The sequence below is a fragment of the Herminiimonas glaciei genome, assembly GCF_042664955.1.
Taxonomy (GTDB): Bacteria; Pseudomonadota; Gammaproteobacteria; order Burkholderiales; family Burkholderiaceae_D; genus Oxalicibacterium; species Oxalicibacterium glaciei.
Map to the genome: position 1 here is coordinate 2318926 of NZ_JBHTBU010000001.1, position 57343 is coordinate 2376268.

The following is a 57343-nucleotide window of genomic DNA, read 5'->3' on the forward strand; positions in this document are numbered from 1 at the left end:
ATGATAGATCTCGGGATACAACTTCCGACGATTTTCATTACCGGCCACGGTGATATCGCCATGGGTGTGCAGGCGATGAAGAATGGTGCCATTGAATTTTTGACGAAACCATTCCGCGACCAGGATTTGCTGGATGCCATCCAAAACGGCATAGAAAAAAATCGCTTGAAACGCCAGGAAGATGCTGTCACGGCCGAACTGCTCAATCGTTGGACGTCGCTATCAGGTGGCGAACAACAGGTCATGCAATTGGTGGTGCAAGGCCTTTTAAACAAGCAAATCGCAGCGGCCTTGAACATCAGCGAAGTAACCGTCAAAGTAAGGCGCGGTGCGACCATGCGAAAAATGGAAGTATCGTCCCTGGCTGACCTGGTGAAAATTTCAGAGAAACTCAAAATTCAATCAAATTGACGTCATAGGTTTACGTCATATGCTGAAGAGATGAACTACAAGTTTTGATACCCCACCGCAGAATAAAAAATCGCTCCGGCTTTTGCAGGAGCGATTTTTTTTATTTAAAACATATTCTGGAATTAAAACCCGCATCTGGCCTCACTGAAACAAGCCTGTCTCCAGACAAAAAGCGATCAACTCCTGATCCGTCTTCACATTCAGTTTATGCATCGCCGCTATCTTTTGCCCGCTGACGGTTTTAATACTACGATTCAAATGCAATGCAACCTGCATGATAGGCTTGCCCTGGATGAAGTAACGCAAGACTTCAAACTCCTTCGGTGACAGGCTGTTAATCCGCTCGCCTATGAATTTTGTCCGCTCATTCGTCTTGCTTTCCTTTTGAAAATTGGGCGGATAGTACTTACGCCCCAGCCGCAGGATGTGCAAGGCCGCAATGAATTCCGCCGGATCATCACTCTTCCTGATCACTGCATACACACCGGCATCGTAAAGCGCCGAAATAATCATCGGATTCGACATCATGGTCATGGTCAGTATCTTGGTCTTAGGGAAATGTCGTATCAGATACTTGACCATGCGTATCCCGTCGCCATAAGTGTCATCGCCCGGCATCGAATAATCGGTGATGACCATGTCAGGCTCGGCATCGCGCATCAGGCTGACTAAAGCAGTGGAACTGGACACCGTGCCCAGCAACTCAAAGCTTGCGTCCTTTTCCACCATGTCACGCAATCCCATCAAGATCAAAGGATGATCGTCGGCAAGAATAACTGTCTGTCTTTTCATCACAATAAACACCTGAAGTTGTTAAATAATTTATTGCCACCGGAGCATGCGCGTCAAATCACTTGCCAACGCATTTATCTCTCCGGCAATTTCTTCATTCAATCCGCCTAACCGTCCGTCCCGTTCCAGGGCTGCACAGCGTTCGGCAAAATCATTGATGCCAAGTGCAGCCAGCGCGCCATGCATACGGTGCAACATGGCCAGTACCGCGCGTAGACGCCCTTCTGCCAGTGCGTGGCTCAACACGCTCAGGTCTTCTTCCATGGTTTGAATAAATATTGCGCGATACTTTTCCGGTATCCGTACTTGCTTGTGCAGGGGCGTACTTGCGTCGACTTGTTTTTCCGGATTCACAGGCGGCGTGCTTCCATCTTGCACGGCCTTTTCAAGCGGATAAAAGGCCATACCAACCATCCCCAAGGCAATAAGCAACACAAGGAAAGCGAGAACCAGCAGGGAAAATTTATCCTGGAAAAAATTTTCGTAAGAGGTCAGATGCACACCGGCCCAGCGGACACTTTCATCCAATGCCTTAAGCATAAAATTCTGATCCGGATTGATGGCGGCCATATGCATTACGAATGAATGGATTGCAGGTTGGTTTGTAGTACCGAGAGGGACAAGGGCTTGGTCATGAGCAAATCCATCCCCGCCGCGAGGCAGCGCTTCTCATCCTCCGGAATGACATTCGCACTGATACCGAAGACGGCCTTCGTATACCCCCGCTTCCGCAATCTTTCAGTCAGCTCATAGCCATCAACCAGCGGCATATTGAGATCGGTCAAGATGGCGTCGAATTCCATCACGTCCGGCCGGTCCAACGCTTCCTGGCCGTTACCGGAAAATACAACGGCGCACCCCAGGTAAGCCAGTTGCTCCTTCAGGATCATCTGATTAATCGGGTTGTCTTCAACTGCGAGGATATTCAGGTTCAGCGAACAGGCGAGCGGTTTGACGTGTATGGATTCCACCATATCCCGATATGGCTGCAACCTGCTGACCGCCTCCGCAATGGTGCGTATACAGTATCCACGTACAACCGGCAGGCTGTCCTTGCGCCCATGTCCCGTTTGCAAAGCAGATAGCTCCGCCACTAGGCGCGGTCCGCTCCATGCAACGTCGGCAGCAAACCCCGAATGCCGTATCCCCAGCAATATCGCTTCGCCGTCTTCATCTGCCGTACCGGCCTGATATGCATGTGCACGCGCCCCCCACTTGTTCAGCCACGCACACATATTCATCGACAGTTCCGGCAAATCTGAATAGACATAGACCTTGGTGCCACCAAATGCACGCACCTCATAAAGCGCCGCGTCTTGTGTAGCCGGCAGCGCAACGGTAAAAGAGAAGCGAGTGCCCCGATCTGGTTCGCTCATCGCCCAAATGGTCCCGCCCATCATTTGCGCAAAACGCCGACAGATCGACAGGCCCAGCCCTGTGCCGCTCTTCAACAATGCATTGCGTTCCACCTGGTAAAAGGGTTCAAATATGCGCCCCAAGTGTTCCTGGTCTATCCCCCTGCCGCTATCCTCCACCTGGAACACAATCGTCGCCGTGCCATTTTCCAGACTCAATAGCCGGGAACGCAATACGATCTGGCCGTGATCAGTAAACTTGATGGCATTACTCATCAAATTATTCAGTATCTGTTTGATACGGGTCACATCACCAAGCAACACCTCGGGCATGGCGGGGTCGGGTAAACCGTATATATGCAATGCCTTTCGTTCGGCAGGTGCAGCATAGGCAGCAATTACTTCCTCTATCAGCAACAGCGGCGAAAATGCAGTCGCTTCAAGTTCATAGGCACCCGCTTCTATCCGTGCAATATCGAGCGTTTCACTGACTGTCCTTAACAGAATCGACGACGACTGCTGCATTGCATTCAAATACATTCTTTGCTGGTCCGTGACGGTGGTCAGCGAAAACAGCTCAAGCGCACCGAGCATCCCGTGCAAGGGCGTGCGCAACTCGTGGCTCATCGTGGTAAGGAACAGGGTCTTGGCCATGTTGGCGTCATCTGCGTGCAGTTTGTCCTTGAGCAAGGATTCCTGTATCTGCTTGTGCGCCGAGATATCCATGAATACACAAAGCAAGACCTCTTCCCCGCGATACCGGGTAGGTGCCAGTGTCAGGTGGACGTGGCGGCCATCGTGTAAGGTTAATTCGCGATCCTTATGGCCGTACTGATTGGCCAATACCGCAGCCTGCCAATCCTTTTCGTTTTCAAACCAGCTACGTGTCAACTCATTTGCCAGCGCCACGCTGCCGTTCGCACGGCGCAGTACACACAGCGCCACCGGTGCGGTTTCAATCACTGTCTGGCTAAAGGCAACCATATCCAGCAAGGCATCGTATTGCTCCAAAGCCGGCACGATCAGCTTTTTCTGGATACGGCGCATGCCGAGAAATACGCCGGCAAAGAGCAAGGCACACAATGCGAGTGCCAGCTGGATTGCGCCCCTGTCGTCATATAGCAAATGCCGGATGGGTATGTAATAAACCAGACGCCAGCCGGCCTCGCCTACACTTTTATTGAGGGCAAGGTATTCCGGCCAAAAGCCTTTTCCGGACAGGCCAAAGGTATCTTCCTTCACCCCCTGCCTGATGCGCAAAGGCAGTCCGGGTTCCTGCACGCCATGCAGCACAATGTTTTCATTCTGGTCCAGCAAGACATAGCTGCTGCCATGGATACTGGACAGGTCGACACCGCTGCCTATATTGCGTAGCTCCAGGCCCAACCAGCCGGAAGCGGGACGGAAGGGATCGAGCAAACTGAATATATATAAGCTATCGTGCATTTTCCCCGGAACGTATAACCAAATCATTTTTTGCGACAGGAATTGTTCACCACGATTCCCGACATTCTCCAGGGCTTGCAGTATCAGCCGTGATTGCAGTTCATCCAGTCCGACCACCCGCTTATCTTCGGGCCATATCGACATCATCTTTGTGACCGGTTGCGCCATCGCATAAATCAATCGTGTATTGGCATCTGTTATCGCACTCGTATCCCGTTCAGTCAGGAGCAGGGCCCATTTACTGGCGCCTTCCGGCGCAGGAAATGACAGCGTGGTCACTCCGTCGAGATTAGCGGCCACATCCTGTTTTGATTTTTCAGTGTCTTTGCGCAAGACCGCAGAGTTTTTAATCGAATGCAACAGCGCTTCCCGTTGATCGAAGTAAAGTTGTGCGCTATAGGCGGCCGCATTCATCTGCCGCCTGTGACTAGACACGACGTTACTTAATCTCCAGTACAGGTATAGCGCGGTCCCTGCAGCTATGCAGAGCAATAACGCCATCGCGAGGAATTTCAAGAGTATCGTCGGCACCGTTGGTGCCAGCGAGACGTTGGAGTTGTTCCGTTTTTCACCCTTCATGATCATCGGGACCAGTCTAGGGAGAATCCCCAGTATGCGTACCAAGAATAATCTTGAATGAAAATATTCGAAAAGATTTATTGGATGATCGTTCCACAAATTGAAACGTTGGATGTTTTTACATCAGTGCCTGCCGGATGCCAGCACCAAATCAGGTACACATCTCTCAGCGAAAATCTATTTCTCAGCGCGGGAAGATATGCGCATACATCAATGTGTTCATGCTTACATCTGCATACACGTCTCATTTTTTAAGACCCGTCTCGCCGGTTTCTTTGTTTTAATTTTGCACACCACCCAGGCAGATAGATGCAGCACAACTCATCTGGATCATTCCAGTCGGCGTCATCAACAGATGCAAGCAACAACTGCCGACGATGAAATCTTAAAATTCAAAGGAGATTGTATGAACAACAAAACAGAGCTACCCGACCTGACTGACTTGCTGCAAGCACTCATCGCAATGCGTGATTCGCTCGTCCAGACTTCACTGGCTTTGCAAGACTTGCACTATGAAATGGATGCGGAACATCGCAAGCTGACGCAACAGGTAAACGATCGCATGCGAGAGCTGGATCGACCATCATCCCTGCAATTAAGCCAGGAAATACAAACGCCAAAGCAACACAGCCAGCGGGGCTAGCGCTGGCTGTGTTTATCTTGCTCGACATCCGGATAACTTCAGGCAACGCCTGTCGAACCGGATGAAAGCCAGATACCGGTTATCAAATCAAATGATCCAGCATATCCGGACCAAAAACTTCGCGATGCAGGTTTTGCGGTGGCACACCGTGCGCCACCAAATCCGCCCATTGTGCCTGCATGAAAGGTAAGGGACCGCACATATATACTTTGGTGTTACTGAGATCCCATTGCGGCAATTTTTTCAACTGCATGCGGCCTGCCAGGGCAGCACCGCTCTCCTGCGCCGCATCGTCTTCTTCATAGAAAATCACACTTTGCAGGTTAGGCATCAGTGCAGCCGCTTTTGCGATATCTGCGCGATGCGGATGATGTTTGGCATTGCGTGCAGCATGCGCAAAAATCACGCGTCTTTGCGGCGCCACATAAGCAATCCGGTTCAGGGCCGAAATCATCGGCGTAATGCCAACACCTGCTGACAGCAAGACGATAGGTTCTTCACCATCGGTGTCCGGCGTAAAGTCCCCAAAAGGCTTGCTGACCGACAGCACACTGCCTGCCTGCACATGGTCGTGCAACCAGTTGGAAACCATTCCAGCCGGTGTTTCCTTGCCTGCGACTTCACGTTTGACCGAAATGCGCAAGTGACGATAGTCCGGCGCATCGGACAGGCTGTACTGACGCAACTGGCGCAAGCCATTCGGCAAATGAACCGCCACGCTGACATACTGGCCTGGGCGGAACGACGGCGAAGTACTGCCATCCTGCGGCACCAGCGTAAACGACCTTACCTGTTCACTTTCCTGTTCAACTGCCGTGACTTTCATCTCGAACAAATCGCCGGGCTGGATACCTGCCACCGTATACAAACGCTGCTCTTCATCGATCAGGGCTTGCGCCAGGATGCCGTAGGCTTCGGCCCATGCCGCAATCAGTTCCGGCGTTGCCGCATCGCCCAGCACCTGCTTGATCGCACCCAGCAAATGTTCGCCGACGATAGGATAGTGTGCGGCGGTGACGCCCAGCGAAACGTGCTTGTGCACGATGCGTGAAATGACTGGTGCCAGCGCCGATGGATTATCGATATTCGCGGCATAGGCAAAGACCGCGGAAGCCAGTGATTGTTGCTGTGCACCGTTGGCCTGGTTACCGGCATTGAAAATATTGTGCAATTGCGGATGCGAAACAAACAGATTTGTGTAAAAGGCCCGGGTGATAGCCAAACCATGCTCACGCAAGACCGGGACACTGGCGTCTATATACGGACGGGATGCTGCAGACAACATATCTTCTCCTATTGATGCATTTAAAATGCAACTTTAAACCCAATAAAAAAGGCCCGACTCAGGCCCTGCCATTCAAGCTGTTTCAATTCACGCGATAGCGGCGCGATCCATCAGGAAATTGCGATGCATCATCACGATATGTTCGCCTGTATTGCCGCTGACGATATCTGCCAGCGTGTATTCATCCATCGCATTGTAAAAAGCATCAACACCTATCTTCAAGGCATTGCGCAAACGACAATCGCCGGACAGGCGGCAACCTATACCCTCACAATCAATCGCCTCGGCATCCCCTTCCAGCACACGCAGGATACTGCCTATGTGTAAAGTGTCCGGACTGGCCGCGAGGCTGATACCGCCATTACGACCGCGTACTGCATCTATCCAACCCATTTTTGCCAACATGCCAACAACCTTGACCAGGTGGTTATGCGGCACATCGAACTGTAATGCGACTTCAGCTACGGTAACGGACGGGCTGCGCGACTCCCGTGCCAAATACATCAGCACACGCAATCCAATATCCGAAAACCGGGTTAATTTCATCAGCGATCGCTCTCCAGTGAGTCACATTCTATTTAATATGCATATTTAACGCAACATATTTGATTTTTGACCGTTTTCCTTGCCGCAGCGCAGCAGTAAAAACTGCTCATTTGAAAATTTCTGAATGCTAGAATGCAGACACATCTGTAATTAGGGAAACATCATGTTGCTAGGCTTTATCGGACTCTTCATTGTGTACGCTTTATCGCACTACTGGATCACCATTGAAAAGCGCGACTTCTTCGCGACCGTACTGGTTATCGTCCTGCCTTTCGTCGGCGTTTACTATCTGGGCTGGATGGCCTTGCTGTACTGTGTGCTCGCAGCTTACCTCGGCACCAAAGCCGGCCTGAAAAAACTGCACCGCAGCCGTGCCCTGCGCGTCTCGTTTTACGAAGACGGCGAAGACAAGCCACAACAGTAAATCCCCAACAGAGAACGACGCACGTCGTTCTCTCCCCGGCTTTATCTCACTGGGCCAACCAGCGCCAGCACAGATAAGCCAGGCCACACCAGATCAGGACCACCAGGGCGCCGCCTATATAACTCTTGGGCTTGCGTGCATATTTCGTAATCCACTCTTCCGTTTGCACCCTGCATTCCAGTACCACCTGCGGTGGCAACAAACGTAGTGCCAGCCAGATCAATGCCGGCACCAGCAATACATCATCCAGATAACCGAGTATCGGGATGAAATCAGGGATCAGGTCGATCGGACTCAGCGCATAGACCACCGCCACCACGCACACTACTTTTGCGAGTAATGGAGTGTCCGGATGCTTGCGCGCAAACCACAGGACGATGATATCGCTCTTGATGCGCCGGGCCCATTTCCTGATCGTTGCAAACATTGCGCTCTCTATATGAAGTATCGGCTGATGCACAGTGGCGGGAATGCTTATAATGATCCCTGCCCTCTTTTTACCTGCAAAGTAATGATGCAATTATGCACTTTGCGCACTATTCCTGATTTTCAGGAGAAAACAGATACATGCCCGTCTCACTTGATCGCCTGCTGGTAGTTGGAATTTCATCGCGCGCACTCTTCGACCTCGAAGTCGAAGAAGCCATCTTCCGCACCCAGGGACTGGAAGCCTATCGCCAGCACCAGCTCGACAATGAAGGCGAAATCCTCAAGTTGGGCGCCGGCTTTGCGCTGGTGCGCGCACTCCTCAAACTGAATGCCTTGACACCGAACCAGCGTTTCGTCGAAGTCGTCATCATGTCACGCAATTCGACCGAAACCTCGATGCGCATCTTCAATTCGATCAAGCATTACGACCTCGACATCACGCGTGCCGTCCTGTCCGGCGGTGCCTCACTGGCACCTTACCTGCATGCCTTCAATGTCAGCCTGTTCCTGTCGCTGCATGAAGACGACGTACAGGCAGCCATCGATTCGGGCACCGCTGCCGCCCTGCTCTATCAAAAACCGGCCAATGCCTTTGAAGAACTGGACCAGATCCGCATCGCTTTCGATGGCGATGCGGTGATTTTCTCCGATGAATCGGAACGTATCTACCAAACCCAGGGCATAGAAGCGTTTGAAAACCATGAACGCGAGAATGCATTGAAACCTTTGCCGGAAGGTCCGTTTGCACGCCTGCTGAAAGCCCTGTCTTTCATCCAGAACAGTTTCAAGAATTCGACGGCCCACAAAGCGCCGATACGCACCGCGCTGGTTACCGCGCGCTCGTCACCGGCACATGAACGTGTGATCCGTACCTTGCGCGCATGGGATGTCACGATCGATGAAACCTTCTTCATGGGCGGCGTTTCCAAGTCCGATGTATTGGCGGCATTCAAACCGCATATGTTTTTCGACGACCAGCCCGGGCATTGCGACCGCGCTTCACCACTGGTGCAAACCGGCCGCGTACCCTTGCGTGCGGAAGTCAAAGACAACTAAATACCGGCACATAAAAAAAGCCGCTCTGGACAAGAGCGGCTTTTTTATTCGCGTTGCAGCTTAGCGTTCAGCGACTGAGTCCGCTACGCACAAGGCAGTCATATTCACGATACGACGGACGGTAGCCGACGGCGTAAGGATATGCACCGGCTTCTCGCAACCCAACAGGATAGGGCCAATAGCAACACCATTACCGACCGTGGTCTTCAACAAGTTGTAAGTAATATTGGCCGCATCGATATTTGGCAGGATCAACAGGTTTGCATCACCCTTCAAAGTCGAATTCGGCATTGCCGCTTTCAACTGTGAAGCATTCAGCGCCAGGTCACCGTGCATCTCGCCGTCGATTTCCAGGTCAGGCGCACGCTCACGTACCAATTGCAAAGTCTTGCGCATTTTTTGCGCCGACTCGCTATTGCTGGAACCGAAGTTCGAATGCGACAGCAATGCCGCACGTGGTGCCAGGCCAAAGCGACGCATTTCTTCTGCCGCCAGGATCGTGATCTCGGCCAACTCTTCCGCCGTCGGATTTTCATTGACGTGCGTATCGACGATGAACAACTGGCGATCCGACAGGATCAGGCAATTCATCGCAGCATAGACATTCACACCGGCACGTTTACCCAATACCTGGTCCACATAGTGCAAATGCAGGTTATTGGTACCGAAGGTGCCGCAAATCATGCCGTCTGCATACTTCTTGTGGATCGCCATGGCACCGATCAGCGTATGACGGCGACGCATTTCCAGCTTCGCGTATTGCTCGGTCACACCCTTGCGCATCGTCATTTCCAGATAGGTTTGCCAGAAATCGCGATAGCGATCATCGTGCTCCGGATTGATGATGGTGAAATCAACATCCGGCTTGATACGCAAACCAAAACGTTCTATGCGCTGCGCCAACACGGCCGGGCGTCCGATCAGGATAGGACGCGCCAGTTTTTCATCGACCACAACCTGCACCGCACGCAATACGCGCTCTTCTTCCGCTTCCGCATACACGATGCGTTTCAGCTCCGGCGGTGTCGCCTTCGCAATCTGGAAGATCGGTTTCATGAAGGTGCCGCTGCGATACACGAATTGCTGCAGGCGATCCGCGTAAGCATCCATGTCCTTGATAGGACGCGCTGCCACACCACACTCTTCCGCTGCCTTGGCAACCGCCATCGCGATCTTGATCATCAGGCGCGGATCGAAAGGCATAGGAATAATGTAATCCGGGCCGAAGCTCAGGTTATGGATGCCATAAGTGGTGGCCACGATATCCGATTGCTCGGCTTGCGCCAGTTGCGCAATCGCGTGTACTGCGGCGATTTCCATTTCACGCGTAATCGTGGTGGCGCCACAATCCAGTGCACCACGGAAAATATACGGGAAACACAGGACGTTATTTACTTGATTCGGGAAGTCGGAACGACCGGTTGCAATCACCGCATCGTCACGCACCGCACGGATTTCATCCGGCAGGATTTCCGGAGTCGGATTTGCCAACGCAAGGATGACCGGACGTTTGGCCATCGCGGCAACCATTGCCGGTTTCAATACACCGCCGGCCGACAGGCCGAGGAAGATATCCGCATCGACAATCACCTCACCCAGGGTACGGGCATCGGTTTTTTGCGCGAATTTCTCTTTGTCCGGATCCATCAGTTCGACGCGGCCTTGATAGACAACACCAGCCAGGTCGGTGACGAAAATATGTTCACGCGGGAAACCGAGGTCTACCATCAGGTCCAGGCAAGCCAACGCGGCAGCACCGGCACCGGATACCACCAGCTTGGCTTTCTTGATGTCTTTACCGACGACCTTCAGGCCGTTCAGGATGGCGGCGGCAACAATGATCGCGGTACCGTGCTGATCATCATGGAAGACCGGGATCTTCATGCGCTCGCGCAGGGTACGTTCGATATAGAAGCACTCAGGCGCCTTGATATCTTCCAGGTTGATACCACCGAAGGTCGGTTCCAGCGAGGCGATGATGTCGCACAGCTTGTCCGGATCGGTTTCATTGATTTCGATATCGAAGACATCGATACCGGCGAATTTCTTGAACAGTACGCCCTTGCCTTCCATCACCGGCTTGGCTGCAGCAGGACCGATATTACCCAGTCCCAGCACGGCGGTACCGTTGGTAATCACGGCAACCAGGTTGCCACGTGCGGTGTAGCGATAGGAGTCGGCAGGATTAGCTGCGATTTCTTCACATGCCACTGCTACGCCCGGCGTATACGCCAGGGCCAGATCGCGCTGATTCGTTACTTGTTTGGTCGGAGTGACGCTGATTTTTCCTGGAGTCGGGAACTCGTGATACTCGAGTGCGGCTTGACGTAACTGAAGGCGGAGTTCTTCTTTTTTATCGGTGTTCGAATCCATACTAAGCAGCCATCCTTTTTATATGCGGAAGCAATTCATTCTAGCAGAGCCGGAAGACGGTAATTTGTTTTTCTACGGGTTTCTACTGAGTCTCAAAAAAATTAAAAATGCCGGCCAATGAGTGAACATTGCCAGCACATCCGGAATTTTAGATGATATTTAAAATTAATAACAATAAGTGATAGATACATGATTCAAGGCAAATAATAAGGTGTCGCTAATTGCTGCAAATTAAATGCAGCTTAAAAACCTGCTTTTGAGTAAACTGGCGTCAATTGGATATCAGCGCGATATCAGTTACTGTCACGCATTACTTTTTTTGGGCATAAGGATTAAATATGAAACCGATCATCATTATCGGAGCAGGGCTGGCCGCTTACACCGTTGCACGCGAATTCCGCAAATTGGATAAAACCACTCCTTTAATCATGATTACAGCTGATAGCGGCGGCTTCTACTCCAAACCCATGCTGTCGAATGCCTTTGCGCATGGCAAGCAGGCGGAACAAATGGTCACCCACAGTGCGACGCAAATGGCAGAGCAATTGAATGCAACCATCCATGCCAACACCCATGTCACCGGTATAGATCCGCTTGCAAAAACCGTCACCACCGATGCCGGCGTGTTTGAATATGAAAAACTGGTATTGGCCAATGGCGCACAAGCAATACACCTGGGCCTGAAAGGCGATGCAGCCGACCAGGTACTATCGGTGAATCATGTCGACGATTATGCAAAATTCCGTGCCCATATCAGCTCGCAAAAAAATGCCGATCCGGTACGCGTCGCCATCCTCGGTGCCGGCCTGATCGGTTGCGAATTCGCCGACGACCTGGCAGGCGCCGGTCACAGCGTGACACTGGTCGATCCAAGTTCACGCCCGTTGGCAGCACTGGCAGCGCCGGCCTTGTCAGCCAAACTGCAGGCAGCACTGAGCGCGCGCGGCGTCACATTCCATTTGAATACGGTGGCGGAGAGCGTCAGCCAAGGCGACAACGAATTGCGCGTCACACTCGCTGATGGCACTACGGTAGAAGCCGATGTCGTGTTGTCCGCAGTCGGCCTGCGCCCTGACCTGCGCCTGGCGCACGCAGCGCAACTCAAGACCAATCGCGGTATCATCATCGACACCTACGGCCAGACCAGCGCGGCAGATATCTATGCGCTCGGCGATTGTGCCGAATACACCTTCGTCGCCGATGGCAGCACGCATACCCTGCCTTACATCACACCTATCATGACCGCCGGTCGTGCCATCGCCAAAACGTTGACAGGTGAAAAGACCGTGATCGACCTGAAGCCATCACCGGTACTCATCAAAACGCCTAGCTATCCATTGGCACTGATCCCACCGGCACCGCACATGATTGCAAGTGGCAGCTGGCAGGATGAAGTGACGGAAACCGGTCGCTGCATCTGCCGCTTCTACGATGCGGAAGGCAAGCTCGCGGGCTTTGGCGTGTCACCGCATGACAATGCCATACGGCAAGAACTGCTGGGTGGCCTCGGCCAGCCTGCCAGTACTGCGGCTGCGGCCGGCTGATTAAACCGCCTATGCGAACCGCCTGAGCCGGTTCCAATCCGAAGCGCAGCCTTCCCTTGGCGGAAGCTGCGCTTTTTCTTTGCCGCAAATCAAATCCATATGCATGCGAAGAGTGCTACTGCATTTCTGTACAATTAGCGCATGTTGTCTGAATTCGATCTTATTGCGCGCTACTTCGTGCGCCCTGGCCACCCCAAAAACCGAGCGACGCTGGGTATAGGGGATGATTGCGCTCTGCTGGCACAGCAGGACGGCATGCAAATGGCTATTTCTTCCGACATGCTGGTCGAAGGACGCCACTTCTTTGCCGGTGCCGATCCACGCAAGCTGGGCCATAAATCACTGGCAGTGAATCTGTCGGACCTGGCCGCGATGGGCGCAGAGCCGACTGCCTTCACACTGGCTTTCTCCCTGCCCAGCGCCGAAGAAGCATGGCTGGCGGAATTTTCACATGGACTATTCGAGCTGGCAGATGCCCACGGCTGTGAACTGATAGGTGGCGACACCACCAAGGGGCCGTTGAATATCTGCATCACGGTGTTCGGCAAAACCCCGACCGGAGAAGCTTTGCGCCGCGACACCGCACAAGCCGGTGATGATATATGGGTCTCCGGCACGCTCGGCGACGCACGCCTGGCGTTGGGCGCGCTGTACCAGGAATATGAGCTGGATGCGAAAGTCCTGAACAAAGCCGCGGTGCGCCTGCATACACCGCAACCACGCGTCGCACTCGGCCTCGCCTTGCGCGGGATCGCACACTCGGCGCTGGATGTGTCGGATGGCCTGATCGGTGACCTCGGTCATATCCTGAAAAAATCCGAAGTCGGTGCAACCCTGAACCTGGATGATTTACCGGCCGGTGCCATGCTGCAAAAACAAGCACAGGAAATGCGCCGTCGCTTCACGCTGGCGGGCGGGGATGATTACGAATTATGCTTCACCGCACCGGTCTCGAAACGCGAAGCGGTGCTCGGTGCGGCCATGGCGGCGGATACCCCTGTCACCCGCATCGGCAGCATAGACGCCGCCCCCGGCCTGCGCCTGCTGGATAAAGCAGGACGACCACTGGATCTCAACATCCCATCCTTTGACCACTTCGCTTCCCCATGAACGCTTCTGAATCCGGCGCGCCAACAACTGTCAAATCCAATTCCAGCTTCATGCTGGCACATCCGGCCCACATCATTGCGCAAGGCTTCGGCAGCGGTTTATCGAAGATCATGCCAGGTACTTTTGGCACACTATTCGGCTGGCTCTCCTTCAATGTACTGACTGCACGCTGGCCGCTATTTTTTACACCGTCCAACTGGTGGCTGGTCATCATAGGCGGCTTTGTAGTCGGCATCTGGGCCTGCGCCAAAACCGGGCGTGACCTCGGTGTCTCCGACCACGGCAGCATGGTCTGGGATGAAGTCATTGCCTTCTGGCTGGTGCTGTTATTCATCACCCCGGCCAGTTTATGGATGCAGTTCTACGCCTTCCTCGTGTTCCGTTTCTTTGACATGGTCAAACCACCGCCCATCGCTTATTTCGACAAGCGCTTCAAGGGTGGTTTCGGCGTCATGTTCGACGACATCGTCGCAGCATTTTTCACGCTGCTGGTGTTTGCGATCTGGCGTAGTTTCTAAGGGAAAATATATGGCGAACCTGATTGAACTCGCAGCCCTGGTCGGCCAGGTTTTGCAGCAACGCGGCCTGATGCTGGCCACGGCCGAATCCTGTACCGGCGGCGGGGTCGCCCAGGCAATTACCGAAATTGCCGGTTCGTCGGAGTGGTTTGAATGCGGCTTCGTCACCTATTCGAACGAAGCCAAGATGGCGATGCTGAAAGTGCCGGAAGAAATCCTGGCACGACACGGCGCAGTCAGCTATGAAACTGCGCAAGCGATGGCAGAGGGGGCGATTGCAAATAGCCGCGCCAAGGTTGCGCTATCGACTACCGGCATTGCCGGACCCGGTGGCGGCGTACCAGGCAAACCGGTCGGCATGGTCTGCTTCGGTTGGGCATACGGTGAACAAGTGCATGTCGATCATGTAATCTTCGACGGCGACCGCCACGCGGTGCGTGAGCAAAGCATTGAGCATGCCTTGCAGGGCCTACTCAACTTCCTCGCTGCCAATGCCGGCACGCAAACAACTTAAACGATATAACGATTGATCGCATCGCGCGTTTCCAGCGCGACCTGGCGCGCTGCCTGCGCAAAGGTTTCATCCGCTTTCGCATAGAGTATGGCGCGCGATGAATTGATCATCATGCCGGTGCCATTCGCGGTACGTCCGGCCTCTACCGTGGCCTTGATATCGCCACCTTGCGCACCTATGCCGGGAATCAGCAAAGGCATATCGCCCACCAAAGCGCGCACTTGCGCCAATTCGTTCGGGAAGGTTGCGCCGACTACCAATGCACATTGACCATTGGTATTCCATTTATCTGCAACCAGATGGGCGACATGCTGGTACAAAGGCTTGCCGTCTACATTCAGGAACTGTAAATCGGAGCCACCGGCATTCGAGGTACGGCACAGCACGATCACGCCGCGATCCGGACGTTCCAGGTAAGGTTGTACCGAATCAAAGCCCATGTACGGATTAACCGTCACCGCATCCGCGCCGTAACGCTCGAAAGCCTCACGCGCGTATTGCTCGGCGGTAGCGCCGATATCACCGCGCTTGGCATCCAGCACGATAGGGATATGCGGATAACGCTCGCGCAGGTAACTGCAGATGGCCTCCAGCTGGTCTTCGGCGCGCAAGGCGGCAAAGTAGGCGATTTGCGGTTTGAAGGCACAGGCGGTATCAGCCGTGGCATCAATGATTTCTTTGCAAAATGTCAGTATGGCATCAGGTTTGCCCTGCAAATGGGCCGGGAATTTGGCCAAATCCGGGTCCAAACCGATGCAAAGTTGGGTTTTCTGGCTTTGCCAGACGGCGGATAATTTTTCGATGAAGGTCACGGCGGTATCTTTCTGTTTCAAACAATCCGTATTGTAACGCGCCATGTTATCGTGCCGGCATGACATCGCTTTCCCGTAAAGACTGGCTATTGCTGGTTCTCCTGACCGTATGCTGGGGCATAAACTGGCCCATCATGAAAATCGGCGTACAGTTTTTCCCGCCTATCGCCTTCCGCTCACTGTGCATGCTGGGTTCCATCCCGATCTTATGGCTGGCGGTACGCTCACAAGGCATTTCCCTCAAAATACCGCGCGGCGACCTGGGAACCATTTGCAAGCTGACCATCCCTAACGTGGTCATGTGGAATGTCTGCATCATCGTTGGCGTCAAAATGCTGTCGTCCGGTCGTGCCGCCATCCTCGGTTATACGATGCCGATCTGGGCGGTGCTGTGCGGCCTGATATTTTTCCGCGACAACATCACCCGTGCCGGCTGGTGCGGCATCGCGCTGGCGCTGAGCGGCGCGCTATTATTGCTATCGAGTGAATTTGTGAATATCGCCGGACAACCGATGGGCAGCATACTGGCCCTAATCGCCGCTGCTTCCTGGGGTTTTGGCACTGTATTGATGAAACGCACGCGCCTGGGTATTGCGTCGATTGCGCTGACGTTCTGGATGATTTTGCTGGGGGCTTTGTGCCTGGCCGTGATTTCCGCCCTGCTCGAATACGATGCATGGCGTATGCCCGACCTGCGTGAATTCCTGGCGATTGCGTATAACGCAGTGCTGGTATTCGGCTTTGGCCAGGTGGTCTGGTTTTCGCTGGCACGCAGCTTGCCGCCGATTGCTTCCAGCCTGTCGGTTATGCTGATCCCGGTGCTGGGCGTATTCTCCGGCATGTGGGTATTAAATGAAACACCGCACTGGCAGGATTATGCGGCCATGTTGCTGATACTGGCCGCCATGAGCACGGTACTATTGAAACCACGCAGCAAGGTCATCACATAAGCAAGCACCAGATACTACCCAACGGAATTTTGCACGCTATTCAAGGAGGAATGAAATGACCAAATTATTCAAATGGATCTCTATCGCTTTGCTGGCCTCTACCCTGAGCGCCTGCGGCTACAACGACTTCCAGAGCAAGGACGAATCCGTCAAAGCCGCCTGGGGTGAAGTCGTCAACCAGTACCAGCGCCGTGCCGACCTGATTCCGAACCTGGTCAATACGGTCAAGGGCTACGCCACGCACGAACGCGAAACGTTCGAAGCCGTGACCAAGGCCCGCGCTGCCGCCACCAGCTTCCAGATCACACCGGAAGTCTTGAACAATCCGGAAGCCTTCAATAAATTCCAGCAAGTACAGGGCGAATTGTCGTCAGCACTGTCACGCCTGATGGCGGTGTCGGAAAACTATCCGCAGCTGAAAGCCGATACCGCTTTCCGTGATTTGCAATCGCAACTGGAAGGTACCGAAAATCGCATCACGGTGGCACGCCAGCGCTACATCGTAGCGGTACAGGACTACAACATCCTGGCACGCAGCTTCCCGACCAATATCACGGCAAAAGTATTCGGCTATCCGGTCAAACCTTCATTCACGGTAGAGAATGAAAAGGCAATCTCCGCGCCGCCGGCCGTCAATTTCGACAAGAAATAAATAGCCGACGCCAATGAAAATCCTGCGCTATTTGCTGGCCTGTACGTTCGCACTCTTTTGCGTACTGGCCGGCGCCCAGAACCTGGTGCCGGTGCCACCGCTCAAGGAGCGCGTGACCGACCTGGCCGGCATGCTGAATGCCGAGCAACGGTCGACGCTGGAAAACGTATTGGCGGAATATGAAACGCGCACCGGTAACCAGATCGCGATCCTGTTGCTGAAAAGCACTGAGCCGGAAGGCATAGAGCAATACAGCATACGCGTCGCCGATGCCTGGAAACTGGGGCGCAAAGGCGTGGATGACGGCGTGCTCTTACTGGTGGCCAAGGATAACTCGGCCGCTTCCGGTCGCCTGCGTATAGAAACCGGGCGTGGTGTGCAGGGTGTACTCACTGATGCGCAATCGAAACGCGTATTGCAAGATGTGATTGCACCGCACTTCCGCCAGGGTGATTTTTACGGTGGCCTGGCTTCCGGCGTCTCCGTGATCACCAGCCTGCTGGACAAGGAAGCCTTCCCGGAACCGGCAAAGCGCGGCCAGGCAGCGGCACAGGATGAAGCCTTCACCTGGGGCCCGTTCATCTTTTTTGCCATCCTGATCTTCATCATGCTGGCGCGCAGCCGTGGCGGCCGTGGTGCACGTGCCCATAGCAGCAATGGTGACTGGGGCAATTCCGCCGGTGTCATCCTCGGCACGGCGATCGGCAATGAACTCGGTCGACGCTCCGGTGGTGGCTTCGGCGGCTTTGGTGGAGGTGGCGGTGGTTTCGGCGGCGGCGGTGGATTCTCCGGCGGTGGTGGCGGTTTTGATGGCGGTGGCGCCTCGGGGAATTGGTAATGAATAAATTTTCACGCGCACTACGCCACCTGACCACTACTCGCTACAGTGGCAAGAAAGCCTTCCCCTGTGCCACGCTGACAGCGGTGCAGAAAGCAATTGCCGCAGGCGAATCGGTACATCGTGCCGAGATACGCCTGATCGTCGAACCGTCATTGGAATTTTCTGCCATCGTCGCCGGCCTCAGCTCACGCGCTCGCGCGCATGAATTGTTTTCGCAATACCGCATCTGGGATACCGAAGAAAACTGCGGCATCCTGATCTATATTGATTTGGCCGATCATCAGGTCGAGATTGTGGCCGACCGTGGTATCTCGCGCGTGATCCCGCAACATCACTGGCACGCAGTCTGCAAAACCATGACCAGCGGTTTTGCCAAGGGCGAATACCATGACAGCGTGATTGCCGGGATACAGCAACTGAATGCAGCGCTGCAGGAACACTTCCCGGAAAATGGCGCACAAGCAAATCAGCTATCGAACAAACCCATACTGCTGTGATTTTTTCGCAGGCATAAAAAAACCGACCGCTTTTAAACGGTCGGTTTTTTATTGCATCACTACCCTGTCAATAACCTGCAGCTACACCATCGCCGCGTGGATCAGTAGCACCATAACGCACCTTGGTGGCCGGATCGATCCAGATCGCACCGGCATGTCCCATGGTGTCGGTATAGTCTTCCACCACATTGATAGGATGACCGCGTTTCTTCAATTCATCCGTCACTGCCAATGGTGCGCGACCTTCTATCTTCAGGTCATTCGAAACCGCACCCCAGGTCCGTCCATGCAACCAGCGCGGGCCGTTGATCGCGTCTTGCGGCGTCATGCCGAAATCGACGATACGTGTGACGATCGCTGCCTGTGTTTGCGGCTGTCCTTCACCGCCCATCGTGCCGTACACTAGCAAAGGCTTGCCATCCTTCAGCAGCATCGCCGGATTCAGGGTATGGAAAGTACGTTTGCCCGGTTCCAGATGGTTCACATGCGTTTTATCCAGCGAGAAGAAGCTGCCACGGTTTTGCAGCAGGACGCCGGTACCTTCAGGCACGATGCCGGAACCGAAGTCGTGGTACACGCTCTGGATCAGTGATACTGCATTGCCATCCTTGTCGACCACGCCGAGCCAGATGGTGTCGCCTTTAGGATCCAGTGGCTTGACCGAAGTTGCGGCAGTCGCCATCTGGATACGCTTGGCCTGGTCGATACCATGCTGCTTGGACAGCAGGAATTCAACAGGGATTTTCACGAAATCCGGATCGGACAAATACTTGTCGCGATCGGCAAACGCTTCCTTGGTCGCTTCGATAATCAGGTGGTAGTAGTCAGTCGTACCTTCGCCCAATTTCTTCACGTCAAAGTTGTTCAATACATTCAGGATTTCCAGTGCCGCCATACCTTGCGTATTCGGTGGCAGGTTGTAGGCGACGGTATCGCGATACGGTACCTTCAATGGTGTGACCCAGTTTGCCTTGTGCGTCGCGAAATCCTTCAACGTCAACACGCCGTCATTGCGCTGCAGTTCATCAACGATTTTCTTCGCGATTGGTCCCTGGTAAAACGCCTTCGCACCATCCTTGGCAATCAGGCGCAAGGTTGCAGCCAGTTCCGGTTGCTTCATCACTTCGCCAACCTGATAGATGCTGCCATCCGCTTTCAGATAAGTTTTCTTGAAGCCGGTAAAACGCTGCAGGTTACGGAATTCCTGATCGGCCGGATTGATATTGATCTGTGCCCATTTCGCCAGTGAAGGCGTAACCGCGAAACCGTCTTGCGCATAGCCGATCGCGCTATCCATCAATTGCGACCAGCTCAGCTTGCTGCCCATGCTTTGCTTGCCGTAACGATAGGCTTCGTCCCAGCCGGAAATCACGCCGGGCACCGTGTTGGCTGCCAGGTAGCCGCGTGCCGGGATCTTGCTCAAACCCTTTTGCTTATAAAAGTCGATAGTGGCTTTTTCACCGGCACGGCCACTCGCATTCAATGCGCGCATCTCGCCGGTTTTGGCGTTATGGATCAACCAGAAATTATCACCACCTATGGTCGTCATCTGTGGATACACGACCGCCAGCGTCGCGGCAGCGGCAATTGCGGCATCAATCGCATTGCCACCGTCACGCAAGACCTTGAGGCCGGCTTGCGTCGCCAGATAGTTGGAGGTGGTGACCATGCCTTGCGTAGTGGTCGGATTCACGCAGCGCGATGGCGTGTCGCAATACTTGCCGGTGATGTCGAATGCGCCGGCACTGGCAGTTGCCAGGCCCAGCATGATGGCGCCTGCCAAATGCACAGGACGCAATGGGGATATGGCTTTGCTCACTAGTCTTCTCCTTTGGTGGTTTGAATCTTTAATTTTTATTGTTTATTTTTATATGACACATTAGTGACATGTCAGATTTAAATCGAAAGATATCACCAAAATATAAAAAGGTGGAAGCAGATTTTTAACAGCTGTTAATTATTTGTGCGATGTTTGCCGGACGGTAATTTTCACCACCGGATCGCTCATCAAGGAAATGAAGCCGGAATGAAAAGAGGCAGCTGATCAGCTGCCTCTTGCGTGCCTGGGCGACGGTCCGTTTAACCGTTTTCGTAGATCCACTGCAGCAAGGCATCGTGCGCCGCCTGGCCGCCAACTGCATTCGGATGATTGATGATGCACACCACCGCATAACGCTTGCCCGAAGCCGCCAGCACATAGCCCGCAATCGCGCGTACATCATTCAGGGTGCCGGTCTTGATATGTGCACGCCCCGCCACTGTCTGCTTGGTCAGGCGTTTGCGCATGGTGCCGTCATAGCCGACCAATGGCAGTGAGGACATGAATTCCGGCATGGTCGGTGACTGGAAGGTGCTGACCAGCATGCGCCCCATCACACCGACCGGGATACGCTCGGTACGCGACAAACCCGAACCGTTTTCGATCACCACCTGCGACGTATCCATGCCCTTGTTCGCCAGCCAGGTCTTGATCACGCGCGCACCACGTTCCGGCGATGCCGGTACTTTCAGCACATCGGCCGCCACCGTCAACAACAGTTGGCGCGCCATCACGTTATTGCTGTATTTATTGATGTCGCGTATGACTTCCGGCAAGCTGGTTGACTGCCACTCGGTAACAAGACGCGCTGCCGGCGGCACCAGGCCATTATTTACCGCACCGTTGAACACACCACCGACATCAGTCCACAGCTGGCGGAACACCACGCCAAAGTATTCGCTATGGCTCATCAGGTAAGGATGCAGATACCAGGTCTTTTCACCACAAGCAGCAGAGTAGCTGCCTGCGAAATTGGTACTGACCCGCCCCATGGTCGGCATGAGCTTGCCTTGCCAGTCAGCGCAGGGGCCATTCGTCAACGCAGGTGCCATCACAGGATAGGTAGCCACCGGCGGATCGACGCTGATATCGACCTGGTTGCGTGCAATATTCGGCAGGAAATGAAAGGCAAAGACCTTGTAATTCAGCAGCAGTGCATCGGGCCCGGCGTTATAAGGCTTCAGCGGATCGCCATCGAATTGCGCGGCGTCATACGGCATGTCTTCGAATATGCTGCGGTCCAGGATCAGGTTGCCGCGTATCTCGCGTATGCCGGCGGCGCGTATCTTGCGCAGGAATTGCCAGAAATTTTCCGTCACCAGCTTCGGATCGCCGCTGCCCTTGATGATCAGGTCGCCGTCCAGCACATCGCCGTTCAGCGTCCCGGTCATATAGGCTTGCGTCTTCCAGTTGAAGGTCGGCCCCAGCAATTCCAGTGCCGCATCGCTGGTCACCAGCTTCATGGTTGATGCAGGATTGAAACCCGCAGTCTCGTTCACCGCTATCCATGGTGTCTTGCCCGACACTTCCTGCACGTAAGTACCCACTGCGCTTTGCGGTATCGCGCTGCGTTTCAGTGCTTCGCTAACGACTGATGGCAATCCTTCGGCGGCATATGCGGCGAATGGGGCTACAGTGAAGGAAAAAATCAGGGCAAGGGAAAGTGGCAGGCGTGTTGTGATTCGCATAGTGTGGACTGTAATGTAGGCTCGTGATTATTACATGCCAGACAGATGCCTACACGCGGAGTTCCGACTACAGCAAGACAATAAGCTTGTCGCATCAACATCGACTGTTGTGCAAAAGAGTCGAATCCGCCGAGTGCCGCAGCGCCCCCGATTTGAAATGCTGCCACGCAGCATGTGCACAGCCCAATCAGCATTACAATAATAAAATTCTTAAATGCAACACGAGGCCGACATGGGTACCCACCGCTCCGCCACGCAACCGGCGCACCTCCAGACCTGCCATATGCATAGTCCGACGACCTGCGTCATGACGGCAGCTGCGGCCCCGACTTGTAAAGCTGCCTGCTAGTGCCCGAGCTCTTTGCCCATTCACCCTTTGCCGGCCTTGCCTGGATAGGCATAGTCGCGATCGCTTTAAGTTTGCTCCTGATCATGCTGCTGGCCTGGTTGCGCTACTCGCTCAGGCGCCGCACCCAGGCAGAATTATCCTTCCTCGTGACATGGCGTCCTTTGCTACTCAGTTCACTGCAATCATCTGTCGCCACTGTCCTGCCCCTGGTGGAAAAACGCGAACGCATATATTTCCTGAAATTGTGGAACCAGCTGATGCGCAGTGCCAGCAACAATGAGGCGGTAGAGAACCTGATCGCGATTGCGTATTCGGTCGGTGCGGATCGTTACTGCCGGCGCTTCCTGAAACACGGCAAACGCGTCGAATGCCTGCTCGCGACATTGACGCTCGGGCATTTGCGCGACCATGCATCGTGGGATGCGCTGGTACTGCAAACCATGGCCGCCGACAGTGTCACCTCCATCCATGCCTTCCAGGCCCTGGTGCAAATCGACGCGGCGGCCGCCGCACAACAGCTGACACCGCTGATGCTGGCGCGCGATGACTGGGCGATTTCGCACATCGCCGGCATCCTGCAACCGGCACATGCAGCCTTCATGCTGCCTTTGCTGGAAGCAGCTGATGAAATCCGCGCCGCCCACCTGATCCGCAGCCTGCGCCTGATCGAGGCGCTGCAATTACCGCTATCGCATCTCGCCATCCTGAAATTGCTGGATAAGGAAAATGCAACCGATACCATCATCGCTGCGCTACGTATCGCCAACGACCCCGGCCTGCTGCCGTATATCCGTCCGCATCTGCAACATCCCGACTGGCGCGTGCGTGGACAGGCGGCGAAAGTGCTGGGTCGCATCGGCGAACATCCGGATGTCAATCGCCTGATCCCATTGCTGGCCGATGCCGAATGGTGGGTCCGCTATCGCGCCGCGCAGTCACTGGTTGGCATCCCCTTCCTGAGCATGGCAGAAATCGAATTACTGAGGAATAACCTGTCAGACCGCTTTGCACGCGACATGCTGGGCCAGGCCATCGCAGAAAGGCAGACTTCATGAGCCTCAGCTATGGCATAGCGTGGGCCATTTTTGCCTACTTCATCACCTATTACCTGGGTTATTTCTTATTGAATATCCTGGCCGTCGTGCGTATGCACGATGTAGAACAGAGCAAGCTCCTGACCGAGCTACCCTACCTGCATTCCGAGCTCGAACCACCGGTCAGCATGCTGCTGGTGGCACACGGCAATGCCGATGCCGTCGTGCAGGCAACCCAAGCCTTATTGCACCTCGACTACAGCAAATTTGAAGTAATTGTCATCAACGACGGCATGCAAGATGGCGGCTTGCAGGAACTGAGCACCGCGTTCGACTTGCATCCCTTCCCGGAAGCCTACCGCGTACAACTGAAAACACAGCCGCTTAAATGTATCTACCGCTCAACCCGCTATCCGCATCTACGGGTAATCGATAAAGAATCCGGTGGTGCGGCGGACGCCCTGAATGCCGGCATCAATGCCTCACGCTATCCGCTCTTTTGCAAGGCGGACATCGGCACCGGCGTGCGACGCGATAGCCTGCAGCAATTGGTTACGCCCTTCCTCAACGACAACCGCGTGATTGCCAGCGTCGCAGCCGCGCGGGCCACCGCGCCGGAAGCGGGCTTGCCGAAACGCTGGTCGACCTTATTCCATATCATCGACAAACTGCGCATTGAACTGTTTGCACCGCTCGGATGGTCGACGCTCAATGGCATGCTGATCGCCCCGAGCGGCATGATGTTATTGCGCAAGGAAGCGGTGCTGGCGGCGGGTGCGTTCAGTCGTGGTGCGCGCAGCGCCGGTATGGAGTTGATTGTGCGCCTGCACCGCGTCATGCGGCAGAAGCAGCAAGCCTACCGCATACGTTTTATTGCAGAGCCGATTTGCTGGCAACAGATGCCGCAAGACTTTGCCACTTTGAAGCATGCTTGCATGCGTTGGCAACAGGGCGTGGCAGACAGCCTGACGCAGAATTCAGGCTTGCTGTTTGCAAAGCACAGCGGCAGCGCCGGTCGCCTCGCATTTCCATTCCTGCTGTTATTTGAAGTGTTGGGTCCGCTGCTTGAATGCCTGGCTTATATCTTCCTGCTGGCAGGATTGGTCGTCGGACTTATTCCATGGTCAACCGGTTTCGCCTTCCTGTCCATCATGATCGGCCTCGGCATCTTGCTGTCAGCTTCCGGCTTGCTGCTGGAAGAAATGGCGTTCCATCTTTATCCAAAAAGCAGCGATATCGTCGTCCTGATACTGGTCGCCATCATCAGCAATGTCGGGTATCGCCAACTCAATGGCGTATGGCGCAGCATGGCATTGTGCAACTGGTTCATGAACCGGAAACCAGGCGACCTGCCTGAATACATCTCGCCTAAACGGATCTAAGCCTGCTTCCGATCAAATCAGTGTACCGACACTGATCGTCTGCAAACGCTTGTCATCCCTCAGCATGACTTCCATTGCATCTGCAGTGATCGGCCGGCTGAAGAAATAACCCTGTATCTGGTCACAATCATGCTGTTGCAGGTAAGCCAGTTGTTCTTCGGTTTCCACACCCTCTGCAATTACCGTCAAACGCAAGCTATGCGCGAGCGAAATAATGGAAGCCACGATGGCTGCATCGTCAGGATCGGTTGTAATGTCATTGACGAAAGAACGGTCAATCTTCAATACATCGATAGGGAAACGCTTGAGGTAAGACAAGCTGGAGTAACCGGTCCCGAAGTCATCAATCGATAGCTGCACACCCAGCGCTTTTAATTCACGCAGGATGCCGATCGCATGGTCGACATCCGCCATCACCAGGCTTTCGGTCAATTCGATTTCCAGGCATTGCGGCGGCAAGCGGGTTTCAGTCAAAGCCAGCGCAATTGATTCCAGCAAGTCTTGCTGCGCAAATTGCCGCGCCGACAAATTGACCGACATACGCAGGGAGCCGAGGCCGCGCTCTTGCCACACTTTGTTTTGCCGGCATGCTTCACGTATCACCCAGGCACCGATAGGCACGATCAAGCCGGTCTCTTCAGCCAGGCCGATAAAGCGCATGGGTGGAATCATGCCGAGTTCCGGATGCTGCCAGCGTATCAGCGCTTCGACACCGACAATTTTTCCGGTGCGCAGGTCCAGTTGCGGCTGGTAATGCAGGATAAATTCGCCGCGTTCCAGCGCATTGCGCAAATCGCCTTCGAGGCGCAAACGTTCAAGTGCGCGCTCATTCATCGATGAGGTATAGAACTGGAAGTTATTGCGCCCGGTTTCCTTCGCCCGGTACATCGCAATATCGGCATGCTTGATCAGCTCTTCAGGAGTCACACCGTCATTCGGGTAAACCGCGACACCGATACTGCTGCTGATGAAGAATTCATGTCCTTCTATCGTCAATGGCTGGGCAATGCCATCCATAATGCGCTGTACGATGCCGGTCGACAAACCGGCGTCGACGCGTTCCGGCAGGATCAGCACAAACTCATCGCCGCCCATGCGCGACACGGTATCCGTATCACGCACAGCATGCTGCAAGCGTTCCGCAATCGCCTTCAACAAAATATCGCCAGCTTGATGGCCGAGCGTGTCATTGACGAATTTGAAGCGATCCAGGTCGACGAAGGCAATCCAGATCGGATGGTTGTAGCGATGCGCATAAGAGATCGCCTGGCTCAGGCGGTCGCGTAACAGGCTGCGATTTGCCAGGCCGGTCAATGCATCACGATTGGTTTGGAATTCCAGCTCTGACTCATAGCGTTTGGTCGCGGTGATATCGTACAGCGCGACCACGAAGTGGCTGACTTCGCCGGTGTCATCCTTGACCGGTGCAATATACAAATCGCTCCAGAACAAGGCGCCATCCTTGCGGTAATTACGCAGCACCGCATGCCCTTCACGCTTCTCCAGCGCAATCGAGCGCAACTCTTCTATCCCCGGCTGCTCCCAATCCTTGCCCCACAGGAAACCGATATTGCGACCGAGGGCTTCTTCCGGCGCGTAACCGGTAATCCGTGTGAAAGCCGGATTGACGTATTCAAGCGGATAGTCGGGTGCTACGGCACGTGCAATGATGATGGCATTTGCACTCGCTTCGATTGCGCGTTCACGCAATTGCAATTCATGTTCTGCATGCTTGCGTGCGGCAATATCGGCGATCAGGTCATCGTTGACGGTGCGTAACTGGGCGGTACGATCATCCACCAACAACTGGATGCGGCGCGAGCGATCGACTATCAATTGCAGGTATATCGCCGATGCCACACTCAGCAACAAGCCGACCAGGAAAGCCCACAAGGCGCTGCTGCTATTTTTCAGGAATAGCATGGACGGCGTCGATACCACCATGCTCCAGGTTTTACCGGCGACATCAAAGACATGTTGATAAGCTTCCGGCTGGTCGTAAAACAACCATGCCGGCAAGCCAAAAGCCGTATGGCGTAGATCCGGCTCCAGGCCCTTGCCAAACACCAGGCTTGCCTCGTCGTGCTCGGCACTGGCATAGACGCTGACTTCAACGTCCATATCGATATGCGAAGTCAATAACAAATCATCTGCATCCAGCGCACGCGAAATCAGGTCCGTACTGCGGAATACCGCCGCCGTATCGCCGATCACGGCTGCACGGCGCGATGCGATATCCGGCAACACGGCACCTTCCTTATAGACCGGCATCAGGACGATGAAACCACGCTGCGCGGCACGTTCCTGTATCAGGTGTAACAGGCCGGTAGCCGATGGCTGCCCGGTATCCACCGCACGCTGCATCGCAGCGGTCTGGAAGTGATAGGAATCAGCATCGAAACCGAGTGCAGCCTCATTCCCGGCCATCGGCACGATGTAATCAACCACGCGGTAACGTGCGCGCTCCGGTGCAGTTACCGCTTTGCCGTCCACCATTTCAGTAATCGTGAAATTCGGAATGAATTTACGCATCTCCGCTTCATAGGCGGCACGATCCTGATGCGACAGGTAGCGATGGTAAGCAAAACCCTGGATATAAGGGTTACGCGTCAGCAAAGGCTGGGCAAATGATTTGAATTCTTCGCGGCTGACTATGCCGAAAGTCTTGAACAACTGATTGATATCAGTCAGCACCCGCATCGAACTATCGAGCCCGTCCTGCACTGCTGCTACCCGTACTTTGGCTTGCTGCTGGAAATCAATATCAACCTTGTCATGCTCCAGTCGACGCACCGAGGCAAACAGCAATGCGCTGATCAACAACCCGATGGCAAGCGTCAACAATGCGGAAAATGACACAGAAAAAGCTGCGCGATGACGCATCAATAAAAATTCCCTATGCAGTACTTTTTAAAATCAATATCGAGACCAGCGATCGATCAATATCGAGAAAATGTATTCACTCATAAAAAAACGCGCTGCATAGCGCGCTCTTTTATGTCAGTGGCGCTTAACCCAACCACTTTGCAATTGACAACAGCAAGACCAGCAGCATCCACAACAGCAATGCACGCCATACCAGGCCCACTGTACTTTGCAATGCACGGCTGGACGCTTCTTCGCCGAGCGGTGCTTCGGTTTCGATATTGATCGAGTCGACCATCGCCGCATCGGCCGGGATGACTTCAGCCACGGTTTCGACCGGTGCCCCCAGGCGTATGCCCATCGCGCCGCCACCTGCGGACAGGATGATGCCGATAGCTTCGTCCTGCCAGCGACCGGCGAAATTACGCCATGCGTAAATCGCATCTTCGAAATTACCGACCACGGCAAATGCCGCCGCCGTCAGGCGTGCCGGAATCCAGTCTATCCAGTAAAAGGCTTGCGATGCAAAACGGCCGAATTCTTCACGTTCTGCCATTTTTGGTTCGTTCCAGATACGTGCCAGGTATTCAGCTACGCGATACATCACCGCGCCGACCGGGCCCAACGGCGTCAGGATCCAGAAGAACACGCCGAATACATTGCGGTGCGTGGTGACCAGCGCGGTTTCCACTGCAATGCGCGCGACTTCGCTGACGTCCATGCCGGCAGTATCGCGCTTGGTCCATTCAGCCAGCAGCGAACGTGCAGTCGCTTCATCGCCATTGTTCAGGGCCAGCTGGATAGAGGTGAAGTAATGACTGTAATGGCGGAAACCCAGTGTCAGATAAACTACACCTACGTTCACGATCAAAGCGGCCAGCGGACCAAGCTTGATGCTGATCCAATACAACAACGCTACCGGAATGCAGAAAGCGGCGATCATCAGGGCCCAGGCCAGGCGTCCGTGATGCGCCTGACCGGCGTTGAACGACCCTTCCAGCTTGGCCGCCAGTGCTCGCGCCCCGGCGTAGACCGGATTATCGGCACGCAGCGGTTTTAATTGCTCGATCAATAGCGCAAAGAAGATGGAGAAAAATGTCATTAAAGCGCCTTAATAGTCAGTCAACCCATACGATAACGCAGCACTTCGCGAGAATCAAATAAAGCGAAACATAATAATTAGCGTTACAGCCAAAGTCTGTAAGATCCCGGCGCAAACGACTTACGCCCGGAGGAAATGAAATAGATTGCGCAACATGCCGGCAGTTGCGCCCCAGATGAAAAACCTGTCATACGGCATCACATAAAAGGTACGGTTGCCGGTTACGAATTCTGCGGTACGGCGCTGGTGGTGCATGCCATCCATCAGGAAGGCGAGTGGCACTTCAAACACCTCGGCCACCTCGAACGGATCCGCCTTCACTTCAAACGGCGGCTTGACGATGCCCACCACCGGTGTCACGCGGAAACCGGTGCCGGTGTGGTATTCAGGCAGGGTACCGATGACATCGATATGGCTGCGGCTGATGCCAACCTCTTCTTCGGTTTCACGCAAGGCCGTGGCAATCGCCGACTCGTCATAACTTTCCATCCGACCACCGGGGAAACTGATTTGTCCTGCGTGGTCATTCAGGTGCGCCGCCCGTTGTGTGAACAGGATGGTCGGGCCATTCTCTTCGCGCAGCACGATAGGCAGCAAGACCGCGGCTTCGGTTAAAGGTCCGCTCATCGGACGCACCAGGCGCTCCACCGTGATTTCCGGCGACCATGGCGGCGGATTCAAAAAGCGCGCACGCAAAGCTTCATCCCGCAAGCGATCGGAGGCAACAGCCTCTTCGCCGCCAAGCGAATCTACCGGCAGTAATTCAGGATCAAAATGCAGTCTGGCCAATTCAACTTCCCAATACAAATAATGAATGCGAATCTGTAGGTCGCATCGCCCACAACAAACGTGGACGCCTTGCAAACAGCCGAATACAAGATACAGCTACCTGAATGCAAGTTTGCACTTACATCACTTTAATTGATGTTAAACCCGTCACAGCCTGAGCACCAGATTTAACAATCAAAAAATGCCGCCACAAAACAAAAAAGACACCCGAAGGTGTCTTTTTTGTTACTACCGAATGAATTGCCCGGACGAATCCGATATAAGCAATTATTCCGCCGCTTGTTTTGCTGCAACGCGACGTTGTGGCAGTTTTTCTTTGATACGTGCCGATTTGCCCGAACGTTCGCGCAGATAGTACAGTTTTGCACGACGTACATCACCGCGACGTTTGACTTCGATCGATGCGATCAGCGGGGAATACAGCTGGAACGTACGTTCGACGCCTTCACCCGACGAGATCTTACGAACGATGAAGTTCGAGTTCAAGCCACGGTTACGACGGGAGATGACAACACCTTCGTAAGCCTGGGCACGTTTACGTGTGCCTTCAACTACGTTGACGTTGACGACCACTGTATCGCCAGGAGCGAAGTCAGGGATGTTTTTTGCCAGGCGAGCAATTTCTTCTTGCTCTAATGTTTGGATCAGATCCATTTTTATTACTCCAAAAACCATCGTGCCGGCGCCACGTATTCATTTGCCCGGTAGAGGATGGGGTTACACATTGCAGGGCTTTTACTGCACCCCGCTCGATACAACATACTGCTTACAACATACTGCTCAAAAACTTTTCATCGCTACGTGTCAGCAATCCTGCTTCACGTGCCTTGACGATCAGGTCCGGTCGTTTCCTTGCGGTCGCTTCCAGCGCACGTTCGCGGCGCCATTTTTCGATCTCGACATGATGGCCACCCATCAACACTGCCGGTACCGCTGCACCTTCGTAGACTTCCGGTCGCGTGTAATGCGGACAATCGAGCAAGCCATTAACGAAGCTGTCTTCAACCGCCGATGCATCATCATGCAAGACCCCGGGCAACTGTCGGATTACTGCATCCATCAATGCCATCGCCGGGATTTCACCGCCTGACAGGACGAAATCGCCGAGGCTGATTTCTTCATCGACGCAGCTATCCAGAAAGCGCTGGTCTACTGCTTCATAACGTCCGCACAACAAAACCAGACCCGGCTCTGTCGTCAGCTGCATCACGCGTTCGTGGGTCAATGCCTTGCCTTGCGGCGACAAATACACAACACGGGGTGCAGCCAAACCTTGTTCTGTCTGCCTTGCCTTGGCCGCCTGTACGGCTGCCTCCAGCGGCTTAACCATCATCACCATGCCAGGACCGCCACCATAGGGGCGATCATCAACGGTACGATGCTTATCGCTGGTGAAATCGCGTGGATTCCACAAAGACAATGCACATTTCTTTTGCTCAAACGCGCGTCGTGTAATACCCGACTGCGTGATCGCCGTGAACATTTCCGGAAACAGCGTGACGACATCAAATTGCATCTCGCACACCCCTCCAAACGCGGTGACTAATAGTCCAGTCCCCAGTCCACCGTAATTTTTTTTGCTGTTCGATCAACCGTGATGACAAACTGCTCAACGAACGGGATCAGCAACTCTTGCGGCGCAGCCTTGAGATCAGTCGTTTCAGCAGCCTGCGGTACAGCAACGCGCAAAATAGGATGCGCACCGTTGTCCATCATGTCGCTGACCTGACCCAGGTGTTCGCCCTGCAGATTTTCGACTTCCAGGCCGATCAGATCGACCCAGTAAAATTCATTGTCTGACAGTGCCGGGAAATGACTACGCGGGATCTGTACGGTTGCACCTTTCAGCGCCTCCGCAGCATCTCGCCCTGCCACACCCATCAACTTTGCGACCACATCACCGGTATGAATCTTGGACTGCATCATTTCCACGTCATGGAATTCCGGCTTATCCAGCCACCATGTCTTGGCAGTTAACAATGCATCCGCATCGGCCGAATAGGGTCTGACCCTTACCCAGCCATTCAATCCATACGCACCGGAGATGTAACCAACCAGCACCAAATCTTCAGGAACTTTCATTCCCGATGCCGTTTGATTCGACAAAACTTAAGCGGCTTTTTTGCCAGCTTGTGCAACCAGGCGAGCTACGGTTGGCGACAGTTGTGCGCCGACGCCTTGCCAGTAGGCCAGACGGTCTTGCACAATGCGGACGCTTTCTTCAGCGCCAGACGCCACCGGGTTGTAAAAACCGATGCGTTCAATGAAGCGACCATCGCGGCGATTGCGCGAATCTGTAGCAACAATGTTAAAGAATGGGCGCTTTTTTGCGCCACCACGAGCTAAACGAATAACGACCATAATATTTCCAAAAAGTGTCTGAACACGGAAAAAGCCGCAAATTATAGCCCAAGTAGCGCAGCACCTGCAAGCTGCTTCATCAAGGCTGGCAATATCGGTGTGGCAAATCGGGCAATCAGGCATTTCCACAGGGGAAAAGCTTTTGCGACGCGCTATCCATCTGCCCGTACAATAGGTAAAAACCGGGCCAGACAGATAATATTTTGAGTAAAACGCTGGGTTTCGCTGCATTTTCACACGTTTCTCATCAAGAAGCGCTGTTTTCAAGCCAAATTTGGCCTTTTTAATCGAGAAATAGCAGAAATATGCCAAATTCGCACAAAAACAAAACCCTCAGCACGCTGCTGGCCACCCTTTTTGGCGGTCTCGGCCTGCATCGCTTTTATCTGTACGGCAAAAAGGACTTATGGGCCTGGGTGCATATCATTTGCTTCCCTTTCTCAATTTTTGCCGGTTTCATAGGCGCTCTGGTCATCGGCCTGACGCCGGATGAGAAATGGGATGCGCAACACAATGCGCATTCGGGCCGCACTTCGGACTCCGGCTGGGCCGTCATCGTGCTGGTAGTGCTGACCTTTGCGCTCGGCTCAACCGCCCTGATTGCCACCATCGCGCGCGGCTTCGACCTCTACCTGACCGGCGGCGCATTCGGCTGAAATCCGGCAGGACCATCCTTTTGCACTGCCCCAGCGCAGTGCAAACAACGTAGCGGGTGAGCAGCACTAGTGCGTCACCCTCCCGTCCATCGCACTTGCACCTCTGTTAATCCTCCTCTTGCACCTGTTAATCGCATGGCACGTATAGTGCTTTTGTGAAACTCGCCATGGCACCGCCAATGGTTCAAACAAGTCTTCAGGGGAGTTTCATGATCATACGTTCCGCGTCCTCCGCATATATTGCGCTGGCTTTGGCCGTTCTCGTTTCCACCCTTTTATTCAATAACGCATCCGCGCAAAGCACAGCGCCGGAAAGCGCGACCACCAGCAACGAAGTTCAGGCCCCGCCCCTGACCATGCCGATGATTGCGGAGCCGACTGCAGTTGCGCCGGAGCCCGCCGCCGAAGAAGCCCCCTTGACCAAACCCACCGTCGTTGATGCGAGCAAAATCAGCGCCGGTGATACCGCCTGGTTACTGGCGTCAACCGCCCTGGTGCTATTCATGACCATCCCCGGCCTCGCCCTGTTTTATGCCGGCATGGTGCGCAAGAAAAACGTCCTGGCCACGATGGCGCACAGCTTCGCCGTCACTTGCCTGGTTACCGTGATCTGGGTCGTCATCGGTTACAGCCTGGCCTTCACGCCCGGCTCTCCTTATATAGGCGGATTGGATCGCGTCCTGCTCAACGGCATGGAATTCGCGAAAGAAGCAGGCAAGGTCAGCGTCAGTGAAATCGCACCGACGATACCGGAGAGCGTCTTCATCATGTTCCAGATGACCTTCGCGATCATTACGCCGGCGCTGATCACCGGTGCCTTCGCCGAACGCATGAAATTCTCCGCGCTGCTGATGTTCATCACGCTGTGGTCCATCTTTGTCTACGCACCGGTGGCGCACTGGGTGTGGGAACCGGGCGGCTGGCTGGCAACCCGTGGTGTGCTGGATTTTGCCGGCGGTACGGTGGTGCATATCAATGCCGGGGTTTCCGGCCTGGTCGCAGCCATCATCATCGGACCGCGCCTCGGCTTCGGCAAGGAACCGATGCCACCACACAACCTGGTGCTGACGGTGATCGGTGCCAGCATGCTGTGGGTCGGCTGGTTCGGCTTCAATGCCGGTTCCGCAGTGGCGGCCGACGGACGCGCCGGGATGGCGATGCTGGCGACGCAAATCGCGACCGCAGTCGGTGCTTTGGCATGGATGCTGATCGAATGGCTGCGTCGCGGCAAACCCTCGGTACTCGGCCTGGTGTCAGGTGCGGTATCCGGCCTGGTGGCAATCACGCCTGCGTCCGGCTTCGTCGGCGTCAGTGGTGCACTCGTCATCGGTGCTGCCGCCGGACTCGCCTGCTACTGGGGAGCGACCACACTTAAATCCAAACTCGGTTACGACGATTCACTGGATGTATTCGGCGTGCATGCGATTGGCGGCATCGTCGGCGCACTGCTGACCGGTATCTTTGCGGTGGAAAGCATAGGCGGTGCACAAAGCAGCTTCGGCAACCAGGCCTTTGGTGTCATCGTCACCGTGGTCTTTTCGGCAGTCATGACGGCCATCATCCTCGGCATCGTCAGTGCCCTGGTCGGCTTGCGCGTGACACCGGAAGCGGAACTCGAAGGGCTGGATCTGGAACAACATGGCGAGCACGTACTATGACGGAAGAACACCATTCACGTGCCGAGCTGGAAACCCATGCCTTTGCCTTGATGGGTCGGCTGCATGTGAACCTGAGGCGGCAGAGCGGGCGCGTGATCGATATCGAATACATGCGTATCGATCCCGCTTACTGCCGCTACCTGTTGAAAATGGCTTCGTTGTCGACCAGTGAAGAAGTACAGGAACTGGGACAGAAATTGCAGGAAGTGTTTTTTGGCGAAGAAGGTTTATTCGTCCGTACCGAACCGCGCCAGCCCCTGCTGGCACGGCTGCAGGAGCCGGCACCATCCGCTCCTGCACCCGCTGCGACAACACCGACAGCCACACCAGCCGCAACAGATAATGCCGACCCCGTCGACCGCGGCTATATAGGACGCCTGCGCTAAGCCGGCTCAGAACTGTGATTCATCCAGCGCCAATACGCCTGCGCTGCCGCCGGTAATCGCGCTGCGATAAGCGCCGGCCTGCGACAGGAAATAATCAGCAAAAAAACGTGCAGTCGCAATCTTGGCCTGATAGAACTTCGCATCACCGCTACCGGCATCCAGCTTCGCTTGCGCAATCAACGCTGCACGTCCCATCTGCCAGCCGCACAGCACAATACCGGCCAGCTTCAGGTAAGGCACGCTGCCGGCGAACACGCCTTTGATATCGGATTGAATATTCGCTACAACATAGGCGACCACATCTTCCAGCGCCGTCGAGGCCGCCGCCAGGTGTACACCGATTGCCTTCAGGTCCGGCGTGGCTGCGCGCGCCAGTTCCGATTCGGTGGCGCGTACTGCGGCAATAATGCCGCGCGCCACCGCGCCCCCATCACGTACGGTTTTGCGGCCAACCAGATCATTCGCCTGGATCGCGGTCGTGCCTTCATAAATCGTCAGGATACGCGCGTCACGATAGTATTGCGCCGCACCGGTTTCTTCGATGAAGCCCATGCCGCCATGGATTTGCAAACCGGTCGATGCGACATCGATGGACATCTCGGTCGACCAGCCCTTGATGATGGGCACCAGGAATTCGTAAAAGGCTTGTTGCGCATCACGTACTTTTTCATCGCTGTGATGATGCGCAATATCAAAGGCGGATGCGCCGACATAGGCCAGCGCACGCGCTGCCTCGATCTGCGCCCGCATCGACATCAGCATGCGTCGTACATCCGGCTGATGGATAATCGACACCGCAGTCGCCGAACCTTCGAGGTCTTTCGATTGCACACGGTCTTTCGCATAAGCGACGGCCTTTTGATAGGCCCGTTCCGCCACGCTAATGCCTTGTATGCCAACCGCGAAGCGGGCCGCATTCATCATGATGAACATGGTTTCCAGGCCGCGATTCTCTTGCCCGATCAGGGTCCCGATAGCGCCACCGTGATCACCGAATTGCAGCACTGCGGTCGGGCTCGCCTTGATCCCCAGCTTGTGTTCAATCGAGACGCAGAACGCATCATTGCGTGCGCCCAGCGAGCCGTCTTCATTGACCAGGAACTTCGGCACCAGGAATAGTGAAATCCCCTTCACCCCTTCCGGCGCATCCGGCGTACGCGCCAGCACCAGGTGGATGATGTTTTCCGCCATATCGTGTTCACCATAGGTGATGAAAATCTTGGTGCCGGAAATCTTGTAAGTACCATCGCCTTGCGGCACCGCGCGCGTACGCACCAACGCCAGGTCGGAACCCGCTTGCGGTTCGGTCAGGTTCATGGTGCCGGTCCATTTACCGGCGATGAAATTGGGCAGGAATTTTTCTTTTTGCTGATCGGAGCCGGCCGTCATCAAGGCTTCAATCGCGCCATCGGTCAACAAGGGACACAAGGCAAACGACAGGCTGGCCGAGTTCAGCATTTCCATGCATGGTGTCGCCACCAGCTTGGGCAAACCCTGGCCGCCGAAATCAGCCGGATGCTGGACACCTTGCCAACCTGCCGCAGCATACGCCCTGAAGGCTTCCTTGAAGCCGGGCGTGGTCGTGACCGTGCCATCTTTCCATACACTCGGATGACGATCACCGGCCTGGTTCAGCGGCGCAATCACTTCACCGCAAAAGCGCGCATTTTCTTCCAGCACCGCTTCCACCGTTTCCGGCGTCGCATCTTCGCAGCCGGGCAAGGCATTGATAGCAGCCAAGTCGGCCAGTTCGTTCATCACGAACAACATGTCTTTCAAGGGGGCAACGTAACTCATGCAAGACTCCTAAAAGGAAATGGGCAGGACGTTCAGCTATTTGCAGTGTGCCAGAAAAAAACCTGAACGCACTACATCTGCTGCCCGCCCTGCCCATTTTTGCCGCAGCGACACCCGGCCGCTGCAGTCGCTTTGTCTTGCTTAACCCAGTTCCGTTACCAGCTGCGGTACGATTTCAAACAGATCGCCGACAATGCCGTAATCCGCCACCGAGAAAATCGGCGCTTCCGGATCCTTGTTGATCGCAACGATGGTTTTTGAATCCTTCATACCGGCCAGATGCTGGATCGCGCCGGAAATACCGACCGCGATATACAGTTCAGGCGCAACGATCTTGCCGGTCTGGCCGACTTGCCAATCGTTGGGTACGTAACCGGCGTCGACCGCCGCACGCGAAGCACCCATCGCCGCACCCAGCTTGTCAGCCAGCGGCTCAAGGATCTTGAAGCTTTCTTCCGAGCCCAGGCCACGACCGCCGGAGACGACGATCTTGGCAGCGGTCAGCTCAGGACGGGCCGAGGTTGCCAGTTCACGCGAGACGAAAGACGATTTACCGGAATCAGCCACTGCAGTGACGTTTTCAACTGTTGCCGAACCGCCTTCTGCCGCGGAGTCAAAAGCCGTGCCACGCACGGTGATCACTTTCACCGCATCTGCCGATTGCACGGTTGCAATCGCGTTACCGGCATAGAAAGGACGCTCGAAGGTATCGGCGGAAACCACTTTGGTGATTTCGGAAATCTGCGCCACGTCCAGCTTGGCGGCCACGCGCGGCAAGATGTTTTTACCGTAGGCGGTTGCCGGTGCCAGGATGTGTGAATAATTGGCAGCCAGCGCCAATACCTGCGCCGCTATGTTTTCAGCCAGGCCGTCGGCAAACTGTACGCCGTCGGCGACCAGTACTTTGCTGACGCCTGCAATCTTTGCGGCGGCTTGTACCGCTGCATCAGCCTGGTGGCCGGCGACCAGGACGTGTACTTCACCGCCGCATAGTGCGGCAGCGGTAATGGTATGCAGGGTGCTGCCCTTGAGGGAAGCATTATCGTGTTCGGCAATGACGAGTGCTGTCATGTTGAATTCCTGTGATGTATAGCTATGGAGCAGCGGTGCCGTGCACACGCTGCTGCAGATGATTAAATGACTTTGGCTTCGTTCCTGAGTTTTTCGACCAGTGTTTTCACGTCCGGCACGATGATGCCTGCCGAGCGCTTCGCCGGCTCAACGACTTTCAGGGTTTTCAGGCGCGGCGTGACATCGACGCCGAGGTCGGCCGGCTTGAAGTTTTCCAGCGTCTTTTTCTTCGCCTTCATGATATTAGGCAAAGTCACATAACGCGGTTCATTCAAACGCAAGTCGGTCGTCACGATCGCCGGCAATGTCAGCGATACGACTTCGAGGCCGCCGTCGACTTCACGTGTGACCTTAACCTTGTCGCCATCGATTTCCACTTTCGACGCATAAGTCGCTTGCGGCCAGTCCAGCAGCGCGGCCAGCATCTGGCCGGTCTGGTTGGCATCGTCATCGATGGCTTGCTTGCCGAGGATGATCAGTTGCGGCTGTTCTTTATCGGCAATTGCCTTCAGCAATTTGGCGACTGCCAACGGCTGCAACTCGACATCGGTTTCCACCAGGATCGCGCGATCCGCGCCGATGGCCATGGCGGTACGCAGGGTTTCCTGCGATTGCAGGACGCCGCAGGAGACAGCGATGATTTCTGTCGCCTTACCGGCTTCTTTCAGCCGGGTCGCTTCTTCCACAGCGATTTCATCGAAGGGGTTCATCGACATTTTGACGTTGGCGATATCGACGCCGGACTGATCCGATTTGACGCGGACCTTGACGTTGAAATCGACCACACGTTTGACTGGAACCAACACTTTCATAGCTATGCCTTTGAAAAAGTCACAAGGACGTAAATGTAAACTAAGAAAGATTATAAACGGAAGTGGCGCAGAAGCTCAGTTCCGGCCCTTATGACCAGCCTGGCGGTAGGGATAAACCGGGGGAATGGATGCAGGTCGGTGCTTGGGCTCAAGCCGTATATATCCTGCGATTGGGGATAAAACAGGGGCGCGACGCTGATCAGATATAGAGCGCGGCGCCCGTCTGCTTATTTGCGTTGCATGAAGAAGGTAAAGACTTCATCTTGCTGGCTTTGCTCCAGCAACTGGTTACCTGTTTGTTTGGCGAAAGCCTGGAAATCGCGTACCGAACCCGGGTCGGTAGCCTGTACACGCAGCACCTGCCCGCTCACCATCTCCGCCAAGGCCTTCTTGGTTTTCAAAATTGGCAGAGGGCAATTCAAACCCCGTGCATCGAGGTCTTTGGTAAATTCCATGGTCATACTCTCACTTCAGTAACGAGAACCCATACACCCCTATCGGCGAAATGCGTTCTGATAAATCAGGCATTTGATTCTACTCTCAAACACCTTAAGGGAATGGCCGTGGGCCGGGGATACATCTTATTTAACAATTACTTGCAAACTGCTGCCGCTTTTTCATGCCGTGCGGAAAAAATGCCGTTCCCGCCACAAAAAGCAAACGGCGCAAGCAGGTAAACAAACCCGCTTGCGCCGTCACAAATAAATTAAGCGCGTTCGCCTACCCAGGCGGCGACGCCTTGCAAGGCGGCCGGTAAGCCACTTGCATCCGTGCCGCCGGCTTGCGCCATATCCGGCTTGCCGCCACCCTTGCCGCCGACTTGCTGCGCGACAAAGTTGACCAGGTCACCGGCTTTAACCTTGGCGATCGAATCCGCGGTGACGCCTGCAATCAGGCTGACCTTGCCGTCGTTGACAGCTGCCAATACGATGGCGGCGGTTTTCAACTTGTCTTTCAATTTGTCCATGGTGCTGCGCAGGGTTGCCACATCGGCACCTTCCAATACCGCTGCCAATACCTTGATGCCTTTGACATCGACGGCCTGTGCCAGCAATTCATCGCCTTGCGACGACGCCAGCTTGCCTTTCAGTGCACCGACTTCGCGTTCCAGCGCCTTCATCTGGTCCAGCACCTGTGCCAGGCGTGGTTCCAGTTCTGCCGGCTGGGTCTTCATCATCGCTGCCGCGCTATGGATGACCGCTTCCAGGTCTTGCACATAGCCCAATGCCTTGGCACCGGTAATCGCTTCGATACGACGCACACCTGCCGCCACGCCGCTTTCACCCATGACCTTGAACAAACCGATATCGCCGGTACGACTGACGTGGGTACCGCCGCACAATTCACGGCTGGAACCGATGTCCAGTACGCGTACGGTTTCGCCATACTTTTCACCGAACAGCATCAGTGCGCCGGTCTTTTGTGCCGATTCGATATCCATTACACGGGCTTGCGTATCCGAGTTCAACAGGATTTCCGCATTCACGCGTTTTTCGATTTCGAGGATTTGCTCACGTGTCACCGGTGCATTGTGCGCAAAGTCGAAACGGGTTTTATCCGGATCCACCAGCGAACCTTTTTGCTGCACATGGTCGCCCAGCACTTCGCGCAAGGCTTTGTGCATGATGTGGGTCACCGAGTGGTTGCGCATGGTGGCGGCACGACGTGCACCGTCCACTGCAGCCTTGACCTTGTCGCCGACCGTTAACGTACCTTGCGTCTGCACGCCATGGTGGCCGTAGACATCGGCTTTGATTTTTTGCGTATCTTCGACGCCGAACTGCACGCCTTCGGCACTGATGAAACCCTGGTCGCCGACCTGGCCACCACTCTCCGAATAGAACGGTGTGGTATCCAGCACCACGATACCGGCCTGGCCTTCTTTCAGGCTTTGCACTGCCGTACCTTCGAAGTACAGGCCAACCACGGTCGCCTGCTCTTCCAGGTGTTCGTAACCGGTAAAGGTATTGCCCGCGCCGGTGTATTCGACTGCGCGTTCCATCTTGAACTTGCCGGCGGCACGACCTGCGGCCTTTTGTTTTTCCATCGCGGCGGCAAAGCCTGCCTCATCGACGCTCAAGCCACGTTCACGACATACGTCCGCCGACAGGTCGAGCGGGAAGCCGAAGGTATCGTGCAATTTAAATGCGACTTCACCCGGCAATACCTTGGCATCGCCGGCCAGCGCCCCGTCAAGGATTTCCATGCCGTTTGCCAGCGTTTCAAAGAAGCGCTCTTCTTCCGCTTTCAGCACATCGGTAATGCGTTGTGCATCGGCTTTCAGTTTTGGATAGGCTTCGCCCATTTGCTCGACCAGGTCTTTCACCAATTTGTGGAAGAAAGGTTTCTTTTGGCCGAGCTTGTAACCGTGGCGAATCGCGCGGCGGATGATGCGGCGCTGTACATAACCACGACCTTCATTGCTAGGAATCACGCCGTCGGCGACCAGGAATGCGGTGGCGCGGATGTGGTCGGCGATGACTTTCAGCGAATTATTGCTGAGGTCTTTGGTATTGGTTTCACGACCGGCGGCCTTGATCAAAGCCTCGAAGGTATCGATCTCGTAGTTGCTGTGCACGTGTTGCAGGATCGCAGCGAGACGCTCCAGGCCCATGCCGGTATCGACGCAAGGTGCCGGCAGCGGTTTGACCGAGCCGTCTTCCGCCATATCGAATTGCATGAAAACGTTGTTCCAGATTTCGATGAAGCGATCACCGTCTTCATCCGGGCTGCCCGGAGGACCGCCGGCGATGTGAGGACCGTGGTCATAGAAAATTTCCGAGCAAGGACCGCATGGACCGGTATCGGCCATCATCCAGAAGTTATCCGATTTATAGCGACCACCCTTGTTGTCGCCGATGCGGATCACGCGCTCAGGCGGCAAGCCGATTTCCTTGGTCCAGATATCGAAGGCTTCGTCATCCTCGATATACACGGTGGCCAGCAATTTCTCGGCCGGCAAGCCGTAAACCTGTGTCAACAGTTCCCACGACCATTTCAGCGCATCGCGCTTGAAGTAATCGCCAAAGCTCCAGTTACCCAGCATTTCAAAGAAAGTATGGTGACGCGCGGTATAACCGACGTTTTCCAGGTCATTGTGCTTGCCGCCGGCGCGCAGGCAAGCCTGGACCGAGGTGGCGCGGGTATATGGGCGCTTGTCTTCGCCGAGGAACACATCCTTGAACTGCACCATCCCCGAGTTGGTGAACATCAGCGTAGGATCGTTGCCGGGCACCAGCGGACTGGATGCCACGATCGTGTGGCCTTTGGATTCGAAGAACTTCAGGAATTTTTCGCGGATTTCGGACGAGTTCATGTTCTGGCTAAAAGTAAGGAAATGGGTGGTGCAAACGGGAGATTATACGTGATATGGGCCGGATAACCCTGCCCGTCGTATGGTTGCCGACACAGGAAAGTGCTCAGCGCAGTGAAGGGGAAATATGCGCGGGTTCTTCGCCGAAATGCGGGCCGATCAGGTCGATACGGTCGGTACAAAAGCCATCCACGCCCCAGGCCAGGATTTCCTTCGCCCGGGCCACATCGTTGACGGTATAGCAAAAAAGCCCGAATCCGGCCTCTTTCACCGCCCGCGCCAGTAGCGGCGTCAGGTGTTTGTGGTTGGTATTGAGTGAAATCGCGCCCAGCGCCAGCAGGCGCTCATGCCAGTCCGGTGGCACTTCATCGACCAGGAAAGCACGCGGGATGTCCGGTGCCGCCAGTTGTGCCGCCTGCAAGGCCTCGAAGGAAAACGATGACAACAGTGGCAAAGCGCCGGGGGAGCGATCCAGTGTATGTTCAAACATGCGTTTGGTCGCCTGCGCCACCACCCAGCCAGTGCGGTCTTCATAGCCCGGCACCGGCTTGATCTCTATATTCATCCAGATATTGTGATGGTTGCAAAAGTGCGCGACTTGCTCAAAGGTCGGGATCGGCTCGCCTATAAAGTCGACGCCGAACCAGGCACCTGCATCGCGCTCGGTCAGCTCCTGCGCGCTAAAGTCGGCCACATTGCCTGCCCCTTCCACCGTCCGCCCGAAATCCGGATCATGCATAACGATGGGAACGCCGTCCTTGGACAGCATCACGTCGAACTCGACCGCATAAAAACCATGCGTCAAACCGCAGCGCATCGCGGCTATCGTGTTTTCCGGTGCTAGTACGCCGCCACCGCGGTGCGCAACAATCTTGGGATATGGCCACATAGTGTTATTCCAATCGACTCAAGAGCGCACAGTGTATATCAGCGTGCTGCTGTCAATATAGCCGAGCTTCCTGCTTTTTCAACACAAGACCCGTTACACAAGACCGAATTCGCAACAACATATAAAATGTCCGCGCTACCGCAATCCGCCGGAACGGGCTGAAATTGAGTTCACCCCGGCGCGACTTTGCCTTCAACTCAATCAGGAATACACATGTCAACATTCGACTGGGCCAACCCCTACCCATCCATCCGTGCACCGCTGTTTGCGCGCAACGTGGTCTCCACCTCGCAACCGCTGGCGGCCCAAGCCGGTTTGCGCATGTTGCTAAAAGGCGGCAACGCCGTGGACGCCGCCATTGCCGCAGCGGCTGCCATCACCATCGTCGAGCCGGTTTCCTGCGGCCTTGGCAGCGATGCTTTCGCGCTGGTGTGGGATGGCAATCAATTGCATGGCCTGAACAGCTCCGGTACTTCGCCGGCCGGCTGGACCACCGATTACTTCAAGCAAAAACACAACAACCTGATCCCGGAACGCGGCTGGGATGCAGTGACCGTACCCGGCGCCATCGCCGGCTGGGTCGCACTGTCGCAAAAATTCGGCAAACTGCCGTTCGCCGACCTGCTGGAACCGGCGATCGAGCTGGCCGCCCGCGGCCACATGGTCGCGCCGGTCGTACAGAAAAAATGGAATAACGCGATTCCGATCCTGAAAAACCAGCCCGGCTTTGCCCAAGCCTTCATGCCGCATGGTCGCGCGCCGCATGTAGGCGAACAATTCGTCTTCAGCGATGCCGCCAAGACCCTGACCAAAATCGCCGAAAGCAATGGCGAATCCTTCTACCGTGGCGAGCTGGCCGAATCCATCGTCAACTACGCGAAAGAAAACGGCGCAGTCATGACATTGGCCGACCTCGCCGGTTTCCAGCCGGAATGGGTCACGCCTATCCAGAAAAACTACGCCGGCCACACCGTGCACGAAATCCCGCCGAACGGCCAGGGTATCGCCGCGCTGATCGCACTCGGCATCCTCGACAAGCTCGACATCAAACGCTTCCCGGTCGATTCGGTCGAAGCACAGCACATGCAGATCGAAGCAATGAAGCTGGCCTTCGCCGATACCTACAAATGGGTTGCCGATGAAAAATACATGACCGAAGTCACGGTCAAGGACTTGCTGGACGACGGCTACCTGAGCGAACGCGCCAAGCTGATCAATATGGACCAGGCCACCCGCGCCAGCCATGGCACGCCACCAAAAGGCGGCACCATCTACCTGACCGCGGCAGATGAAAGCGGCATGATGGTCAGCTTCATCCAGTCCAACTACATGGGCTTCGGCTCCGGCGTGGTGGTTCCAAATACCGGTATCAGCCTGCAAAACCGCGGCTTCAGCTTCAACACCAGCCCGCGCCATCCAAACTGCGTGGCACCGAACAAACGTCCGTTCCACACCATCATCCCGGGCTTCCTCAGCAAGGATGGCAAACCGGAAATGAGCTTCGGCGTCATGGGTGGCAATATGCAACCGCAAGGCCATGTACAAACCCTGATCCGCATGCTGTCCTACAATCAGCAACCGCAGGCAGCCTGCGATGCACCGCGCTGGAAAGTCAATGTCGGGATGTCGGTCGACGTCGAGGAAACCATGCCGCCGGATGTACGCGCTGCCTTGCTGGCACGCGGCCACAAGATAGAAAACATCGCCGACAGCTATATGGATTTCGGTGCCGGCCAATTCATCTGGAAAACCGAAAACGGCTACATCGCCGCCAGCGATCCACGTCGTGACGGGCAGGCGGTCGGTTACTAAGCAACATACGCAGCAGCGTTTTTCACATCGCTTCACACTCTCGTAACGCCAGTGTCATTGCTTTGTGCGAATATTGTTACAAGTATCAAAACCAATTAGTACTGCCACGATCTACACATCGTGTGCAGTACTGCTTGTATGATTTACTGTGACTATGTTTTGCATGGAGTGGAGAATCGATGAAGCGTAGTGAAATGCGTCACAAGATTCAAAATAGCAGCCTCGGCTTCCTCGCCGGCTATGTGGACACATTAGGTTTCGTTGCACTGTTTGGTTTATTTACCGCGCACGTCACCGGCAACTTTGTACTGATCGGCGCAGAGATGGCGCACCCGCAAGGCGGGCCGCTGCTCCTCAAAATCCTCGCCTTCCCGGCCTTCATCTTCGGCGTCGTCTTTGCCCGCCTGTTCATCGCATCCCTGCTCAAACGCGGCCTGCACGCACTGTGGTACGCCTACATCCTGCAACTGATCCTGTTGATCGCCTTCATGGTGCTCGGCTACCTCGCCAGCCCGATCGGCAATGAACCCACGCTGATGGCGGAACTGGCCGGCATCGTCGGTGCGATGGCAATGGGCACGCACAGCGCTTGCGGCCGCCTGCTGTTGTCCCACCTCGCGCCGACCGCCATGATGACCGGCAACGTAACCCAGCTCGTGATCGATTCGGTGGACGTCATATTCGGCTCCGCCAATGAAGCGGTCAAACAACGCTGCATCAAATTCCTGTGGCCGGTGCTCGCCTTCGGCATCGGCGCGGTTGGTGCCGCTTTTGCCTATCAATATGCAGGCTTCCTGGCGCTGCTGTTGCCCATCTTTATACTGCTCTACCTGATGTACATAGAGCGCGGCGTCATCAAACGCCTGCAAAAAGAAAAAGACAAGGAAAAAGCCCGGCTGGCCGGCAAACCCGACGCAGCCAAAACGGCCTCCGCCAGTTGAAGCTGTTTTTACACGCGTAAGCACAAGTGCAAACAAGCGGGTATTAGCACGAATGTTGCTGCTAAAGCGGCAACGCAAAGTTGCCAACCGTTCGTATCCGGATTGCCACTTGATCTCTAGGGGTATATGAATGTCCGCTTTCGCCGGCGAATTCAAGCGATGGGAACGTTAAAGGCTACGTAAATAGCATGGAGGTGCAATAACTCGCCTGCCGACGCTGTCCGACAGACGCATCACTGGATATCAACAGGCGAAACCTTGCCACTATGGGAGGTTCAAGTCCAGACCGAGCTTCGTGGCAAAGATGAAGGTGACAAACACCAGGACTGCGAGCGTTAGCACGAAGACTATGGCAACCTTGCCGCCCGCGCGTAGCACCGCGCGCTTCTCCTTCGCGCTGTCCTTCTCCTTCGTCCCTTGATCGTAATGCCACTTGATGGCGAAGAACATGCCAATGCCGAGCACGAGAACCTTGAAGGTTACGAAGCTTATAAGGGTCCAATCCGTCATTTTGAGTATTTCCAGGCTATTACTTGACACTATCCGGCGTGAGGAGCACTCCCTCAAGACGCTGCATGACATCTCAATCGAAGTCGCTTTATTCTAGTTTAAGAAAACCGCGATCAACATTGGACATAAAGCCCTAGGACATAATGTCCTCAATGACTTACCAGCCCTTCCGCCCCACAAACTTGATGCACCAGGCACCATCCCGGGCCCGCCGCGCATCAGCAAAAACCCGTCTGCGGCCGGCTTCAGCCATTTATGGTTCAACACCCGGCCGCCTCGGGTAAAATGCCCTTTACTTCTTAATATTGCGCACTAACCTGCGCCCAGCCCAGACCACGTATCCATGAGCAACGATTCAAAGAACGGCAGCACCAATCCGACCCCGGCCCCTTCCAACTTCCTGCGCGGCATCATCGAAGCCGATCTCGCCGCCGGCAAACACGAAAATCGTGTGGGCAAGGATGGCCAGCCGCTGCCCAAGGTCATCACCCGCTTCCCGCCGGAACCGAACGGTTACCTGCACATCGGCCATGCCAAATCGATCTGCCTCAACTTCGGCCTCGCACGCGACTACGCCGGCCGCTGCAACCTGCGCTTCGACGACACCAATCCGACCAGGGAAGAACAGGAATACGTAGACACCATCATCGACAGCGTCAAATGGCTGGGCTTTGACTGGAAAGAAGGCGACAAGGAACACCTCTACTTCGCCAGCGACTACTTCGACCAGTTGTATGAAATGGCCGAATACCTGATCAACCAGGGCCACGCCTATGTCGACAGCCAATCCGCCGAAGACATGGCAAAGAACCGCGGCAACTTCGGCGAACCGGGCAAGAACTCGCCTTTCCGCGACCGTCCGGCCGCCGAATCGCTGGACTTGTTCCGCCGCATGAAGGCTGGTGAATTCGAAGATGGCGCGCACATCCTGCGTGCCAAGATCGACATGGCATCACCGAACATGAACCTGCGCGACCCGGCTATCTACCGCATCCGTCACGCCCATCACCATCGCACCGGCGACAAATGGTGCGTGTATCCGATGTACGACTACGCGCACCCGATAGAAGACGCGATAGAAAACATCACGCATTCGGTCTGTACGCTCGAGTTCCAGGATCACCGTCCGTTCTATGACTGGGTCCTCGAGCGCCTGGCTGAAGGCGGCTACTTCGCCAAGCCGCTGCCGCATCAATACGAATTCTCGCGCCTCAACCTGACCTACATCGTCACCAGCAAACGCAAGCTGCGCCAACTGGTAGAAGAAAGCATCGTCGAAGGCTGGGATGACCCGCGTATGCCTACCATCGTCGGTATGCGCCGTCGCGGCTACACGCCGGAAGCGATCCAATTGATGTGCGAGCGTACAGGCGTCACCAAATCCGACGGCTGGATAGACTACAGCGTGCTCGAAGGCGCACTACGCGAAGACCTCGATGAAAAAGCGCCACGTGCCATCGCGGTACTGCGTCCGCTCAAACTCATCATCGACAACTTCCCCGAAGGCGAAACTGTCGAATGTTCGGCACCGGTGCATCCGCATCATCCGGAGCGTGGCAACCGCACTTTCCCGATCAGCAAGGAACTGTGGATAGAACAGGAAGACTTCATGGAAGTGCCAAGCAAAGGCTACTTCCGCCTCTTCCCCGGCAACAAGGCACGCCTGCGTTATGGCTATGTAGTTGAATGCGTGGGCGCGGACAAGGATGCCAACGGCAACATCACCGCCGTCCACTGCACCTACTTCCCCGACAGCAAATCCGGCACCGAAGGTTCAGCTAATTACAAAGTCAAAGGCAATCTGCACTGGGTTAGCGCCGCACACGCGCTGGAAGCCGAAGTACGCTTGTACGACCGCCTCTTCACCGACCCGCATCCGGATGCAGGCGGCAAGGACTTCAAGCTGGCGCTGAATCCGAATTCGAAAGAAGTGGTGACAGCGTTTGTGGAACCTGGCGTGGCTTCAGTACAGCCGGATGAAAAATTACAGTTTGAGCGTCATGGTTACTTTGTTGCGGATCGCGTCGATAGCACGGCTGGGAAGCCTGTGTTTAATCGGGTGGTGACTTTGAAGGATGGTTGGGGGAAGTAAATTAACATTACCCTACTACAAGGTATCTGAATCAATAAACAACGCCCTCAAGTTAAGGGCGTTATCCATTTTAATGTCAAACACACCAAATTTATACAACTCAAACTCAAATACCCTCCCGTGTTATCGTATAAATGAGTAATGCTGTAACACGCCCAATCTTAAAATGTAGGCACCTTGAAGAAATTACTTGTAACTGACGTAGACAATACACTTCTAGATTGGCAAGCCTTATGGTTTGAAACTTTCTCCGCAATGGCTCGCCGCGCATTGGATATATCGGGGATAGATCCTGACAGATTTTACGCAGAATGCAGCATCGTCCATCAAAAACACGGCACCAGCGAATACGCTTTTCTATTGACCGAATTACCGTGCCTCATCGAACTATACGGCGCCAATCTTCTTTCAGCAATGCAACCAGCAATCGATGAATATAGGGTAGTTCGGCGTAAACACTTGAAGTTGTATCCTCAAGTACTTGAAACACTTCGAGAGCTAAAGCAGTCTGGAATAGTCATCGCAGCTTTTACCGAATCCAAAGCGTTTTATACAAACTATCGCTTCAGAAAATTAGATTTAGATGGCGTAATAGATGTTCTTTATTCCCCTCCAGATCATGAGATTCCTTTTAACAGTGAAGAAATACGCAGATACGATAGCGCGACCTATCAGCTCAAATTTACCGATCACAGGTTAACGCCTGAAGGCGAATTAAAACCAAATCCTCATATTCTTTCATCAATCATTGAGGAACTAGGATTTACTAAAGCCGAAACCGCATATGTTGGCGACAATCTATTAAAAGATATCCATATGGCTCAAGAAGCCGGTGTTATGGATATACATGCAAAATATGGAGCCGCTCAACACAAGGCAGAACAGTATGATCTACTAAAAAAAGTGACGCATTGGACAACTGAAATGGTAGACCGAGAACAATCGGCACTTAGCCCCGGAGCGATTAAACCTACGTACACACTTCACTCTTCATTTTCAGAAATTATTTCAATACTTAAAGATGAAAAAACATGAACGAAATCACAATTCAAGTAGAAATTTGGAAAAAAATTATTGATGTACAACAGCACTTCAATGATCTTGAGTTGAGGATACGTAATTTTGCGCTAATTGTTACGGGTGCGTTCATTGGTCTTGGTGGCTACGCGATAAAGGACGGCGGCTTTATTACTATATTGGGCACAACGATATCAGTGGCAGGACTTGTTGTTTTTTGCTCTATTCTTCCTTGGATAGCCTTTTACCTTATGGATCGTATGTGGTATCACAGACTGCTTAACGGTGCAGTAAAAGCTGCCGCTCCCGTGGAGTTGCGTCTTCAGGAATTGGGCATAGAAATCTCACTCGGAACTGAGATTAGCAAGTCTAGTCCAGTAAAAGTATTGGGATTCACCGCTCATTCACGACACAAGATGGATTGGTTTTATGGAATCATCGGGATTGCCATAATCATTCTTTCCGCAACTCTCGCTTTCGGAACAAAGCCGGTTGATCAAACTCAGTCCAAAGAGAAAGCAACAACTATTTCCGGCGCACTGCCAGGAACCCTAACCGCCCCAGCCGTCACATGTCCTCCAGTAGTTCATAACAACATTCATCTACCTGTCACCTACCCTACATCTTCCTCTACCCAAGAAATCCAACTTCGATCTAATGAAATATCGAAATAAGACAATGCATAAAAGTAAATCACTGATTTAAGACTAAGAGAGAACACATGGCTGCACTCATCGCCTTCCTCCACCACATAGCCTTCCTGGCCATCATGCTGACGCTGGCCTTCGAGATGCTATTGCTGAAGCAACCGTTAACCCTCGCAACTGCAAAGAAAATCCAGCGCTACGACGCCATCTACGGCGTCGCCGCCGGCCTGATCCTGATCATCGGTAGTTTGCGTGTGATGTATTTTGAAAAGGGTGCGGACTATTACATGCACAGCGCCCCCTTCATCATCAAGATGGCACTCTTCATCGTCGTCGGCCTGATCTCGATCCACCCGACCATGACTTTCCTGAAGTGGAATAAATCGCTGAAGCAAGGCGTGGTGCCTGAACTGACTGATGCGCAGAACCGCAAGCTGCGTGGCATCATCCATGCGGAACTGATGCTGCTGGGAGCGATGATCCTGTGTGCAGCGATGGCTGCCAAGGGCATAGGTTACTTCGGCAACTAAACGTACACTGCTGCCTCCGCCCCACACACTTATAAGAACTAAAACATAGCTATGGATTTAATCCTGCTGCAACCCGGCGATCCTGACTTTATACCTACCACCAATGACGAAACAGGCGGCTCATTAATAGATCCGCAATGGCAGGATGCAGGTCTGAATCTGGGCAGATGTTTAGAACTCGTTTCGGTACACCAAGGTATCCGGCTCAAGACTGCGATTACCGGTGAACAGGCTCACGATAACGCTGCGGCTAGTCGCCCTATCATCACCGAATTGACGTGCGTGAAATACGTCGACAAGACATCGGTAAAGTTATATGACCACTGTTTACGCGCGCAACCACTGGGCGAAGGCAAGGATCAACCGACCATGCTTTATATCGCACGTAATTCCGGCGACAAGACCAGCAACATCATTACGCTGGCTTTACGTGACGCCATGTTGAGTGAAATCCAGTTCCAGTCGCATCCCGACGATATGCCGACCGAACAGTTCAAACTGAATTTCACCGAGATACTCTGGACTTATACAACGCAGTTGGCGAATACGAAGGCCACTGGCAATCTTGTTTCCGGCTGGAGCTTTGCGCAGAATCGCGCTATCACCCAGTTTAGTTAATCAGGCTGAGCAGTTACCCAAGGCAAGTCTGGTGCAGTTTTTTTGCACCAGGGGTGTAGCTTTCAGTGCTGCTTATTTTTTTAGATCAGCTTTGATCTTGACTGCCGCCGCAACATTCTCTGCATCCTGCTTCAACTGCTTTTCATAGTCGGCTTTGGTCGGTGAAAAGCTCGGGCGTATCTTGCGTTCGCCAAAGTCTTCGACACTCTCCTTGTCGATTTCCATTTGATATTGCAATTGCCTGGCGTTTTTTACTTCCAGTGTTTTCCAGGCGTCGCAGCTGCTGAACATATTATGCCTGGCGTTCAGTGTCTTTCCGGCGCTCAAACCACCATCGCCCTTGAAGTAGCCGAATACACGGCAACCGCGGTTCGATGTCTGTTCACCATCGACAAATACCCATGCATTCAAATAGGCTTTGGAAACATTGAAACGACTATTGTTCGTGATGGTGTAACGGATTTCCGGATCGCCGAAGGATGCGCCGCGCACGATTGCAATAGCTGAAGTCGTGATCTTGCCCAGCTCTGCATCGACTTGCGCGAGGATGGCTTCTTGCTCATCCAGTGTTTTCTTTTTCTGTGCGTACTCTGCGGCGGTCGTCGCGATCCGCTCATTGACGGCCTTGATGTATTCATCGGCCTGGCGATTGATGACTTCACGCGGCGTTGCATTCGGATATTTAACGAGGAACATGTCCAGTCCCAGGTTATTCACCGCCCAGTTATAGGAGTTTTGCTCGTCGGCCGACATCTTTAACCATGCCTTGTTCAATGAAGTGCGGTAAGCCGCTTCAGAGTCGCTGGCGAGTTTCGCATCTATGCCCTCGCCACTGCCACAGCCCAACAAAACCAGACTTGCCACTACACACGCCACAGCGCTGCGCGCCTTCACCATAGACTTCATACTATTAATGCTTCCCTGTTTGAATTGAGGCTGCATTCTAACCATGAGAATTGCCCTATAGCAATAAACGTTAATTCATTACAATAGCCGCATGAAAATAGATCACGCCACCATCGTCACGCCGCAACTGGAAGCGGTACGAGTATTTTTTTGCGACATCGCAGGACTGACTGTCGGTGAACGTCCGCCTTTCGGCTTTGAAGGCTACTGGCTGTACCACGACGGCAAAGCCGTGATCCACCTGATCAAGACCAACTCCGAACGGTCGCTCACGAAGTCGCCTACGCGCATCGATCACATTGCCTTCAGGGTGGACAGTGCAGCGGATTGGAATAAGCTGCTCGCGAAACTGCAGGCGGCGACATATGAATACGAATCGTCGGAAGTACCCATTAGCGGAGAGCGGCAATTGTTTGTCGTACCGACGCCGGGCGTGATGATAGAGTTTGTGACGGCGGCCGCTTAAGGCTGCTTGCTGGATATTTCTTTCCCACCCTTGGGTACACCCAACTCCTGTCCCAACGGTTTTATCGCTCGCATGGTATCGAGGAAGAGACGCAAGCGCGCCGGATAGTAACGCGCATGCGGATACACCAGGTAGACCGGCAAAGGCGGTGCGCGCCAATCCGGCACGAGATGCAACAAGCGCCCTTGCGCAATATCGTCGGCCACCAGCCAACCGGACACTATCCCCGCACCCAAACCCGATGCGACCGCGGTACGCAAGGCATACAGGCTGTCGGTGCTCATGCGCGGTTGTATCGAGAATGCATGCTCCGCGCCATCGGATTGCCGTGTCAACACGACCTCTTCCCGATAAAAAGTACGGAAAGCCAGCCACGGCAAAGTGTGCAGCTTATCAACCGTCAACGATGATGCATGCGCTTTCACCAACTGCGGTGAAGCTACTATGATGCGCGGCACATCAAACAACTTGATCGCCACCACCGAAGGATTGACGACTACACCGACCTGGATCGCGCAATCTATGCCTTCCGCAATGAAGTCTGGATGGCGGTCATGCAGCATCCATTCGACCGAGACGCGCGGATACCGCCCGAGGTAATCGGCCAACGGTGCAATCAAATGCTCCTGCCCGAAAGCATGCGGCACCAGTACGCGCAGGGTACCTTCCGGCTCATCCTGCGTGCCGCGCAAATCGGCTTCCATTGCCTTCCAGTTATCCAGCAATTCCTTCGCATGTGCGAAGCAGCGTTCGCCATCCTCGGTCAGCTTCATCACATGGGTAGACCGCTGTAACAGGCGCAAACCCAGGCTGCGTTCCAGCGCCTGCAGGCGCCGGCTCACCGTGGGCTGGCTGGTTTTGAGCTGCTCGGCAGCGGCCGACAGGCTGCCCGCCTCGACGATGCGGACAAAGGTTTGCATCAGCTCTATGCGGTCTACGCCTGGATTTCCCGATTCTTTCATACGTTAAGCGTATAACAAATCTACGTTTAGGGCTACTACCACACCTTAAACGCATAGAGGAAAATCCGTTCTGTCGCTAATAAGAAGGAATTTCCATGTTGCTTATTCAATCCACACATACACAGGCTGAAGCCCCGGCACTGCCGGCCTCGCTGATCCTGCTGCTGGCTACCGGTGCCGGTTTGAGTGTCGCTTCGCTGTATTACAGCCAACCGATGCTGGGCATACTCGGCGCGGATATCCACGCCAGCGACCGCATGATCGGGCTGGTACCGACGCTGACCCAGCTTGGCTATGCGCTCGGTATTTTATTGCTGGCACCTTTGGGCGATCGCTATGACCGCCGCAGCATCATCCTGATCAAAGCCGCCTTGCTGGCACTGGCCCTGTTGTTCAGCGGCCTGGCTCCCGGCATTGGCTGGTTGCTGCTCAGTAGCCTGGTGATCGGCCTGACCGCCACCATGGCGCAAGACATCGTTCCGGCAGCGGCAACACTGGCACCCGAATCACATCGCGGCAAAATCGTCGGCACGGTGATGACCGGTTTATTGCTCGGCATTTTGTTGTCACGCGTGATCAGCGGCTTTGGTGCCGAGGCATTCGGCTGGCGCTCGGTTTACGTCGCCGCCTCGATCGGCGTTGCAATGATCGCCGTTGCAACATGGCGCGGCTTGCCACGCTTCCAGCCAACCACACAACTGCCATACGTCCAGCTGTTGGGTTCGATGGTGCAATTGTGGCGTCGTCACGGTGCACTGCGTCAGGCGGCATTGGCACAAGGCTTGTTGGCCCTCGGCTTCAGCGCATTCTGGTCCACGCTTGCCGTGATGCTGCATGGCGCACCGTTCCACTTGGGCAGTGCTGCCGCCGGTTCTTTCGGCCTGGCCGGTGCGGCCGGTGCTTTGGCCGCACCACTGGCCGGCAAGCTGGCCGATAAACGCGGCCCTGAATTGGTGACGCGTTTGGGTGCGGGTCTGGCAGCGGTATCATTTGCCGTGATGCTGCTGGCACCGATGTTACCCGTGCATCTGCAACTGGCTTTGCTGGTCGCGGCCACGGTGGGCTTTGACCTCGGCGTGCAAGCGACACTGATTGCACATCAAACCATCGTTTATGGCATAGACCCGGGTGCGCGCAGTCGCTTGAATGCATTGTTGTTTACCGGCATGTTCATCGGCATGGCGAGCGGTGCGGCACTCGGCAGCCTCCTGTTGTCGCAATTCGGCTGGGCTGGTGTAGTTGTACTGGCGACTGTTGCCTCGCTCGCGACATTGGCAGTGCGCTACGCCGGAGCAGGCAAAGCCTGATGCCGGCAAATTAGCCGCAAGGATCGGTTAGGATGTAGCCTTGATGTCCGCTATCGCAAGCTGGCGGACATTTTTATCGCTACCTTCACCTGATTCCCGCACATGACCACATTCAAAAACATCGTCCTCTACACCGACGTCGACGGCTACGCCAAATTCCGTGAAGCAGACATCGCCTTGCCAGGCGGTTCACCGAAGGCCATGTTGTCCGAACTGATCCCTTCCGGCGGCTTCCAGGTGCGGCACAGCCCTCCGGGCGTCAGCAGCGACTTCCATTGCACGACGACTGCACAATGGCTGGTGGTCCTCAGCGGCGAAATGGAAATTGGTTTGCGCGACGGCAGCAAGCGCGTCTTCAAGGCCGGCGATCATTTTTTCTCGAACGACCTGGTGCCGGAAGGCAAAGAGTTCGACAGCACAGTGCATGGGCATAGCAGCCGCGTACTGGGCGATACGCCGTTGACGACTTTGTTTGTGCGTACTGCCTGAAACAGGATGTGCAGCCTGAAAGCCCGATTCTGCGGCCATCCCAAATAAAAACGGCCTCCACTCAGGAGACCATTTTTATACAAACACGATCTTAGAACTTATAACCAGCAGTAATCCATCCCATAGGCTGATGGTCTGCAGTATCCGATTCCGGACGACCACCGTAGGTACGCCATGCCACCGCGGCATCGACGCTCCACTGGTTTTGTGCGAAACGGACACCCAAACCATAACCACCTATGCTGCGTTTGTTATCGGCGCTGGTCCATGGCTTGGAATTGGTTTTAATCCAGCCTGCATCATAGAAAGCGTAAGGTACGAATGCGCCTACTGCATAGCGCGCCTCAAACTGCGCCAGCCAACCTTGATCGCCATACGATTCACCGACCGGATATGCCCGGATACCGGTCGGGCCACCGAGGCCGAATTTCTCGGATGAGTCGAGATTCTCATCCGACCATTGCGCCGACATACGACCAAACAAATTAAATTTATCGGTCACCGCCTGTATGCGTGCGATATCCAGGTTCACTTTATTGAAACTGCCTTCTGCTCGCGCACTCAGGGCATCGAGCGAACGCAAGGTCTGGTCCAGTTTGAGCTTACCCGGCGTCCAGGTAACGGCACCATAGGTCACCGCACCGCCGCCAAACTGGTCGCGAGTATCGAAGCTCAATGCTACCGGCAATGTGTCGCTGGACTTGTCATTGCTGCTGCCGACCGCACCGCGTTTATCGTTCAGCTTTTTGTACTGATACGTTGCGCTCAGGGTCAGATTGGTTTTTTGCGAACGCAGGATGGGATAGCTGAGACCTGCGCTATAGACATCGGCAGTACCATTCGCATCCAGTGCCGCGAAGGATTTACCCAGTTGATAGTAGGTGTGTGTATATGAAACCTGCCCGCGCAAACCCGAGACGCCAAGCGGCATGCTGTACGCAACGTTACCAAACCACATACCCTCTTCCGTGTAGAGGCTGCGCAAATTGACCTGGTCGCCCAACATGAAGGGGCTATTGATATCCAGGTTGGCACGCGCGCGGGCGCGACCGGTATAGCGGTTGCCATGGTTATCGAGGCCGACGTCGCCGGTGTACTTCGCCGTGCGTTCGATCTGCACCGCGAGGTCCCCGGTACCCAACTCTTGTCCCGGACGAATGATCGGTGCGACGCGTACGCCAGGCAGATCATCCATCAACAGCGAAACACGCTCCAGCTCCGTGCTCTGGATCACACTACCGGGACGCAAGGGTGCCAGGAAACGCTGCGCCGCTTCGACCAGGCTGCCATCGCCTTGCGCCAGTACTTTGCCATAACGGCCTTCCACTACATCGATACGCAAAACACCGCTTTGCATATTTTGTGGCGGCAGGTAGGCACGCGCGAATGGGTAGCCTGCAGCATGATAAAAACCGGAAACACGATTCGCCAGCTCACGCAAACCCGCGGCATCATATGACTTCCCGCTAACGTCACCGACTGCTTGCAACAGCTTCGCCTCCGTGAACAGGGAATTGCCCTGGATTGCGACGGACTGAATAGCTACTTGCACGCCGCCAGCCGGAACCGTGCTTGGCTTGGCAGTTTCAATCGTGATGCCTGGCGCTTCCTTTGGTGCCTCGATGACGGGCGCTTGCTGCTGCAAAACCCGCCCTGCATCCGGCGGGATTTGCGCTGAGGCAGGAAGGCTGGCCATCACTGCACAGGCGGCAACGATGGCGGATAAAGGTTTACGCGACAGGCGTGTAGATACAACGATATTTCTTTTCATGAACGATCTCGAATAATCAAATTTTATAAAGACAATGAACAAGTAATCCAGATACCAGGCGAACGCATCAACGCGGCGCGCCTTTCTGTGCCTTATTCAGATCTTCTATCTGCACACCTTGATTATTCATCGCGACATCCGGCAAGGACACGCCGCCACCGACGACAAAGACTTTCATAAAACCGGATGGATCGAGACCGGCTTGGTTCGTGCCACCTGCATTAGGCACCGATGCCCCGTCAGCCGCACCTGAACCGCCATTCGCATTGGAATTGCCGTTACCAGGCGTGCCCGATGTACCTGTATCCAGCGAAACCAGACGCAAACCACCGCTAGTATCAACGTTCATAGTTTTGCCGGCGATTTCCGGTGCTACGAATGGCGGAGGCAAGATATTGCTGTTCACGGTGGCAGGAGTCGCGGTGTTTGTATTGACCGTATTCTGCGCGCTCGCAATTGCAGTGATAACAGGTGTAGTCGTATTTGGTACTACCACAATCGGTGCAGGTGGTGTTCCGGCCGAAGCG

General features: G+C 54.6%; 55 protein-coding genes (2 of these 55 running past the window's edge). 27 read left to right on the top strand and 28 right to left on the bottom strand.

Annotated elements, in window-relative coordinates; all coding sequences use genetic code 11:
- Positions 1-411, top strand: partial view of a response regulator transcription factor gene (locus ACFQPC_RS10430; protein WP_382271783.1) — the 3' portion only. It extends 231 nt beyond the left edge of the window; 411 of the gene's 642 nt are visible here — the last part of the coding sequence; its start codon lies off the left edge, out of view; the stop codon is at positions 409-411.
- A 141-nt stretch (positions 412-552) separates the two neighbouring features.
- On the opposite strand, the gene ACFQPC_RS10435 is transcribed toward ACFQPC_RS10430, so the two are convergent.
- The 3 genes from ACFQPC_RS10435 to ACFQPC_RS10445 are packed head-to-tail and all read right to left on the bottom strand — an operon-like array spanning position 553 to position 4583.
- The gene (locus tag ACFQPC_RS10435) at positions 553-1203 is read right to left on the bottom strand and encodes a response regulator (protein WP_382271784.1); all 651 of its coding nucleotides are present in this window, start codon (positions 1201-1203) and stop codon (positions 553-555) included.
- A gap of 30 nt (positions 1204-1233) precedes the next feature.
- Positions 1234-1773: an Hpt domain-containing protein gene (locus tag ACFQPC_RS10440; protein ID WP_382271785.1), complete on the bottom strand. Its 540-nt coding sequence runs from the start codon at positions 1771-1773 to the stop codon at positions 1234-1236.
- A gap of 5 nt (positions 1774-1778) precedes the next feature.
- Complete coding sequence (locus tag ACFQPC_RS10445) at positions 1779-4583, bottom strand: ATP-binding protein (protein WP_382271786.1); 2805 nt, start codon at positions 4581-4583, stop codon at positions 1779-1781.
- 406 nt (positions 4584-4989) lie between these two features.
- Here ACFQPC_RS10445 and ACFQPC_RS10450 point away from each other — a divergent pair, with 406 nt between their 5' ends.
- Positions 4990-5226 (top strand): hypothetical protein, encoded by a 237-nt coding sequence (locus ACFQPC_RS10450; protein ID WP_382271787.1) that lies wholly within the window; start codon positions 4990-4992, stop codon positions 5224-5226.
- An 82-nt stretch (positions 5227-5308) separates the two neighbouring features.
- Here the strand turns inward: ACFQPC_RS10450 and hmpA are convergent, their stop codons facing one another.
- On the bottom strand, positions 5309-6511 hold the full coding sequence (gene hmpA / locus ACFQPC_RS10455) for an NO-inducible flavohemoprotein (protein ID WP_382271788.1): 1203 nt from the start codon (positions 6509-6511) through the stop codon (positions 5309-5311).
- An 87-nt stretch (positions 6512-6598) separates the two neighbouring features.
- Positions 6599-7057 (bottom strand): RrF2 family transcriptional regulator, encoded by a 459-nt coding sequence (locus ACFQPC_RS10460; RefSeq protein ID WP_012078478.1) that lies wholly within the window; start codon positions 7055-7057, stop codon positions 6599-6601.
- 163 nt (positions 7058-7220) lie between these two features.
- Between ACFQPC_RS10460 and ACFQPC_RS10465 the strand changes: the two genes are divergently transcribed.
- A complete protein-coding gene (locus ACFQPC_RS10465; RefSeq protein WP_382271789.1) occupies positions 7221-7481 on the top strand; it encodes a hypothetical protein in 261 nt (86 codons plus the stop codon).
- A gap of 46 nt (positions 7482-7527) precedes the next feature.
- Here the strand turns inward: ACFQPC_RS10465 and ACFQPC_RS10470 are convergent, their stop codons facing one another.
- Positions 7528-7908, bottom strand: a complete 381-nt coding sequence (locus ACFQPC_RS10470; RefSeq protein WP_382271790.1) for a YkvA family protein — start codon at positions 7906-7908, stop codon at positions 7528-7530.
- A 140-nt stretch (positions 7909-8048) separates the two neighbouring features.
- Between ACFQPC_RS10470 and ACFQPC_RS10475 the strand changes: the two genes are divergently transcribed.
- Positions 8049-8966, top strand: a complete 918-nt coding sequence (locus tag ACFQPC_RS10475; RefSeq protein ID WP_382271791.1) for a 5'-nucleotidase — start codon at positions 8049-8051, stop codon at positions 8964-8966.
- A gap of 60 nt (positions 8967-9026) precedes the next feature.
- On the opposite strand, the gene ACFQPC_RS10480 is transcribed toward ACFQPC_RS10475, so the two are convergent.
- On the bottom strand, positions 9027-11339 hold the full coding sequence (locus ACFQPC_RS10480; protein ID WP_382271792.1) for an NADP-dependent malic enzyme: 2313 nt from the start codon (positions 11337-11339) through the stop codon (positions 9027-9029).
- A 338-nt stretch (positions 11340-11677) separates the two neighbouring features.
- Here ACFQPC_RS10480 and ACFQPC_RS10485 point away from each other — a divergent pair, with 338 nt between their 5' ends.
- The 4 genes from ACFQPC_RS10485 (at position 11678) to ACFQPC_RS10500 (ending at position 15025) form a co-directional block, all read left to right on the top strand.
- On the top strand, positions 11678-12883 hold the full coding sequence (locus tag ACFQPC_RS10485) for an FAD-dependent oxidoreductase (RefSeq protein WP_382271793.1): 1206 nt from the start codon (positions 11678-11680) through the stop codon (positions 12881-12883).
- 141 nt (positions 12884-13024) lie between these two features.
- Entirely contained in the window at positions 13025-13993 is a 969-nt protein-coding gene (gene thiL / locus ACFQPC_RS10490) for a thiamine-phosphate kinase (RefSeq protein ID WP_382271794.1), read from the top strand.
- On the top strand, positions 13990-14511 hold the full coding sequence (locus ACFQPC_RS10495; RefSeq protein ID WP_382271795.1) for a phosphatidylglycerophosphatase A family protein: 522 nt from the start codon (positions 13990-13992) through the stop codon (positions 14509-14511). The genes thiL and ACFQPC_RS10495 overlap by 4 nt, the downstream gene beginning before the upstream one ends.
- A gap of 10 nt (positions 14512-14521) precedes the next feature.
- Positions 14522-15025 (top strand): CinA family protein, encoded by a 504-nt coding sequence (locus ACFQPC_RS10500; RefSeq protein WP_382271796.1) that lies wholly within the window; start codon positions 14522-14524, stop codon positions 15023-15025.
- On the opposite strand, the gene pyrF is transcribed toward ACFQPC_RS10500, so the two are convergent.
- Positions 15022-15837, bottom strand: a complete 816-nt coding sequence (gene pyrF, locus ACFQPC_RS10505) for an orotidine-5'-phosphate decarboxylase (RefSeq protein WP_382271903.1) — start codon at positions 15835-15837, stop codon at positions 15022-15024. The genes ACFQPC_RS10500 and pyrF overlap by 4 nt on opposite strands.
- A gap of 59 nt (positions 15838-15896) precedes the next feature.
- Here pyrF and ACFQPC_RS10510 point away from each other — a divergent pair, with 59 nt between their 5' ends.
- From ACFQPC_RS10510 to ACFQPC_RS10525, 4 genes are read left to right on the top strand one after another with little or no spacing between them, the layout of a single operon-like run.
- Positions 15897-16787 (top strand): DMT family transporter, encoded by an 891-nt coding sequence (locus ACFQPC_RS10510; RefSeq protein WP_382271797.1) that lies wholly within the window; start codon positions 15897-15899, stop codon positions 16785-16787.
- Positions 16788-16842: 55 nt separating this feature from the next.
- Entirely contained in the window at positions 16843-17439 is a 597-nt protein-coding gene (locus ACFQPC_RS10515) for a LemA family protein (RefSeq protein ID WP_012078468.1), read from the top strand.
- A 13-nt stretch (positions 17440-17452) separates the two neighbouring features.
- The gene (locus ACFQPC_RS10520) at positions 17453-18277 is read left to right on the top strand and encodes a TPM domain-containing protein (protein WP_382271798.1); all 825 of its coding nucleotides are present in this window, start codon (positions 17453-17455) and stop codon (positions 18275-18277) included.
- Positions 18277-18777: a TPM domain-containing protein gene (locus tag ACFQPC_RS10525; protein WP_382271799.1), complete on the top strand. Its 501-nt coding sequence runs from the start codon at positions 18277-18279 to the stop codon at positions 18775-18777. Before ACFQPC_RS10520 ends, ACFQPC_RS10525 begins: the two co-directional genes overlap by 1 nt.
- A 67-nt stretch (positions 18778-18844) precedes the next feature.
- Here ACFQPC_RS10525 and ggt (ACFQPC_RS10530) read toward each other — a convergent pair whose 3' ends face one another.
- A complete protein-coding gene (gene ggt / locus ACFQPC_RS10530) occupies positions 18845-20446 on the bottom strand; it encodes a gamma-glutamyltransferase (RefSeq protein ID WP_382271904.1) in 1602 nt (533 codons plus the stop codon).
- A 410-nt stretch (positions 20447-20856) separates the two neighbouring features.
- Positions 20857-22284 (bottom strand): D-alanyl-D-alanine carboxypeptidase/D-alanyl-D-alanine endopeptidase, encoded by a 1428-nt coding sequence (gene dacB / locus ACFQPC_RS10535; protein WP_382271800.1) that lies wholly within the window; start codon positions 22282-22284, stop codon positions 20857-20859.
- 348 nt (positions 22285-22632) lie between these two features.
- Between dacB and ACFQPC_RS10540 the strand changes: the two genes are divergently transcribed.
- On the top strand, positions 22633-23688 hold the full coding sequence (locus ACFQPC_RS10540) for a HEAT repeat domain-containing protein (RefSeq protein ID WP_382271801.1): 1056 nt from the start codon (positions 22633-22635) through the stop codon (positions 23686-23688).
- Positions 23685-25049, top strand: coding sequence for a glycosyltransferase family 2 protein (locus ACFQPC_RS10545; RefSeq protein WP_382271802.1), 1365 nt, complete (start codon positions 23685-23687; stop codon positions 25047-25049). The genes ACFQPC_RS10540 and ACFQPC_RS10545 overlap by 4 nt, the downstream gene beginning before the upstream one ends.
- 12 nt (positions 25050-25061) lie before the next feature.
- On the opposite strand, the gene ACFQPC_RS10550 is transcribed toward ACFQPC_RS10545, so the two are convergent.
- From ACFQPC_RS10550 to rpsP, 7 genes are all read right to left on the bottom strand, one after another.
- Positions 25062-27932, bottom strand: coding sequence for a bifunctional diguanylate cyclase/phosphodiesterase (locus ACFQPC_RS10550; RefSeq protein WP_382271803.1), 2871 nt, complete (start codon positions 27930-27932; stop codon positions 25062-25064).
- Between the two features lie 127 nt (positions 27933-28059).
- A complete protein-coding gene (locus ACFQPC_RS10555; RefSeq protein ID WP_382271804.1) occupies positions 28060-29016 on the bottom strand; it encodes a CobD/CbiB family protein in 957 nt (318 codons plus the stop codon).
- A 120-nt stretch (positions 29017-29136) separates the two neighbouring features.
- Positions 29137-29805, bottom strand: a complete 669-nt coding sequence (locus tag ACFQPC_RS10560) for a CoA pyrophosphatase (protein ID WP_382271805.1) — start codon at positions 29803-29805, stop codon at positions 29137-29139.
- Between the two features lie 267 nt (positions 29806-30072).
- Entirely contained in the window at positions 30073-30459 is a 387-nt protein-coding gene (gene rplS / locus ACFQPC_RS10565) for a 50S ribosomal protein L19 (protein WP_382271806.1), read from the bottom strand.
- Positions 30460-30571: 112 nt separating this feature from the next.
- Positions 30572-31321, bottom strand: coding sequence for a tRNA (guanosine(37)-N1)-methyltransferase TrmD (trmD, locus tag ACFQPC_RS10570; RefSeq protein WP_012078457.1), 750 nt, complete (start codon positions 31319-31321; stop codon positions 30572-30574).
- 26 nt (positions 31322-31347) lie between these two features.
- Positions 31348-31887: a ribosome maturation factor RimM gene (rimM, locus tag ACFQPC_RS10575; protein WP_382271807.1), complete on the bottom strand. Its 540-nt coding sequence runs from the start codon at positions 31885-31887 to the stop codon at positions 31348-31350.
- Positions 31888-31914: 27 nt separating this feature from the next.
- The gene (gene rpsP / locus ACFQPC_RS10580) at positions 31915-32166 is read right to left on the bottom strand and encodes a 30S ribosomal protein S16 (RefSeq protein ID WP_041296344.1); all 252 of its coding nucleotides are present in this window, start codon (positions 32164-32166) and stop codon (positions 31915-31917) included.
- 305 nt (positions 32167-32471) lie between these two features.
- Here rpsP and ACFQPC_RS10585 point away from each other — a divergent pair, with 305 nt between their 5' ends.
- The 3 genes from ACFQPC_RS10585 (at position 32472) to ACFQPC_RS10595 (ending at position 34866) form a co-directional block, all read left to right on the top strand.
- On the top strand, positions 32472-32822 hold the full coding sequence (locus ACFQPC_RS10585; protein WP_382271808.1) for a TM2 domain-containing protein: 351 nt from the start codon (positions 32472-32474) through the stop codon (positions 32820-32822).
- 209 nt (positions 32823-33031) lie between these two features.
- Positions 33032-34480, top strand: a complete 1449-nt coding sequence (locus ACFQPC_RS10590; protein ID WP_382271809.1) for an ammonium transporter — start codon at positions 33032-33034, stop codon at positions 34478-34480.
- Positions 34477-34866, top strand: a complete 390-nt coding sequence (locus ACFQPC_RS10595) for a hypothetical protein (protein WP_382271810.1) — start codon at positions 34477-34479, stop codon at positions 34864-34866. The genes ACFQPC_RS10590 and ACFQPC_RS10595 overlap by 4 nt, the downstream gene beginning before the upstream one ends.
- Positions 34867-34872: 6 nt before the next feature.
- On the opposite strand, the gene ACFQPC_RS10600 is transcribed toward ACFQPC_RS10595, so the two are convergent.
- The 6 genes from ACFQPC_RS10600 to ugpQ form a co-directional block, all read right to left on the bottom strand.
- The gene (locus ACFQPC_RS10600) at positions 34873-36663 is read right to left on the bottom strand and encodes an acyl-CoA dehydrogenase (protein WP_382271811.1); all 1791 of its coding nucleotides are present in this window, start codon (positions 36661-36663) and stop codon (positions 34873-34875) included.
- Positions 36664-36804: 141 nt separating this feature from the next.
- A complete protein-coding gene (locus tag ACFQPC_RS10605) occupies positions 36805-37734 on the bottom strand; it encodes an electron transfer flavoprotein subunit alpha/FixB family protein (protein WP_382271812.1) in 930 nt (309 codons plus the stop codon).
- Positions 37735-37796: 62 nt separating this feature from the next.
- Positions 37797-38546: an electron transfer flavoprotein subunit beta/FixA family protein gene (locus ACFQPC_RS10610; protein WP_382271813.1), complete on the bottom strand. Its 750-nt coding sequence runs from the start codon at positions 38544-38546 to the stop codon at positions 37797-37799.
- Positions 38547-38773: 227 nt separating this feature from the next.
- The gene (locus ACFQPC_RS10615; protein ID WP_012078448.1) at positions 38774-39001 is read right to left on the bottom strand and encodes a sulfurtransferase TusA family protein; all 228 of its coding nucleotides are present in this window, start codon (positions 38999-39001) and stop codon (positions 38774-38776) included.
- 251 nt (positions 39002-39252) lie between these two features.
- Positions 39253-41862: an alanine--tRNA ligase gene (gene alaS / locus ACFQPC_RS10620; RefSeq protein WP_382271814.1), complete on the bottom strand. Its 2610-nt coding sequence runs from the start codon at positions 41860-41862 to the stop codon at positions 39253-39255.
- A 103-nt stretch (positions 41863-41965) separates the two neighbouring features.
- Positions 41966-42748, bottom strand: coding sequence for a glycerophosphodiester phosphodiesterase (gene ugpQ / locus ACFQPC_RS10625; protein ID WP_382271815.1), 783 nt, complete (start codon positions 42746-42748; stop codon positions 41966-41968).
- A 213-nt stretch (positions 42749-42961) separates the two neighbouring features.
- On the opposite strand from ugpQ, the gene ggt (ACFQPC_RS10630) reads away from it, so the two are divergent.
- Positions 42962-44560 carry a gamma-glutamyltransferase gene (ggt, locus tag ACFQPC_RS10630; protein WP_382271816.1) on the top strand — a complete coding sequence of 533 codons (1599 nt, stop codon included), beginning with the start codon at positions 42962-42964 and terminating at the stop codon, positions 44558-44560.
- Between the two features lie 179 nt (positions 44561-44739).
- The gene (locus ACFQPC_RS10635; RefSeq protein ID WP_382271817.1) at positions 44740-45501 is read left to right on the top strand and encodes a YoaK family protein; all 762 of its coding nucleotides are present in this window, start codon (positions 44740-44742) and stop codon (positions 45499-45501) included.
- A 264-nt stretch (positions 45502-45765) separates the two neighbouring features.
- Here ACFQPC_RS10635 and ACFQPC_RS10640 read toward each other — a convergent pair whose 3' ends face one another.
- Complete coding sequence (locus ACFQPC_RS10640) at positions 45766-46011, bottom strand: hypothetical protein (protein WP_382271818.1); 246 nt, start codon at positions 46009-46011, stop codon at positions 45766-45768.
- Between the two features lie 343 nt (positions 46012-46354).
- On the opposite strand from ACFQPC_RS10640, the gene ACFQPC_RS10645 reads away from it, so the two are divergent.
- From ACFQPC_RS10645 to ACFQPC_RS10665, 5 genes are all read left to right on the top strand, one after another.
- Positions 46355-48103 carry a glutamine--tRNA ligase/YqeY domain fusion protein gene (locus ACFQPC_RS10645; RefSeq protein ID WP_382271819.1) on the top strand — a complete coding sequence of 583 codons (1749 nt, stop codon included), beginning with the start codon at positions 46355-46357 and terminating at the stop codon, positions 48101-48103.
- Between the two features lie 177 nt (positions 48104-48280).
- Positions 48281-49138 carry an HAD family hydrolase gene (locus ACFQPC_RS10650; RefSeq protein ID WP_382271820.1) on the top strand — a complete coding sequence of 286 codons (858 nt, stop codon included), beginning with the start codon at positions 48281-48283 and terminating at the stop codon, positions 49136-49138.
- Positions 49135-49794 carry a hypothetical protein gene (locus ACFQPC_RS10655; protein ID WP_382271821.1) on the top strand — a complete coding sequence of 220 codons (660 nt, stop codon included), beginning with the start codon at positions 49135-49137 and terminating at the stop codon, positions 49792-49794. The genes ACFQPC_RS10650 and ACFQPC_RS10655 overlap by 4 nt, the downstream gene beginning before the upstream one ends.
- Positions 49795-49841: 47 nt before the next feature.
- Positions 49842-50297, top strand: coding sequence for a DUF2214 family protein (locus tag ACFQPC_RS10660; RefSeq protein WP_382271822.1), 456 nt, complete (start codon positions 49842-49844; stop codon positions 50295-50297).
- A gap of 51 nt (positions 50298-50348) precedes the next feature.
- Positions 50349-50915, top strand: a complete 567-nt coding sequence (locus tag ACFQPC_RS10665) for a type VI secretion system tube protein Hcp (RefSeq protein ID WP_382271823.1) — start codon at positions 50349-50351, stop codon at positions 50913-50915.
- Positions 50916-50987: 72 nt separating this feature from the next.
- On the opposite strand, the gene ACFQPC_RS10670 is transcribed toward ACFQPC_RS10665, so the two are convergent.
- Positions 50988-51821: a hypothetical protein gene (locus ACFQPC_RS10670; RefSeq protein WP_382271824.1), complete on the bottom strand. Its 834-nt coding sequence runs from the start codon at positions 51819-51821 to the stop codon at positions 50988-50990.
- 91 nt (positions 51822-51912) lie between these two features.
- Between ACFQPC_RS10670 and ACFQPC_RS10675 the strand changes: the two genes are divergently transcribed.
- The gene (locus tag ACFQPC_RS10675) at positions 51913-52287 is read left to right on the top strand and encodes a VOC family protein (RefSeq protein WP_382271825.1); all 375 of its coding nucleotides are present in this window, start codon (positions 51913-51915) and stop codon (positions 52285-52287) included.
- Here ACFQPC_RS10675 and ACFQPC_RS10680 read toward each other — a convergent pair.
- The gene (locus ACFQPC_RS10680) at positions 52284-53249 is read right to left on the bottom strand and encodes a LysR family transcriptional regulator (protein WP_382271826.1); all 966 of its coding nucleotides are present in this window, start codon (positions 53247-53249) and stop codon (positions 52284-52286) included. The genes ACFQPC_RS10675 and ACFQPC_RS10680 overlap by 4 nt on opposite strands.
- A 95-nt stretch (positions 53250-53344) precedes the next feature.
- Between ACFQPC_RS10680 and ACFQPC_RS10685 the strand changes: the two genes are divergently transcribed.
- Both ACFQPC_RS10685 and ACFQPC_RS10690 read left to right on the top strand, forming a co-directional pair.
- Positions 53345-54556 (top strand): MFS transporter, encoded by a 1212-nt coding sequence (locus ACFQPC_RS10685; RefSeq protein WP_382271827.1) that lies wholly within the window; start codon positions 53345-53347, stop codon positions 54554-54556.
- A 102-nt stretch (positions 54557-54658) separates the two neighbouring features.
- Positions 54659-55045, top strand: a complete 387-nt coding sequence (locus tag ACFQPC_RS10690) for a cupin domain-containing protein (protein WP_382271828.1) — start codon at positions 54659-54661, stop codon at positions 55043-55045.
- A 91-nt stretch (positions 55046-55136) separates the two neighbouring features.
- Here ACFQPC_RS10690 and ACFQPC_RS10695 read toward each other — a convergent pair whose 3' ends face one another.
- Entirely contained in the window at positions 55137-56816 is a 1680-nt protein-coding gene (locus ACFQPC_RS10695; protein ID WP_382271829.1) for a ShlB/FhaC/HecB family hemolysin secretion/activation protein, read from the bottom strand.
- A gap of 67 nt (positions 56817-56883) precedes the next feature.
- Positions 56884-57343, bottom strand: partial view of a two-partner secretion domain-containing protein gene (locus tag ACFQPC_RS10700; RefSeq protein WP_382271830.1) — the final stretch only. The gene runs 2267 nt beyond the window's last position; 460 of the gene's 2727 nt are visible here — the last part of the coding sequence; the start codon falls outside the window, past its right edge — the gene reads right to left on this strand; the stop codon is at positions 56884-56886.

Bases quoted from the DNA above. Each gene is read 5' to 3' on its own strand.
- ACFQPC_RS10435 (WP_382271784.1), bottom strand. From the start codon at position 1,203: ATGAAAAGACAGACAGTTATTCTTGCCGACGATCATCCTTTGATCTTG.
- ACFQPC_RS10440 (WP_382271785.1), bottom strand. From the start codon at position 1,773: ATGGCCGCCATCAATCCGGATCAGAATTTTATGCTTAAGGCATTGGAT.
- ACFQPC_RS10445 (WP_382271786.1), bottom strand. From the start codon at position 4,583: ATGAAGGGTGAAAAACGGAACAACTCCAACGTCTCGCTGGCACCAACG.
- ACFQPC_RS10450 (WP_382271787.1), top strand. From the start codon at position 4,990: ATGAACAACAAAACAGAGCTACCCGACCTGACTGACTTGCTGCAAGCA.
- hmpA (WP_382271788.1), bottom strand. From the start codon at position 6,511: ATGTTGTCTGCAGCATCCCGTCCGTATATAGACGCCAGTGTCCCGGTC.
- ACFQPC_RS10460 (WP_012078478.1), bottom strand. From the start codon at position 7,057: ATGAAATTAACCCGGTTTTCGGATATTGGATTGCGTGTGCTGATGTAT.
- ACFQPC_RS10465 (WP_382271789.1), top strand. From the start codon at position 7,221: ATGTTGCTAGGCTTTATCGGACTCTTCATTGTGTACGCTTTATCGCAC.
- ACFQPC_RS10470 (WP_382271790.1), bottom strand. From the start codon at position 7,908: ATGTTTGCAACGATCAGGAAATGGGCCCGGCGCATCAAGAGCGATATC.
- ACFQPC_RS10475 (WP_382271791.1), top strand. From the start codon at position 8,049: ATGCCCGTCTCACTTGATCGCCTGCTGGTAGTTGGAATTTCATCGCGC.
- ACFQPC_RS10480 (WP_382271792.1), bottom strand. From the start codon at position 11,339: ATGGATTCGAACACCGATAAAAAAGAAGAACTCCGCCTTCAGTTACGT.
- ACFQPC_RS10485 (WP_382271793.1), top strand. From the start codon at position 11,678: ATGAAACCGATCATCATTATCGGAGCAGGGCTGGCCGCTTACACCGTT.
- thiL (WP_382271794.1), top strand. From the start codon at position 13,025: ATGTTGTCTGAATTCGATCTTATTGCGCGCTACTTCGTGCGCCCTGGC.
- ACFQPC_RS10495 (WP_382271795.1), top strand. From the start codon at position 13,990: ATGAACGCTTCTGAATCCGGCGCGCCAACAACTGTCAAATCCAATTCC.
- ACFQPC_RS10500 (WP_382271796.1), top strand. From the start codon at position 14,522: ATGGCGAACCTGATTGAACTCGCAGCCCTGGTCGGCCAGGTTTTGCAG.
- ACFQPC_RS10510 (WP_382271797.1), top strand. From the start codon at position 15,897: ATGACATCGCTTTCCCGTAAAGACTGGCTATTGCTGGTTCTCCTGACC.
- ACFQPC_RS10515 (WP_012078468.1), top strand. From the start codon at position 16,843: ATGACCAAATTATTCAAATGGATCTCTATCGCTTTGCTGGCCTCTACC.
- ACFQPC_RS10520 (WP_382271798.1), top strand. From the start codon at position 17,453: ATGAAAATCCTGCGCTATTTGCTGGCCTGTACGTTCGCACTCTTTTGC.
- ACFQPC_RS10525 (WP_382271799.1), top strand. From the start codon at position 18,277: ATGAATAAATTTTCACGCGCACTACGCCACCTGACCACTACTCGCTAC.
- ggt (WP_382271904.1), bottom strand. From the start codon at position 20,446: ATGGTCACCACCTCCAACTATCTGGCGACGCAAGCCGGCCTCAAGGTC.
- dacB (WP_382271800.1), bottom strand. From the start codon at position 22,284: ATGCGAATCACAACACGCCTGCCACTTTCCCTTGCCCTGATTTTTTCC.
- ACFQPC_RS10545 (WP_382271802.1), top strand. From the start codon at position 23,685: ATGAGCCTCAGCTATGGCATAGCGTGGGCCATTTTTGCCTACTTCATC.
- ACFQPC_RS10550 (WP_382271803.1), bottom strand. From the start codon at position 27,932: ATGCGTCATCGCGCAGCTTTTTCTGTGTCATTTTCCGCATTGTTGACG.
- ACFQPC_RS10555 (WP_382271804.1), bottom strand. From the start codon at position 29,016: ATGACATTTTTCTCCATCTTCTTTGCGCTATTGATCGAGCAATTAAAA.
- rplS (WP_382271806.1), bottom strand. From the start codon at position 30,459: ATGGATCTGATCCAAACATTAGAGCAAGAAGAAATTGCTCGCCTGGCA.
- trmD (WP_012078457.1), bottom strand. From the start codon at position 31,321: ATGCAATTTGATGTCGTCACGCTGTTTCCGGAAATGTTCACGGCGATC.
- rimM (WP_382271807.1), bottom strand. From the start codon at position 31,887: ATGAAAGTTCCTGAAGATTTGGTGCTGGTTGGTTACATCTCCGGTGCG.
- rpsP (WP_041296344.1), bottom strand. From the start codon at position 32,166: ATGGTCGTTATTCGTTTAGCTCGTGGTGGCGCAAAAAAGCGCCCATTC.
- ACFQPC_RS10585 (WP_382271808.1), top strand. From the start codon at position 32,472: ATGCCAAATTCGCACAAAAACAAAACCCTCAGCACGCTGCTGGCCACC.
- ACFQPC_RS10590 (WP_382271809.1), top strand. From the start codon at position 33,032: ATGATCATACGTTCCGCGTCCTCCGCATATATTGCGCTGGCTTTGGCC.
- ACFQPC_RS10595 (WP_382271810.1), top strand. From the start codon at position 34,477: ATGACGGAAGAACACCATTCACGTGCCGAGCTGGAAACCCATGCCTTT.
- ACFQPC_RS10600 (WP_382271811.1), bottom strand. From the start codon at position 36,663: ATGAGTTACGTTGCCCCCTTGAAAGACATGTTGTTCGTGATGAACGAA.
- ACFQPC_RS10605 (WP_382271812.1), bottom strand. From the start codon at position 37,734: ATGACAGCACTCGTCATTGCCGAACACGATAATGCTTCCCTCAAGGGC.
- ACFQPC_RS10610 (WP_382271813.1), bottom strand. From the start codon at position 38,546: ATGAAAGTGTTGGTTCCAGTCAAACGTGTGGTCGATTTCAACGTCAAG.
- ACFQPC_RS10615 (WP_012078448.1), bottom strand. From the start codon at position 39,001: ATGGAATTTACCAAAGACCTCGATGCACGGGGTTTGAATTGCCCTCTG.
- alaS (WP_382271814.1), bottom strand. From the start codon at position 41,862: ATGAACTCGTCCGAAATCCGCGAAAAATTCCTGAAGTTCTTCGAATCC.
- ugpQ (WP_382271815.1), bottom strand. From the start codon at position 42,748: ATGTGGCCATATCCCAAGATTGTTGCGCACCGCGGTGGCGGCGTACTA.
- ggt (WP_382271816.1), top strand. From the start codon at position 42,962: ATGTCAACATTCGACTGGGCCAACCCCTACCCATCCATCCGTGCACCG.
- ACFQPC_RS10635 (WP_382271817.1), top strand. From the start codon at position 44,740: ATGAAGCGTAGTGAAATGCGTCACAAGATTCAAAATAGCAGCCTCGGC.
- ACFQPC_RS10640 (WP_382271818.1), bottom strand. From the start codon at position 46,011: ATGACGGATTGGACCCTTATAAGCTTCGTAACCTTCAAGGTTCTCGTG.
- ACFQPC_RS10645 (WP_382271819.1), top strand. From the start codon at position 46,355: ATGAGCAACGATTCAAAGAACGGCAGCACCAATCCGACCCCGGCCCCT.
- ACFQPC_RS10655 (WP_382271821.1), top strand. From the start codon at position 49,135: ATGAACGAAATCACAATTCAAGTAGAAATTTGGAAAAAAATTATTGAT.
- ACFQPC_RS10660 (WP_382271822.1), top strand. From the start codon at position 49,842: ATGGCTGCACTCATCGCCTTCCTCCACCACATAGCCTTCCTGGCCATC.
- ACFQPC_RS10665 (WP_382271823.1), top strand. From the start codon at position 50,349: ATGGATTTAATCCTGCTGCAACCCGGCGATCCTGACTTTATACCTACC.
- ACFQPC_RS10670 (WP_382271824.1), bottom strand. From the start codon at position 51,821: ATGAAGTCTATGGTGAAGGCGCGCAGCGCTGTGGCGTGTGTAGTGGCA.
- ACFQPC_RS10675 (WP_382271825.1), top strand. From the start codon at position 51,913: ATGAAAATAGATCACGCCACCATCGTCACGCCGCAACTGGAAGCGGTA.
- ACFQPC_RS10680 (WP_382271826.1), bottom strand. From the start codon at position 53,249: ATGAAAGAATCGGGAAATCCAGGCGTAGACCGCATAGAGCTGATGCAA.
- ACFQPC_RS10685 (WP_382271827.1), top strand. From the start codon at position 53,345: ATGTTGCTTATTCAATCCACACATACACAGGCTGAAGCCCCGGCACTG.
- ACFQPC_RS10690 (WP_382271828.1), top strand. From the start codon at position 54,659: ATGACCACATTCAAAAACATCGTCCTCTACACCGACGTCGACGGCTAC.
- ACFQPC_RS10695 (WP_382271829.1), bottom strand. From the start codon at position 56,816: ATGAAAAGAAATATCGTTGTATCTACACGCCTGTCGCGTAAACCTTTA.